This is a genomic window from Listeria grayi (assembly GCF_900638015.1).
In the GTDB taxonomy this organism is placed as follows: Bacteria; Bacillota; Bacilli; order Lactobacillales; family Listeriaceae; genus Listeria; species Listeria grayi.
Genome location: NZ_LR134483.1, coordinates 801,715 through 859,385, shown reverse-complemented (window position 1 = coordinate 859,385; position 57,671 = coordinate 801,715). Strand labels below are relative to the sequence as shown.

The following is a 57,671-nucleotide window of genomic DNA, read 5'->3' as shown; positions in this document are numbered from 1 at the left end:
TATTTTGTGACTTGAATAATGCGCATTTTCCGATTATGGTGTGTCAACCCTAGCTTTTCTCTACATAAGTCAACCAATAATCTTCGAATTTTTCTTTAAACACTTCAGTCCCAATCCGACCGCGTAAATCTAAAACATGTACGCTGTTATCTATAAATTTCACTTGATATTTATAGATAACACTTCGTTTTTTGTTATATTGGCGATAGCACCCTATATCAACAACTTCTATCCACCGCTTTTTATATTGCTTTCCTTCCTCATAATAAGTAAAACCTTGTTCCTCCATTTTGTATAAAATGCCCTCATATTTAAGCATAATATTCAGATCAACAATGGCTGTTGCTAACATCGCAAAAGAAAAGGTTCCTGCTACTGAAAATAAAAAAATCAGATACATTCCGCCTATCAATAAAACAAGTAGCAATGCGATGATATTTATGATTAGAGATTGCCTTAGTACAAACTTACATATCGCAACTACTACAGCTGTTAGTGTTAAAACAATTAGTATGCCCATCGTAAACTCTTTAAAAATATCAGCCCATGTAATTCTAATCTCAAGTTTCCCATTGATCATGATTAGCAACAACCTCTTTTTTTACTCTTTTATCAATAAGTAGTACCTTCAAATTTTTTAGCTATTTCGGCCGTGCTATTGATTCCGATATCTTCAGTATCTATTTTCCACTTACTATTTACTTTCTTTAAATGGACCGTCGAAACGGTACTTGTCTTCAAAGGCATTTTTGTAAGGATTTCCGGAAATTCTTTAATGACAATCCCTATAACAGCACTTTGTGTTTCTTTATAGCTTGCTTTATAGTTTGTTTCCTTTTGAAGTTTATTGGAAAGATCGGACATTTGTGAATTTAGAACTGTAAGGCTGATAGTGCGTACTTTAACGCCGATATAAGCATCTTCTCCGGAAAAAGATTCTAACGTGTAAGCAACATGACCTCTAGAAGCGTTTCCTTTTTTTAATTCCTTCAATAAAGCAGTAAGATCTTTATCCGCAATAGGGTTTGAAAAAGTAAAATTCCGTTGAATTTTTTCCTTTGTTTCTGTATCAAATTCCTTTTTATCTGCTGTCAGACTATTTTCCACATACTTATCCGCATATAGATCTGACTTCCCAAGGTAAACTTCATTCACATAAGCTTTCAATGCTTTTTCGGCTTCCTTGCTCTTATCCTCATAATTTCGTGTATCAATTTTAAGACTTATTGGTTTAGCCTTTTTAATATTGGGCGCATAATTTAGTGTGTATACGCCTTGCTTCTCAATTTTAAAGACAATGTTTCCTGTTAAGGACGTGTCTGCAGTTATTTTCTTAGCTGTTAGATAATCGTTGTCCATAGACATATGAGAATAACCTATATAGCTTTCTGCATTCGTTGCTTCTTTTTCTTTATTTACTAAAGAAAAATTATTTGCCAATAATCTTTCTGTATCTGTACTATTATTGGTTAGTTTTATACGTAAAGATAGGTATTTCTCGTCATTTTCAGATTTAGGAATAACATACGTTCCTGATAATACTTTTATTGCTATACTTTTTTTAGAAACTTCTACCGTTTTCGTTTCCCCTTTTTTCTTTGGTGACTCTGACCCTAGTGAACATCCCATTAATGAAATGCATACTAGTAAGGTTATACCAAGCATGCCGAATTTTTTCATAAATACCTCCTCTTTTCTATCTAATGCATTAATCCATAAGGCTGTCTTTTTTTACGTGAGAATGACGCCGCTGTTTTTTCATAATAAAGAGAGAGTCTACTAAATCGATTCTATAGTGCTGCTCTCCATAAAGCCCCTTATATATTTCGAAAGTAAGAGATTATGGATTGCTTGTATCATAATTTTTCCCTTTATTATCTTTAAATGCGTATATCTTGTTCGCTTCTATATCGTATTTTTCTCCCCTTATTCATTAGTATGCTATCACATTAATTATAGCTTAGTTTTTTCTATTAAAATGTGACAAATTTCCGAATTTTTATCTGATTTTGTATCAAAAAAGTGAACTTTTTCGATCCCAATCTCTTATGGGAGTATTAAATTTGATTTTGGTGTTTTATATCTACTTATTCTTTTTATTAAAGCTCCACTTAGTGACGTTTGATTGACTATATAGGAATATAAAGGAAAGCCAATTCCACCGACCAACTTATCTTCCCTTTACGCATGGCTTTTGCCAAATTTGAACGTGAACTAATATAGCATAAAAAAAACAGTATGGAAAGGAGAAAGTCCCACACTGTTTTCCCTATTTTTTTATTTCTGAATTTCTGTTGTCACGTTAGAAATCTCCATCTGTTGACTGGAGGTGTCTACAAAAAAAAGCCATACACCCAATAAGGCAAGGATAATCACTATTACTTGATAAACAATCGCTGTGATAGCAATAATTTTTACGCTAGTTGGATAATTTCTCCGCTTCGCAAGTAAATAGATGCTAGGAACTAATCCAATAACTGGTAGAGTGAAAGCCAAAATAGAAGCGATGATCAGCCCTAGTATATTCATTATATCCATCGGTTCTTTGTTCATTTTATTTACTCCTTTCTAATCTATGATGTATATCCAATGACTATGAGATTCACATCTTTATATGTATGTGAATCTAGTAGCATTATAGCATAACCCTACGCCTATTTCTGAATCTATAGACACCTCATGTCCAACAAAGAAAAAAATCAACTTTCGGCTTAACTTACAGCCTTCAAAAGTTGATTTTTCCGACCTGAGAGCCTTATCCAAACAAGGCTCTCCAATAAGTAACACTAATTCTATCATTTCCCATCAAACTGTCAACTGTTTTTCACGTATAACATCTCATATAGTAATCCTTCTAAGCCTTTGATCTGCAATTGTCCTAGTACGGCGCCAATTTGGAAATCATCGCCTTGTGATTGCCAGATCGTGTACAAGCGGTCTTTGAGATCATAAGCGATTTCCGCTTTATCCAGCCGCCGATATACTTCTGCGGTCACATCTTGAACCTTATTCGGCTCTAGGGAGGCGAATATGGCTGTTTCACTTTCTAAAGCAAATATTTCTTTTTCTACTCGCTTTGCACCAACTGCTTCACCAAGTGCGGCAAAACCTTTTAAATGCAGGAGATGTGTTCGCTCTTTTGGTAAAACGCCAGCTGGATCTTCGACATGGAGATGGACTTTTTTCGCTTCTATATCCAATTCGACAGTCGTTTTTGCTTCATTGTCCCCTGCTTTTTCCACCATTGTAAAACGATTGCTTGTTCCTGCAAACAGCTGCCATTCCAGTGTGAGCGGCAATGTTTCGCCTTTAGTCTCAGCCGGATATTTATCTAGTGGGATGATTGCTCCTGCTTTGGCAAAAACAGGATATTCTTCCAGACTTCTGAATACTTCAAGCTCCACATTTCCTTTATACCTTCTACCTGTGAAAAAGTCATACCAGCTACCTTCTGGGAGCCAGACTTTTGTGGAACCGTATTGCAGCTTTTTATCCATTCGTTCTGTGATCGGCGCGACGATCAATTGTTCGCCGAAATAATATTCATTCGGAACGTGGTATGCTTCTTCGCGATCTGGATTCAGGTAATAAATCGGCATGATCAGTGGGATTCCTTCGCGATGTGTTTGCACATTCAGTGTATACAGATAAGGGATAAATGCATGTCGAAGGCGTAAGAAATCTTTCATTGCTTCTGCGACGATCGGGTTGAAACGCCATGGCTCTTTCCCAGTAAATGGGCTGCAAGAGCTGTGCAGACGATTGATCGGACTGAAAACGCCGAATTGATACCAACGCAGTGCCAATTCATCTTCGCGGTAACCTTGCATATGTCCGCCAATATCATGGCTCCACCACGTATAACCAATATTCGAAGCGGTCGCCGTGAAATAGGGTTGAAACGCCAAGGATTTCCATGAGATCACGGCATCGCCGGAAAATCCGATTGGGTAGCGATGGCTGCCCGGCCCAGCGTAGCGAGATAAAATGATGCCATTGGCGTGATTGGCTTGGATATCTTGATAATGATAGTGGTTCAGTAGCCAAAGTGGATCTAAACCACGGTTGCCGGTATTTGTCCCTTGCTGCCAGTCGATCCACCAGAAATCAACTCCCTCTTTTTCAAGCGGATGATGAACATCTTCAAAATAGGTTTCCCGAAAAGCGGGATTGTCGATATCAAACTTAGCTGGCTCTTCGATGCTAGGGTCCAGTCCCAATTTTTCTGCGACGACAGGATATTGTTCTTCAAAAGCTAAAATCCCAGAAGCAGGATGCACATTGAGCGTTACTTTTAACCCTTTGTCGTGAAGCGTTTTCAAAAAACGTTTTGGATCGGGAAATAATTCGCGATTCCATGTGTAGCCTGTCCAGCCACTTCCGAAACGTTCAGGAAGATCAGTCAGATGCCAATCCATATCGATCACGCTGACAGATAGCGGTACCTTTTCGTTTTCAAAGCGATCCATTAATTCCAAATATTCCCCTTCGTCATATTTCCAATATCTGCTCCACCAATTCCCTAGCGCATAACGTGGTAAAAGCGGTGTTTTACCTGTCAGTTTGTAAAAATCTTGGATTGCTTCTAAATAACTACGGCCATAACCGAAAAAGTACAGATCTTCTTCGGGTTGTTTTCGCGGCTCTGGATTATTATTTTCATCTAAAACAAAAGAATCCGAATCATCGAGGATCGCCAAGCCGGCCTTGCTGATGATGCCCTCTCCTAGCTCCGTGCTGCCGTCGATCATATCTAGCGTTCGAGCAGTGCCTTTCAGGGTTTCCGGAGTTGTCCCATAATACCAGCGATTATTGTAGAGCGAATATTTATTTAAAACATCGATGAACAGATTATCTTTGGAAAAAGCTGCTTTATTATAATAAAGATGAAAGTGAGTAGTAATGATCTCTAGACGATTCTCTTCATCGATAAGATGATAGGCTACTTTACCAAGATCACGGTTCAAAACGGTCTGGGTCGGTGCATCTTCAAACACGCCGGTCTCGGAATACTCCAAGCGGATCAGTTTCTCCGTGATCAATGTAAATCGATAGGTCTCTCCTTGAATGATATTGTCTTCTTGCATGTAGTCCACTCCTTTGTTCAAATCTTAACATTAAGTCCGTTTCATCACGGATTCTCGTTCGATCAATTCGCCAGGCAAGATAAAATTCTTTTCCTGCTCCGTCTCTTTATTCTTGGTACGGCTCGCTAATACATCCACGGCCAATTCGCCTTTGCGTACTTGATCCAGACGAATGGTGGTAAGTGGCGGATCCATTAGTTTAGCATAGCGGATATCATCAAAGCCGATAATGGAAATGTGCTTTGGATCATAGCAATGATTTTCCTTTAGATAATGAATAAATTCTACCGCAAGAAAATCAGCAGTAACTACCAATGCAGTGATTTTATCCAGTTGTGTCACTATTTTCTCGAATTCAAAACTAGTAAAGCTCAAACGGTCATCGTATTGAAGTCCGTGCTCCGCTAAAGCTTGCTTATAGCCTTCAAAACGGCTGTGGATAACACCAGTGGCATCGATCTTAAATGGATAAGATAGGAAACCGATCTGCTCGTGACCGCAGTTTGCTAAATAATCCGTTGCCTGATAACCAACTTTTTTATCATCTGTATGGATAAAGCAGCGTTCCCACTTGCTCGTTTTCACTTCTTGCTTGGTTTCTTCTGAAAGGTGGGTATCGATAAAAATAACTGGTGCCTGAATCTTATGATCAATGGCCGCAAAAAAACTTTCCGATACCCCGACAGCGATAAAACCTTCAAATTTCCAATTCATTTGTACCGCTTCGACGTCTTCTACAGAAGTAATGTTGTGGATCAAGGTAAAATAACCATATTCTTTTGCTTTTTTCTCAATACCTTCCAAAATCTCGGTAACAAACGGATCTGCAAAGTTGATGCGTTCATTTTCCGAATAATAAAGTAGACCGATCAGTCGGGAAGAAGATTTTACGAGCGAACGAGCATTCATATTCGGTGTATAATTGTACTTTTTCATGATGGATTCGATCAGTTTGATTTTATCCGCGGAAACGCGGTGTGCCTTTTTATTGATCACATTCGACACAGTTGTCACACTTACACCAGATTCTTCTGCTATTTGTTTGATTGTAATTTTCATATTCTCACCAACTCTATTTTAATACAGTCATTATATGGTTTTTTTCGAAAAATTGATAGTTTTATTTGCCTGAGCCTTTCGCGATCCCTGCTACAAATTGCTTCTGGAAAATCAAATAAATAATGATGACCGGAATGATCGAGATGGATGTAGCGGCAAATAAACCGCCGTAATCCGTGCCATATTGACCATTGAACAAGCGTAGCCCTACAGAGATCAATTGTTTGTTTTCGTCATTGATCATGAGATAAGGCCAGAGGAAATCTTCCCAGACCCAAAGGAATTGGAAAATCGCCAAACTTGCGATCGTGTTGCGCGACATCGGTAAAATGATGCGATGGAAAATATAAAAATCCGATGCTCCGTCGATCCGAGCCGCTTCCATCATTTCATCAGAGATCTGCGAGATACTTTGCCGGAATAAAAAGATCCCGAAAGCACTTATCATGGAGGGTATGATCAACGACTTATACGAATCGAGCCAGCCGAACTGCAGCATCATCTCATATTTAGGAATGATCGTTACACACCACGGTAGCATCATTGTGGATAACACGATTCCGAAAATGACTTTTTTAAATCGGAAATGGAACTTCGCAAACACGAAGCCGATTGCTGCGCTCGTATAAATAATGATCACAGTGACGACGATCGCAATAAATAGACTGTTTGCAAACATCCGCATAAAATTGAAATTTTCCTGAACATTGATATAATTCTGCAGCGTCGACATCTTCGGAAAAAACGATCCACCGATTTTGACGATCTCGCTGTTTGGTGCAAAAGAGGACACCAGCATCCAGATAAAAGGAATGACCGTAATCAGCGCAAGCACCAATAATATCAGGTTAAAACCCCATTTAAACATTTTACTGGCAAGGGATTCTTGGATCATGGCGTCATCTTCCTTTCTCCGGTTACTTTAAACATGATCGCTGTAAGCAGCGCGATCATAACAAACAAAATGATACTCATTGCCGAAGCAGTACCGAAATTGTACTTCACAAAAGCCTCGTCATAAATCAAATAGGAGATCACATAGGTGGATGTCCCCGGACCGCCGTCCGTCATAATCAAGATTTGGATGTAGGTCTGTAAGTAAGTAATTAAAGAAGTAATGACTACGAATAATGTCGTCGGTTTCAAGAGCGGCCAGGTAATACTTCTGAACTGCTGCCATTTTGAAGCGCCGTCAATGCTTGCTGCTTCGTAAACGTCGTCTGGCAAACTCATCAATCCACCGATGAAAATAACCGTCGCATAGCCGAAATCTTTCCAGATCGTCATGATAATAATAGCTGGCAAGGCATAATGCGAATTGTTGAGCCAATTGATATCCAGCCCGAACACTTTGTTGATCAGCCCGAATTGCGGATTATACAACCACATCCACACAAAGGAAACAGCTACGAGCGGTGTGATCGTCGGCATGTAGAACATCCCTTGGAAAAAGGACTTTACCTTTGTCATTTTGGAGTAGATCATCAGCGCCAGCCCTAATCCGATCACGACACGAAAAACAATCGCGAAGAAGGAAAAAATAAAGGTATTGCTGATCGAGCTCCAAAATAATTTATCAGCAAGGACATCTTTAAAATTTTGCAGGCCGACAAAATCATATTTATCAATGAGCGGATTCCAATCATGAAAACTCCCGGCGAATGCTTTATAGATCGGGTATACTAAGAAAATCGCGAGATAGATCACTAAGAGCAACATGGTTGTATTCTTAAAATCGAAAAACCGTAGTGCCTTCCGCTTTGCTTTCACTTCCATATTTCTCATCCTTTTTTAAAGGAGTACACCAAGTTCATCCCTTGATGCACTCCCCAAAATTAATTTGCTTCGTTATAGAATTTATATTTCGATTCGCTTGCTTTAAAATCGCTCTTCGCCATTTCTTTATCGATTTTCGCTTGTCCGTCTTTCAGCGCTTGGTCGACTGATTTACCGTTATAAAGTACATCCTCCATTGTTTGTGTCGAAGTCGATTCGATTACTGCTGGGAATGCGCCCGGCCAGATCAAACGATCGATGCGGTTAGATAACGCTTTCAAAACTGGATCCGCTAAAATATCTTTGTCTTTCGCTAGGGATTTCTTCGTTGGGAAGGAAGCTAGATTCAATGCTCCTTGTTTCGAATAGTCATCATTTGCGAGCAAGTATTTCAAGAAGTCCTGCGCTACTGCTTGTTGCTCTTTCGTTTGATTTTTGTTGATACCTGGAGTACTTTCCCCGTTGTAGCGGTCATACGCGAATGGGGTATCTTTTGTCGGTGTTGGCGTTGGGAAAACCCCATAATCGATGTCCGGATATTTATTTTTCAGTTCTCCTTGATACCAACCCCATTTATAAACCATCGCACTTTGCCCATTTCCAAAGCTTTGAGAAGAATCTGTTCCGAAATCTTTGGAGCCGACTTTTTCTTTGTCATAGAGATCTTTCAGGAATTGCGTGTTTTCTTTGGTTGTTTTATTATCGAAATTCACTTTTTTGCCATCTTTATCAAAAAGCAGTGTTCCTTTTTGATAATTCAAGCCCTCGATCATCGCACTATATGTTTCACTGTTAAAGTTGAAACCAGCCTGCGTGATCTTACCACTTTTTTCTTTAGTCAATTTTTTCGCTACTGCTGTGAATTCTTCCCATGTTTTCGGAATATCGCTCTCCGTTAAACCTGCTTCTTTCCATAATTTCTTGTTATAGTAAATGTTACCAGTATTGATAGAGATATCTGTGTAATAGATTTTACCGTCTACTACATGAGAAGGTACAGAAGTAAAGTCTGCTTCTAAGTCTTTGACTGGGATTTTGTATGCTGCCATGTAAGGCATCAACAAATCATTTTGAGAGTTGTGAACATTAAAGATCGCTGGTCCATTTTTCCCTTTCAGTGCTAATGGCAGCTTCGTCCAGAAATCATCCCAAGGCTGGATAACTGTTTTGATCTTGACATTTGGATATGTTTTTTCATATTTTTTTGCTAATGCAATGGCAGGATCATTGTCGACCCATGTCCAGTACTCGATATCGATCGGTTCGCCTTTATTCACGAGATGATTAGGATCATATTTGACAGTTTGACCAATCGGATCAAGTCCTTTGTCTTTCTTCGTATCTTTCTTGCCACTCCCTGTGCTACTTCCACCTGATGAACAAGCTGCTAAGCTTACAACCATTAAAACTAAAACGACTGTAACTAATTTTTTCCACATAACAAGCCCTCCATTTTCTAAGGTTTAACGTTAAACTGAATTACAAACAAAGTTTAACGTTAAACTTAAATTTTGTCAAGCGCTTACATTTTGATTTTAATGCCGTTTATCCTCGAAAAGCTTGTCCGTTCTATGGTTTGTCTTTAGAAAAAAAATCAAAAAAAACTTAACAGTTATAAGCTGCTAAGTTCAGACGGAAGAAAAACACCATTCAATCATTTCCGGGCTATTCCCAGCTTGGCGAAAAAATGATTAGATTCTAGGCAAAGTCGAGTACCGAAGCGGAACGTACTTATGTAGGTGAGCATCGGAACGCAGACATTAACAACGAAGATAAGCGTTTTTCGCCAAGCAGTCTCAAACCCGTTGGTTGACTCGCGCTACGCTACCGCGTTCGATCAATTCGATCTCAAAATGCTGATTGCCTACTTTTTCCGTGGGTGCTTCAACTTTGCGTAGCAACAGTTCCGCCGCTGTTGCTCCGATTTGATAAACTGGCTGACGGACAGTCGTAAGCGGTGGTGTTGTAAATGCAGACATCTCGATATCATCAAATCCGATCACACTGAGGTCTTCCGGGATGCGGATTTTTTCTCCCCAGGCTGCCCGGTACGTTCCAAATGCCATTAAATCATTCGTTGCAAAAATCGCGGTAACGTCTTCTTTCAGTAATCGCTCTGCCGCTTCATATCCGCCTTGTGTCGTTTGATTTGCTCGCTCGATATACTTCTCTTGGACTGGGATCCCGGCTTCTGCTAAAGCTTCAAAATATCCTTCCAACCGACCGCTGACATTGTAAAAAGTAGTATCCGACGTAATGATTCCGATTTTACGGTGACCATTTTCGATCAAATGACGCGTGGCGATATAACCGCCTTGGACGTCGTCGATCGTGATCCGGCCTTCTTGACGGGGATTCAGTTGATGATCCAGCAAGATGTACGGGCGCTTTTTCACACGAATCGCATTAAGTGTCTTTTCATCGATCAAATGTGGTGTCGCGATAATAACACCGTCCACTGCCCGGTGCAACAACTCTTCGACATATTGAAATTCCCGCTGGCGTTCATTAGAAGAGTTGCAGAGAATGATCATGTAATCATTTTGATTTAGGAAGTCTTCTGCCCCTTTGATCATTTGTGAGAAAAACGGATCAGTCACTTCCGGAACGATCATACCAATCGTGTTGGTGCGGGTAATGACCATGTTTTTCGCGAAGAAATTCGGTTTGTAATTTTGTTCCTTCGCTGTTTTCAATACACGTTCTCGAGTTGCAAGGCTGAACCGTTCTCCTTTTCCATTTAAGATTTGTGATACGGCGGTGATCGATACCCCTGTTGCTGCCGCTATTTCACGGATTGTCACTCCCATGTATTCTCCCCCTCGGCTTAATAAAGCGCCTTCATCATTATACGAGCCTATTGTCCTTTCCTTTAGTATACAAATAAAAAAGCCGCTCGTAAACGTTATTCTTGCTTACAAGCGGCTTTTTGCGGATTTTTAATAGAATTGGTCAGGAAGTAAGGTTTCTCCGAGCTGGATATTGTCGCGATAATCGATCGGAATATCGACTACCACAGGGCCTTCTGTGCGTATAGCTTCGGAAAGAACACTTTCCAATTCATCTGGATGATTGACACGAAGTCCTTTTGCACCAAAGCTTTCTGCATATTTCACGATATCGACAGCACCGAAACGCACTGCTGCTTCTTTACCGTATTTCATTTTTTGTTGGAAAGCAACCATATCATAGCTACCATCATTCCAAACTAAATGAACAAGTGGCGCATGAAGACGAACAGCTGTTTCAAGTTCCATTGCGGAAAACAAGAAACCTCCATCTCCAGAAATCGAAACTACTTTTTCGCCTGGACGAACAAGTGTTGCAGCAATGCCCCAAGGAAGTGCTACGCCTAGCGTCTGCATACCATTAGAGAAAAGCAGACGGCGCGGTTCATAGGAGCGGAAATGACGTGCCATCCAGATATAATGAGAGCCAACATCAACGGTTACAGTCACGTTGTCATCGATCATCGAACGCAATGTTTGAATGACGTGAAGCGGATGCACGACGTTGGAATCAGGATAAACCGGGGGAACATCTCGTTCTTCTAATTTGCTGCGCAGATTATCTAAAACGGCAATTTCTTTGTCAGCCAATTCCAGACCGTCAAATTTTGCGTTGATCGAATCCACTGTCAAAGCAATGTTGCCGACTAATTCTGTCACAGGTTGATAATAATGGTCGATATCTGCCATAATGTCATCGATATGCACAATGGCATGTTCAGAACCTGCATTCCATGCTTTTGGATCGTATTCGATTGGATCGTAGCCAACTGTGATTACTAGATCTGCTTTATTCAATAAAATATCTCCTGGTTGATTGCGGAATAAGCCAACTCGTCCGAAGAAGTTAGTTTCTAGGTCGCGAGAAATGACGCCGGCTGCTTGGAAAGTTTCGACAACAGGGATACTCGTTTTTTCCAATAAGCGTCTGATCGCACCGGTCACTTCAGGACTTGATGCCCGCATTCCTAGTAATAATACTGGTAATTTTGCTTTCTTCAAACGCGCTACTAATTTCGCTACTTGTTCGGAAGAAGCTGGACCGCTTTTCGGCTTTTGAAGTGGACGAATCGCTTTCACCGGCACATTTTCTTCCCCCACGATATCTTGCGGCAAGCTGACAAAAGCAGCACCTTGATTCGGTTCAGAGGCGGCACGGAATGCATTCGTGAGTGCTTCCGGAACGTTTTCGGCATGGATGACTTCTTCGCTGTATTTGGTGATTGGGCGGAACAACGCAGCATTATCCATTGATTGATGTGTCCGTTTCAAACGATCTTGACGCGTAACATTTCCGGCGATCGCAACAACCGGATCCCCTTCTGCGGTTGCAGTGACAAGTCCAGTTGCTAAATTTGAAGCTCCTGGTCCACTGGTTACCATGACAACCCCTGGTTTCCCTGTAAGGCGCCCGATCGCAGCAGCCATAAATGCAGCATTTTGCTCATGCCGGCTGACAATCAACTCTGGTCCTCGATCTGCCATCACATCAAATACTTTATCGATCTTAGCACCTGGGATCCCGAATACATGCGTAACACCTTGATTGATCAACGTATCAACCACTAAATCGGCTCCTGATTTGGTTGCTTGTGCTTCTTTTGCTTTTTCCATTTCCATCATTCCTTGTTATAATTTATTATATTGATTTTATTAATACAGTTATATCTATAAAAACGATTATACTCTTATAATTGCATTTTACAAGGATTTTATTTTATTTTCTGTTATATAATTACTTTAAAACTGTATCAAAAGCTGTGACAATAAAAAAAACCGGCAATGCTCCTTTCCCTGAGCATTGCCGGTTTTTTCGCTTCAACGGTCAAACGATTAAAGTTTAACTACGTTTTCAGCTTGAGGGCCACGTTGACCTTCAACGATTTCGAATTCTACGCTTTGACCTTCGTCAAGTGTTTTGAATCCGTCGCCTTGGATAGCGCTGAAGTGTACGAATACGTCGTCTCCGCCTTCAACTTCGATGAAACCAAAGCCTTTTTCACTGTTGAACCATTTAACTGTACCTGTTTGCATAATTCACAAACCTCCAAAAAATTTTCTTAATATGTTCCTTTACTAACAAAAAACGACTGGAAACTGCCTTACAACAAGCTAACCTTTGTTTTTCATAAAAAAATTCACATATTATAAAGGGAATTAGACCAAAATGAAGAAGTATTAACACCCTTTATAAAATGTGAATTCTCGGTAACACTTTTGGTTCTATATTCTTATTACATTTATATAGTAACGCTTGTGCAGAAATTTTGCAAGCAAAATATAATACGGTTACAAGATTGAATATTCTTGCTTTTTTATTTTGACATGTCCTATCTTTACACGATCAAAAAAGGAAAACGAGACCACTCTGTTTGATGTGATCTCGTTTTTTAACGCCGATTAATTACCTAGATTTGTCTTATCATTCAGACGCCATTTGCGTAGCAGCTGATGCAGTGGTGCTTTTACAAGCAAGTATACTGCCACGGAGATCGTCGACGCTGCAACGCCGATCAATAATCCGCCCAGTACATCGGTTGGATAGTGGACCCCTAAGTAGATGCGCGAGTACATAATGCTGAGGATCAGTAGAAAAGCTACCACACCGATCACGATTCTTTGATAGACTTTATGAACGACGAGCATCAAGAAAAGTGCCGCTAAACTGAAAAACACTGCTGACGCTGTAGCATGTCCACTTGGGAAACTAAAACCGCTTTCCTGCACGAGCCACTGTCCTTGTGCTGGCCGAACTCGGCTCACGATATGTTTCAAAAGATAGTTCACGATGATAGCGCCCACCAATACCGTGCCTCCGAACCATAAGCCAGTGACAAATTTACGGAAAGCGAACAGGATCAAGGCAATAATAACCGTATAAACGATCACGAATTCTGCACTGCCGAGGTGTGTATAAAATTTGATGAATGCCGTTTTGCCACTTGTGAAGTCGGTATGGATATGATGGATCCAGTAAAGATCAAATTTAGCTACCCAATTGCTTTCTTTGATAATGCCGACCATGTCGATCAGAAACAGGATCAATGCCACGATCCCGACTGCTAGTAATGCTGTAATTGTTTTTTGATTCTTATTCATTTTGAGCTCCTTTTAGACATTTTCTTGTAAAAACGCGGTTGTTTCCTTTACGAGCTGCTGATAATTTTCTTCCTCACCAGTTTCTTTTGCTTGAATGACAGAAATACCTTCCGCTTCATCAAAACGGACGATTCCTGTCTTGGTGAATGTCGCGTTTCCAATCAAATGAAGTTTGTAAGTGCCGTCGTCGGCTTGTTCCGCCGTTACTTGCACCCTTCCGCCGTCATTATATACATGCGTCACTGCTTCCAGTGTATCATCATCTAGTTGCTTTTTGATGAGACTAGAGGCTGACATTGCTGTACCGCAAGCATTGGTAAAGCCTACGCCGCGTTCAAACGTACGAACATAGATCTTATCCGCTGCCAATCGTTTAACGAAGCTGACATTGACGCCGTCAGGGAAATACGGATTTTCCCCATTCAGATAACTGGCTAACGTTTCTTGTTTATCAGAATCCAACTGCTCTTGATCGACAAAACTGATCAAATGCGGATTAGGAACCGCTACAGTAGAAAAGGCAAGTTCGTTATCCAGCTCAGGAATCGGTTCGTTGAATACGGCTTTCCCATTGTAATGGAACGGCAGTGCTTCCGGTTCAAATAAAACCGGCGAGATCTCGACTTGGTAAGTTGGGATTCCAAAACCAAGAGATTCTGCCTGTGCCACTTCTAGATTTGCTTTCATCGTTTCAACGATCAGCTGCTTTTCATCTTCTTTTTCCAACAAATAACGTGCTACTGTCCGCAGTCCATTCCCGCACATAGAGGCTTCGGAGGTATCGCTGTTGAAAACGCGCATTTTATAGGCGGCACCGGCATTGATACTTGCACTGACGAATAAGACGCCATCAGCACCACCAAGTTCATGCGAACGGTCACAGATCTGTTTGGTGAAGATCCGGCGGTTCACATCGGTCCAATCCACAATGCGGTTATCGATCTCATCAATAATAAAAAAGTCATTTTGAGAACCATGTACTTTGATAAATGTCAGTTCCATTGCTTTCACACCTTTACCCGTTTTTTTCTATTGTACCATTAAAAAATGGAGTCAGCGAGAAAACTCCATTCGCTGACTCCGCTCTGATTTATATCACTTATGCTTCATAATTTTTGGTGACAATATCCGCACAGCGCGCACAAAGTGTTGGGTGATTATGATCATGACCAACATCTGTTTTCACTACACGGCAGCGTTCGCATGTTTCGCCTTGTGCTTTTTCGACCAGTACGCTCACGTCTTCAAAAACGTGTGCTTCTGCTGGTGCTTGTGTTTCAGTGTCCGCCAAGCTGAATTGCGATACAATCAGCAACTGCGCTAGATCACTGTCCAATCCGTCAATCAATTCTTTTACAGAAGCGGATGGATAAAGCGTTACTTTTGCTTCAAACGATTTACCGATCAATTTCGCATTCCGCGCTTCTTCCAATGCTTTTAAGACTTTATCGCGCAAGCTCATGAACGCATTCCATTCTGTTAACAAAGCCTCTTGATTGGCAAATGTTTCACCAGCCGGTAATTCTGCTAATTGGACATAATCCTCTTCTTCTTTGTAGAATTTCCAGATTTCTTCCGAAGTATGCGGCAAGATCGGTGTCAATAGTTTAGTAAGTGCGACAGCCGTTTGATAAAAGACGGTTTGCATGCAGCGACGGGCGTGGCTGTTCTCTGGCTCGATATATACCACATCTTTGGCAAAGTCTAGATAGAAAGCGGAAAGTTCGCTTGTACAGAAGTTGACGATCGTTTTGTAGACCGATGAGAAAGCGTACGCGTCATAACCTTTGCGGATCGAGTCGATCACTTGGTTCAATCGTACTGTCATATATTGATCTACGGAACGAAGATCTTCAAATGCAACAGTATCAGCTTTTGGATCGAAGTCAGAAACGTTCGCAAGTAAGAAACGCAATGTGTTGCGGAGCTTGCGGTATACCTCGGCTACTTGATTCAGCGTATTCATATCTACACGGACATCAGATTCATAATCGACACTTGCTACCCAAAGACGCAGGATGTCAGCACCTAATTGATTCGTTACTTTCTTCGGTTCGATCGTATTTCCAAGAGATTTACTTTGCTTGCGGCCTTGCGGATCAAGTGTAAATCCTTGCGAAAGGACGGCTTTATAAGGTGCAACGCCATTGATCGCTACGCTGGTCGTGATACTGGAGTTGAACCAGCCGCGGTATTGATCCGAGCCTTCTAAATAAAGATCGGCCGGGAAGGTAAGATTCGGACGTTGTTTCAAGACCGCTTCATGAGAAGAACCGGAGTCGAACCATACATCCATGATATCTGTTTCTTTCGTAAATTCGCCGTTCGGGCTTCCTGGATGCGTAAATCCTTTTGGAAGCAATTCTTTTGCTTCTCTTTCAAACCAAACATTCGAGCCATGTTCTGCAAAAAGTGCAGCTGCATGTTCGATCGTTTCTTTGCTTAGGATCGCTTCGCCATTTTCGGCATAGAAAATCGGCAGTGGAACACCCCAAGCACGTTGTCTGGAAATCACCCAGTCGCCGCGATCGCGGATCATATTGTAAAGACGAGTCTTGCCCCAAGGGATTACCCAATCGACTTTTTCTACTTCATCCAAAATGTTTTGACGGAAAGCATCGATCGAAGCAAACCATTGAGCGGTCGCACGGTAGATGACCGGTTTCTTTGTGCGCCAATCATGCGGATAACTATGCGTGAAGAAATCGAGTTTCAGCAATGCTCCTTTTTCTTCCAACAATTCAGTGATCATTGGATTAGCTTTATCGTAGAAGATCCCTTCAAATCCTGGTGCTTCATCAGTGTAACAACCTCTGCTGTCTACAGGAGATAGAACTTCCAAGTCATATCTTTTCCCGATGAAATAATCGTCTTCCCCATGTCCTGGAGCTGTGTGGACGAGACCAGTACCAGCATCTAATGTCACGTGGTCGCCGATCATGACAAGCGATGTCCGGTCGTAGAATGGATGCTGCGCTGTTACATATTCCAGTTCGTCGCCTTTCACTTCTTGAAGGCTCTCATAGTCTTCCCAGCCGATCTCTTTTGCTACTTGTTCTAATAGTTCTTTTGCGATCACAAATTTGCGTTCGCCGACTTTTACCACAGAATAAGTATATTCTGGATTAACAGAGATTCCAAGGTTTGCTGGCAAAGTCCATGGTGTTGTTGTCCAGATAACAAGTTCTGCATCATCAGGTAGCACATCTTTTCCGTCTACTACTTTGAAAGCTACATAGATCGAAGCGGATTTTACATCTTTATATTCGATTTCAGCTTCTGCGAGCGAAGATTCACTGGAAGGTGACCAATAGATCGGTTTCAACCCTTTATAAATATATCCTTTTTCTGCCATTTTACCGAACACGCGGATTTGAGCTGCTTCATATTCCGGTTGCAACGTGATATACGGATTTTCCCAATCCGCAGCAACGCCAAGCCGTTTGAAATCTTCGCGTTGTTTGTCCACTTGACTCAGGGCATATTCCATACAATGTTTGCGATATTCTGCCATGGTCATTTCTTTGCGCTTCACGCCTTTATTGGCAAGTACTTGTTCGATCGGTAGACCATGTGTATCCCAACCTGGGACATACGGAGAACGGAAGCCTGTCATTGATTTATAGCGTACAATGATGTCTTTACTGATTTTGTTCAGCGAGTGGCCTAAGTGGATATTTCCGTTCGCATAAGGAGGTCCATCATGCAGGATGAAAGTCGGTTTTCCTTCATTTAATTCTTGACGACGTGCATAAATATCATTTTCTTCCCATTCTTTTTGCCATTCTAGTTCACGTACAGGTAAATTTCCACGCATTGGAAATGCTGTTTTCGGGATCAATAATGTTTCTTTATATTCCATGTTCACTTCTCCTTTTTTATTTAACATAAAACAAAAAATCTCCTCCCTAAAAAAGGGACGAGATGAATCGCGGTACCACCCTTGTTGATGACGACGGATCGCCACCCACTTTGATACACCTATAACGCTGGGTTTGCGCCATTTCTTACTTACTTTCGGAAACGGGACTCCAGAGTGATTTCAAAAGCGTTAAAGTTATCAGCCTCGCACCGTTCGCTGACTCGCTCAAACTTGTCTGCTCGCTTTTTACTTGTCTCCATCTTCGTCTGTTTGTTTGACTTCTTTTAGTTGTTTCAATTCCGTCGCATCGACATCATAAGACATCAACTGCTGCCAATCGTCGCTTTTGATAAGATCCATTTGCGCTTCCACTAACATTTTCAAACGTTCGCGGAAAACTTTGGATTGGCGTTTCAAGTCTTCGATCTCGATAGCCACTTTGCGTGCTTTCGATAACGAATCCCCTAAAATACGATCGGCATTTTTTTCTGCTTCACGAACGATCAGTTTCGCTTCTTTATTAGCAGAATGTTTGACTTCTTCTGCAGCAGTCTGCGCAACGATCAGTGATTTATTAAGTGTTTCTTCAATGTTGGTGAAGTGGCCAAGGCGTTCTTCACTGTTATTCAAAGTATCTTCCAGCTTTTTCTTTTCTTTGATCAATTGTTCATAGTCTTTAATGATCTGATCCAGAAAATCGTTCACTTCATCTTCATCATAGCCTCGAAAACTTCTAGTAAATTCTTTGTTATGTATATCTAATGGCGATAACGGCATAACGAGCACCTCCGCATGATTATTTCGATTCTTCGTTCTTGTATCTAAATATAATTACATTGTCCATTTTATCATAGTTGCTAGACTTTTCCTAGTTTTTCCCGAAAATTATTCGTTTTTTCAAATCAAGAATCCTGCTTTATCGAGCGCTGCGATTCCTTTGGAAATCTGTTCTTCTGTATCTGCCTCGATCGTATGCAGATGAACGCTTCCGGTCAATTCAGCGAGGAGTGAGGCATTGGTCGTGCGCACTTTCTGAATGAATTTATCGACATCGAAACGATTTTTCACATGAAGTGCCGCCGTAATTTCGCCATAAATCGGGTGTTCTACTGTTACATCTACCACAGTTATTCCACAGTCAACTAGCAATGTGAGCTCTTGTTCGGTTTCTACTTTCGTATGGTTGACAGCGATGATTTTGCGAATGTGATTATCTGTTTCAGGACGGACATAGACATATCCTTGTGGAGTGGCAGTGATCGGCTCGTCTTTCGCTTTTAAGAGCGAGATATCTTGAACGATCACTTGGCGGCTGACATTAGCCGTTTTCGCCAGTTCACTACCTGAAACCGGCGTGTTTGCTGTTTTCAACTGTTCTAAAATATAGTGGCGGCGTTTCTCGCCGAGCAGTTTTTCCACGATGCTCCTCCTCTCTTATTGTAAATAACCGATCGTGATCTTGTCCTTATCTTTTTTCGACTTGCCGTTTGTTTCCATCAATTTGATTCGGCCGTAGCCGCGCACAGAGATAATATCCTCGGCGACGCAAAGAAAGTCAGCGTTCTCAATCGTCTTCCAGTTCACTCTTACTAGACCGCCTTGAACGAGTTGCTTGGCCTTTTGGCGTGAGATATTATGGCTGGCAGCGATCAAAACATCTAAGCGCAGACTTGAAACGGTGATCGCTTTTTCGATCCAATCTACATGTGTCAGGATCGCATCTGTTAACGGTACCTCTTCTAACATGACGTTCACCTTGCCGATCTTCTCGATTTGCGTCGATAAATAATCTTTCATACTTGCTTCTACGAAAAACTGCCAAATATCTTCTTTTTCCAAAATGTCGCCGAAGATATCACGTTTCATTCCAAGCGACATCAGTGTCCCCAATATTTTTTGGTGCGTGAGTGTTGTGAATTTGACTGGATAGCGGATTTGGAAAAGGGCAATCTCAAAATCAGTTTCTGCCGGTTCGTAATAATCTGGATAGATCAATGCGCGGACGCGTTCCGTATGCGCACGACCACCATTAAAAGCAACTTTGATATTTTCATAACTACCAATGACCGTTTGGACGATGAACTCCTGCCTCGGATCAAGAAAATGTGTGAGCCGTGGTGTGTATTCATCCTCTACTTGCGCCACTAGAGCTGTCATTTTATCAATAAAATCATATTCTTCTGGTCTAAAATGCTGGTAAATGCCTTCCATCGTAAATTCCCTCTTTCATCCCTTTTATTATACCATCTCTCTAAAAAAAAGACTCGCTTCTGACAGCAAGTCTTCCTGTTATCCACCTTTTAAAATAACAGAGGAACGATATAATTGTAAATCAATGTCGTCAATACGCGCATTGCATATTGGAAAACGATATATGCAATCAATGACGAAATATCAAACATGCCAATCGGCGGAATAATTTTTCTGAATGGTTCTAAAATCGGTTCGAAAATACGTCCTAATATTCGTCCAATTTTAGATTGGCGTGCTCCTGGGAACCAACTCATCAAAAAGTAAACAAACATTAAAGTCGGTAACCATCGGATGATAAATAACACAATATTAACTACCTGTAATAAAATCTCTTGCACCCTGCGTTACACCTCTCTATTTCTACATGAAGTTTTGTTCATCTAACATTTCAGAAATAGCGCCATCCACTTCCACGTTTTCAGGCGTGCAAAGGAAAATATTATTTCCGATTCTTTGAATGTCTCCACCAAGTGCATAAACTGTTCCACTTAAAAAGTCGACGATTCGAATTGCTTGATCACGATTGATGCGCTGCAGATTGACAACAACAGAACGATAGTCTTTCAAATAATCGGCAAGTTCTTGCGCTTCCGCATAAACACGCGGTTCAACTAAAACCATTCGGCTGGAATATTGTGCTCCTTGCATGCTGACCACCTTCGACTCTTTTTCTACTGCTTGGAATCTATTTTTCTCTTTTTTAGGTCTTGTTTCGACCGGCTGTTTTTCTACTGTCTGCTCTTCTTCATATTGTGCCTCTTCTTCATCTAAGAAGAAAAAAGTCTTGAATTTATTTGCAATTCCCATATGAGTCACACCTCCAAAAATTAAATTATTCCACTAATGCTCTGCCGATTCGTATATGCGTCGCACCTTCTTCGATCGCGATCTCAAAATCATTGGTCATTCCCATGGATAGTTTTAAACATGGCGCTTGTCGCACAGCTAGTTTTTGAATTGCTTGGCCAAGCGCAGCTAAGTCAGTAAATGCTTGGCGGATGATAGCGGCGTCCTCAGTAAGTGGCGCCATTGTCATTAGACCGATCACTTTGATTTTTTGAAAATCAAAGCGATTTACAAAAGCAAGTGCTTCTTCCGGCGAAAAACCGTGTTTCGATGCTTCTCCGGTAATATTCACTTGCAGAAAACAAGGGATCTCTGTTTCTGCCCGCTTTTCGATCTCTACAGCCAGCGATTCGCGATCCAAGGAATGCAGACAGCTGATCAGAGGCAAGACTTGACGAACTTTTCTTGTCTGCAAGGAACCGATATAATGCCAGTCGATCGAATGGTCTTTTAGCTCGGCCGCTTTCTTGACAAGCACGTCAGCTCGATTTTCCCCAAATTGGCTTAATCCCAGCTGATGCAGATCAAGGATCTTCGCTGCATCTACATGCTTGGTAACGGCGATCAATTCCACAGAATCTGCGGAACGATCAGCTCGCTTGCATGCTGCTTCGATACGCTGTTTTACTTCTGTCAGTTTCGTTTGCTCATTCATGACTTCCCACCTATTATCTTTCACATTTTCCCATAATCCAGTATGCTGAAACCTAACTGTTTATTTACGGCGGTTACGATTGCGGATAAATGCTGGTACGTCAACATCATTTGCAGGGTCTACTTGTTCTTCGTGTCGTTTCGGTTGTTCGCCTTTTGGTTCTTGGTTGTCTTGTGTAGCATAATTCGGACGGTTTACTTGGATCGGCTGTGCATTATTGTTCGAGCGCGTTGCTTGGTTGCTACGTTGTGCCGCTTGTTTGCTTTCATCAAAGCCTGTAGCAATAACCGTAACGATCAATTCATCCTTTAACTCGTCGTTGATAACGGAACCGAAGATCATATTCACATCTTCATCTGAGGCATTGGAAACGATCTCAGCAGCTTCTTGTACTTCATACAAGCTAAGGTTCGATCCACCGGTAATATTCATCAGTACACCTTTTGCACCATCGATCGATGTTTCAAGAAGTGGAGACGAAATTGCTTTTTTGGCAGCATCGGCTGCACGGTTTTCGCCAGTAGCGATACCGATACCCATTAAAGCAGAACCACGGTTTGTCATAATCGTTTTCACATCGGCAAAGTCAAGGTTGATAAGTCCCGGTACAGCGATCAAATCAGAGATTCCTTGAACACCTTGGCGAAGCACGTTATCCGCTTCACGGAAAGCTTCTAGCATCGGTGTGTTTTTGTCGACGATTTGCAGTAAACGGTCATTTGGGATAATGATAAGTGTATCAACCGCTTCTTTCATTGCTTCTGCACCATTTGATGCTTGTTTCGTACGTTTTGGACCTTCAAATCCGAATGGACGTGTCACAACACCAACAGTCAATGCTCCCATTTCTTTTGCGATCTGTGCGATGACCGGTGCAGCTCCTGTTCCAGTTCCGCCACCCATTCCGGCAGTTACAAAAACCATATCGGAACCTTTTAACGCTTCTTCGATTTGTTCGCGGCTTTCTTCTGCGGCTTTTTTACCGATTTCCGGTACAGCGCCAGCTCCAAGACCACGAGTCAATTTTGTTCCGATTTGTAATTTTGTTTCAGATTTTGCAAGTTTCAATGCTTGCGCGTCTGTATTAACAGAAATAAACTCAACGCCTTGCACGCCATGATCGATCATACGATTGACAGCGTTATTCCCGCCACCGCCAACACCGATCACTTTGATTGTTGCCAAGCTTTCTGAAGTCGTATCAAACTCTAACATACTTTTGCCTCCTAGTTAACTGTTTTATTTCTTTTATCTTCCACTTTATTTATTCAAAAAATGCACCAAAAAAGTTTTTGACTTTCGTCGATACTTTTTCGTTATCCGACTTCTTAGGCTTCGGTTTAGGTGCTGATGTATTTGCTTGTTCCGTTTCGGTTAATTCTTGCGGCTTACTACTTACATCGCGTCCTTCTACAAGCGCTTGCTCATAAGCGGATTGGATCAATCCGACTGCTGTCGTGAAACGTGGTTCACGAACACCGATGTAATCCGGGCTTGCGAGTCTGACATGAGAAGCAAATACTTTCCCTGCTAGATCAATAGAACCAGGGACAGCAACGCCGCCTCCGGTGATCACATAACCACCCGGCAAGTTAGATTTACCGACGCTTGCCAGATCATTGATCACAAGCTGGAAGATCTCTTCCATTCTTGCTTCAATGATATCTGCTACTTCCAACTGTGTAAAATGTTGCTTTTGGTTGCTGCCGATCACATCCACGCCGACAACTTCATCTGCGGATGCGTCATCATAAAAAGCATAGCCATGTTCGACTTTTACTTGCTCTGCATTTGCTGTAGAAGTATTCAGCCCAAGTGACAAGTCTTTGGAAATATTTTCGCCGCCGACAGAAAGGACATTTGTATATGTCAATTTCCCTTGTTCAAAAACGCTGATCGTCGTCGTTCCAGCTCCAACGTTGATCAGAGCCGTTCCAAATTCTTTGTCATCTTCTGAAAGCGAGATCGATGCCTCCGCAAGCGGCTGCAAGACGATATCAGTTACTTCGAGACCAGCGCGTTCTACGCAGCGAAGTGTGTTATGTAAAATAGTTTTTGAGCCCGTAACCAATGTCCCTTCCATTTCCAAGCGGACACCGATCATTCTCCTTGGGTCTGTGATGCCAGAAAAACCATCTACAATAAACTGATCCGGAATCGTACTGATGATCTCACGGTCGGGAGCTAATGAAACGACTTGTGCCGCATCCATTACATTCCAAACATCGTCATCTGTGATCTCGTTGTTTTCGCTGCTTATTGCCACGATTCCGTGACACGGTTCCAAGTGGACTTGATTCGAAACGATACCAACGATCACTTGAGAAATCTCAACGCCGACCATTCTTTCTGCTTGTGAGATTGCTTTTTTAATGGAATCTACCGTCTTATCAATGTCGATAATAATTCCTTTTTTGATTCCTTGCGATGGGGATTCCCCCACACCGATTATATTGAGACGCTCATTTGCCATTTCGGCAATAATGACTTTAACGGAAGACGTCCCAATGTCTAAACTTACATAAATTTCATTATCATCCACGATCGGCACCTCCTCTAGTTACTGAAAAATTTATTTTGTCAATGTTTTATTTTTTTGAGTGCAGTTTCTATTTCTTTTTTGGCGTTGTTTATTCCTCTTAAAGGTTGAAATAACTTATTTCTAGTCTACACTAACTAGAAGCGTAATTAAAGCAGAAACTCGCAATTTTAATGGTTTTTTAAAGAAATTGTGAATTTTTCGGTTTTTTCAGAACATGCGTTTCTATTTTTTCTTTTTTTGTTTATTTTGCTGATAATAACTTTCAAAAATCGTTCCAACTTCTAAATCGATCGTTCCTTTTTGCCCTTCTTGCAATTGGGAGACGATTTGCGGATAGTGTTTCATTTTATCTGCAAAGGAGTAGATCGTCGCCTGCACTTGATTTCCATCGTTCATGAAAAGATGGATATGCTTTTTGTCAGTCTTAGTCGGTTCATAAATGATTTCTGAGATCGATTCGCGCACATCATCTGGCAGTTGTCCGACTTCCTTGATGAGCGATTTCAGCAGCGGACCGTTTTGGAAGTTTTTGAATAATAGACTGTTGCCGATCGGGAATTTTCGAGATTGATTTTTCAGCAAGATACCATTTTCCAAAATATCATAGTAGCTGCCGTCTTTCTGTTCGTAGCCGATCGTTTGGTATTCTTCGATATGTAATTGAATACGATTCAAGCCTTGCTGGGTCACAGTGGCTTTTTTGACCAATTTGTTTTTCTTCAGGTGCGCTGCAACCTGCTTCTTGTTGATCGCAAAAATGTATTCACCTATTTCCAAGTCGCTTTGGTCTTTCACGTCTTGCTCTGTCAACTGCTTATTGCCCTCCACGTAAATAACAGAAAGTTTACTGAGCGGGGATAGGAAATAAACAGTAATAAGAATAAGTAATGCAAAAAAGCTTACTAAGATGGTAAGATGGCGAAGCAACTTTTTGCGGCGATATTTTTTTAATTCCGGAACTCGACTTTCCATCGAAATGACTCGTCTGTTTTCTACCATCTTTCCAGCCTCCTTCACGTATTACTTCCGGATTTCCATCACCAATCTTGCTAATCGATCTGCGGCATCCGGCGTACCCATTTGTTTCGCTTCAAATCGCATTGCTTTTAATTTTTCAGCATCTAATATGATACTGTCGATTACTTGCATCATATCCGTATTTTTCAGTTCTGCTTCTGTAATAACGACTGCTGCACCGTTTTTCTCCAGCGCACGGGCATTTTTCTCTTGATGATTAGCTGTTACATATGGACTTGGGATCAAGATACTCGGCAGTCCCAAGGCAGTCAATTCCGCAAGTGTCGTTGCCCCGGCTCTTGAAACAACCAAATCAACTGCATTTAAAATACTTGGCATATCATAAATAAACGGTACCACGCTGATATGGGTCCCTAAATTTGGCAGTGTATCTTTGATTTTTTCATAATGTACATCGCCGGTAACATACAGTAGCTGGTATGCACGTTGATCCCATTTGGGCAGGATCGTTTCGATTGCTTCGTTGATGCCTCTTGCGCCACGGCTTCCGCCAAAAACAAGCACTGTCTGTTTTTCCGGATCCAAACCATATTTTTGCAGAACGTCTGGTGCATCGATGCCCACTACTTCTTGAGCACGCGGATTACCGGTAAAGACGATTTTTTCAGAAGGAAAAGCATCACTGGCTTCTTCAAAGCAGATCGCTACTTTCGTCACGAAACGGCTCAAGAATTTATTCGTCAGTCCAGCCACACTGTTTTGTTCATGGATGATACTTGGAATATTTAGTCTGCTCGCCGCATAAACAACAGGACCGCAAACATAACCGCCTGTGCCGATCACGACATCGGGGCGGAATTCTTTCAACAATCGTTTGCTTTTTTTGACTCCTTTGAAAAAACGCATGACCGTTTTGAAATTCTCCATTGATAAAGAACGTTTGAATCCGGTGATGTCAATTGTTTCAAATGGGATCCCTTCGCGCGGGACGATTTTATTTTCCAGTCCCTTTTCTGTGCCGATATATAAAAATTCGGCGTCGGGATGGTTTTTTTTCAATTCTCGAACAAGGGCTAGAGCAGGATAGATATGACCGCCCGTTCCTCCTCCGCTAATTGCTATCTTCATTTTTCCACCTCATTTTGTAATGCTTCGATTGCTTCCATGTATTTATTCCCACGGACTTCAAATGTCCGATATTGATCCCAGCTGGCACATGCAGGTGAAAGCAGGATCACATCGCCGGGGCTGGAAGCTTCAAACGCCACCGGTACAGCTGCTTCGACATTTTCTACGTAGAAGACCTCTGTCCCCGATTGTTTGCCGATACGCCCGATTTTTTCCGCTGTTTCGCCAAAGCAGACTAAGGCTTTGACATGTTGGAAAAACGGCAGCAGTTCGTCAAACTCATTGCCGCGGTCGAGTCCACCTGCAAGTAAAACTACAGGTTCCTTAAAGCCCTTTAATGCACTCTGAGTCGCTAAAATATTAGTTGCCTTGGAATCGTTATAAAACTTTCTGCCGTGCCATTCGGTGACAAATTGAGTCCGATGTGGAACACCTTTGAACGTTTTTAAGACTTGCATGATCTGCTCATTGCTGACACCGATCGTTTTTGCGACTGCGATCGAAGCAAGGATATTTTCTAAGTTATGATCACCGGGCAGCAGAATATCGGCGCGTTCACCAACGACTTCATCATTGAACATCAATTTACCGTTTTGCACATAGCTTCCAAGTCCCAGCTTCTGCGTAGTGGAAAAGGGAACGATCTGTGCTTTCGTTTTTTTCGTCAATGTTTTTAATTCTTCTTGATCCCAGTTGATAACAAGAATATCATCGGCAGTTTGGTTTTTTTGGATTTTCCATTTTGCTTGGACGTATTCATCACGATCCGCATGATAATCCAAATGTGCTTCATAAATATTGGTGATCACCGAAATATGCGGGTGGAAAGTATCGATCCCCATCAATTGGAAGGAAGAGAGCTCCATCGTGATATATTGTTCAGGAAGCGCTTTGCTTGCAACCATAGACGCTGGAAAGCCAATATTCCCGGCCAATAGGGAATTATCCGCCTGACGCTCATTGAGCATATGATGGATGATGGTTGTTGTCGTTGTTTTTCCGTTTGTACCTGTGATACCGATGATCGGCGCATCTGAGATCTGATAAGCCAATTCGACTTCGGTAATTACCGGGATCTTCAGCTGCAGCGCTTTTTGGATCATTGGATTGTTGTACGGGATACCCGGATTTTTGATAACTAATTCAAACCCTTCATCCAATAATTCAATCGGATGCGAGCCACAGATCACTTTTATCCCTTGTTCTAAAAGTCCCTGTGCTTCCGGGTTTTCGCTAAATGGCTTTTGATCATTAACAGTAACGAATGCGCCAAGTTTGTGCATGATCGAAGCAGCGCTGACGCCACTTCTTGCGAGGCCTAAAACAAGCACTTTTTTATATTGATAGTCTTCTACTTTTTTCATTACTTCCCCCACCCTTTCTCTTTTCCAGAGAAGAATTATATTAAATATGACAGAAAAGCGTCACTTTTTCAGCATTTTCTTGTTCAGAAACGGCTAAGAAGAGACGCTTTATTGATTAAAACATTATCCATACCAAACCATGCATAGTGCTATAACCGCAGAAGCAAGTCCTACCACCCAAAAAGTAAGAACGACGCGCCACTCTTTCCAGCCACCAAGTTCGAAATGGTGATGGATCGGGGTCATGCGGAATATTCGTTTGCCTCCAGTGAGTTTAAAGTAAGCTACTTGTAAAATAACGGAAGCAGTTTCAATAACAAAGACGATACCGATCAAGAGCAATAGCCACTCTTGTTTTAAAAGGATCGAAACAGCAGCGATCGCGCCACCGAGTGCAAGCGAACCAGTATCTCCCATAAAGATTTTTGCCGGATTTTTGTTGAAAATCAAGAAGCCGATCATTCCCCCGACAATCGCGAAACAAAACAGCGCGACATCATTTTGCTGCTGATGGACTGCAATGATACCAAAAGCAAGAAAAGCGATACTGCTAAGTCCTGATACTAAACCGTCTAGTCCGTCTGTCAAATTCACAGCGTTGGAAAAACCAACTAGCCAGAATAAAATGAAAATCACAAAGAACCAAGAAAGTGATACTTCGATGTTAGTAAACGGAACGCGCAATGTTTCCGCAAAATGATTAACGTGATAGATCACGAAAAAGAGAAGTGAAATAACAACTTGTCCAATAAATTTTTGCTTGGATGTAAGTCCAAGATTTCTTTTCTGTACCACTTTGATATAGTCATCCATAAATCCTAAGATCCCGAACAATACCAGCGTGATCAAAAGAAGCCAGCTTCCTGCCGTCATCTCTTTGTTTACGATTGCCATAAATAAGAAGCTGACGCAGATCGCGATCAAATAAATGACTGCTCCCATCGTTGGCGTTCCGGATTTCTTTTCATGTAGTTTTGGGCCTTCATCCCGAATGCTTTGACCAAATTTCAAGCGTACTAAATAAGGTATGAAAAGTGGTACTCCGATAACGGTAATAATAAAGGCGATAACAAGTGCTGACAATAACATATAAATGGACAATCTTTTTCTCCCCAATCTTTTTTTAAAGCTTAAATGGATTCATTACGTATATTTTATGCGAGTCTTTCCTTTTTTTCAATAGCTTCCCGTGCAACGGCGCGGTCATCAAAATCCAAGACTTGATCGCCGATGATTTGATAGGTTTCATGGCCTTTTCCAGCAATCAAGATAACATCGCCTGCCTGTGCTTCATTTACGGCATAGGTAATTGCTTCTTTGCGGTCCGTTCGTACCTGATAAACTGCATTTGCGGGAAGTCCTGCAAGCATATCTTGGATGATCGCCTCAGGGTCTTCGCTGCGCGGATTATCAGATGTAAAGACAGGATCGGTCGCATAATCGATCGCGATTTTTGCCATTTGCGGTCGTTTTCCTTTGTCACGGTCACCGCCACATCCGACAATTGCGAATACACGACTTCGTTTGAATTCTTCAATCGTTTCTAATACATTTAATAGTCCGTCTGGTGTATGGGCGTAATCAACGATGACAGTAAAATCTTGACCAGCATCGACGATTTCAAAACGGCCGGCGACACCTTGGGCCTTTTCCAAAGAAGTGATTGCCTGATGTATCGGGATCTCAAGAGCATAACTGGTGGCAAGTGCAGCCAAACAATTATAGATACTAAATTTGCCGATCATTTTGATCCGGACGTCAAAATCGCCATCCGGGGTATGCAGCTTGAAGGTCGTACCGCTGCTTGTTACCATGACATCAGTCGCGCCAAAATCGGCAGCTTTATCTATACCATATGTAATCACCGGAGCAGCTGTAGCTGTTTTCATCCGCTGACTTACTGGATCGTCTTGATTAATAATAGCATACTTCGGTTTTTCACTATCGTAGCTATTGCCAAGTTGGGCAAACAGCAAGCTTTTTGCGTAGGCATATTCTTCCATTGTCTTGTGATAGTCTAAGTGATCTTGTGATAAGTTCGTAAAGACCGCGATATCGAAATCCGTTCCGTAAGTCCGTCCTTGCACGAGTGCGTGAGAAGAAACTTCCATCGCAACTGTTTGCACATCCGCTGCCAGCATTTCATGATATGTCCGCTGCAGTGTCAGGCTATCTGGTGTGGTATTTTTCGTTTCTAAGATCTCACGGCCGATTTTGCGATACATGGTTCCGATCAGCCCAGTTTCCGAGCCCGCATCGCGAACGATTTGTTCAACCAAATGCGTTACTGTCGTTTTACCATTTGTACCGGTCACACCGATCATTTTCATTTTTTGCGATGGTGATCCATAAAAGCGGTCCGCCAAAATCGCCATTGCCCGTTTGCTGTCTTTCACATAAACGACCGGGATCGAAACGTCGATTTCTTTTTCAGCTAAAATCGCTGCTGCACCATTCGCTTCAGCTTGTTTAGCAAATTGGTGCCCATCTACGATCTCGCCGTCGATACATATAAAAAGTGTTCCTGAAACTACTTTTCTGCTATCTTGTTCGATATTTGTGATCTCACCGGATAGATCTTGACTTGTTCGGTAGGCAGGAATGCTTGTTAAAAGCGTCTGTAATTTCAAAACTTCCATCTCCTTTATATACTTTCCAAGGAATAATCCTTATCTATCTTAGCAAAAACGACGCGCTAATGCTAGTCACCAATAGTCCTAAACAAGAAAAAGCAAAATGTGTCTATTATTGCCTGTTTTCAGGATAGACAAACATTTTGCTTTTATCTTCTACTCTTTCATTCCCGAAAATTATCCATTTAAAAGACTGCCAATGCCTTCGTTTTCTTGGACATCCGTTTCTTTTTTTGTTTCCGATTGACTTTTATGGTCATTATTCTTGTTAAAGGCATCCAACTTATCTGGTGAGACCATCTTCAGACGAATTTTCGACTTGCTGTTGATAGTCGTTCCTTTCGTCACGTTTTGGCTTTTCACATAGCCGTCGCCTTGGAATTCAAATGGGATACCTGTGATTTCGGATACTTTGAGTGCATCGTCTTTCGACCAGTTCCGCATGTCAGGCATCGTCATTGCGCCTTCTGTCAGCATGACGACCCGTTGGCCTTTCAATAGAGTGGTTCCTGGTTTTGGTAGTTGTTGGACGATTTTTTTGCCGCTGCCGATAATGACAGGTGCAAGATCCTTTTTCTCCAACAGCTCTTTTGCTTCGGTCACTGATTTATCGGTAACCACTGGCGCTTTGATCACTTCTGACTTTTTGACCGTCGAAGGTTTGATATTCATATATTGCAGGCTGGTTTTCATGACTGGATTGAAAATATCGGCAACTGCTTGACCACCTGTTGATCCGGCAGGACCGTTTTCAAGTTGTGGTTGCTGCATTGTCACATACATGATCAGTTTAGGATCATCTGCAGGTGCCATTCCCATAAAGGAAAAGAGGTAGTTATCCATGCCGTACATATATTTACCAGTTTTCGGATCAGCGATTTGCGCCGTCCCTGTTTTCCCTGCCACATCGTAACCGGGGATAGCGTATAATTTCCCAGTCCCGTTTTCGCCATCAATAACATAACGCAGTTCTTCGCGTGTCCGTTTTGCTGTTGCGGCACTGATCGGCTGCCCAGTGATCTTGACTTTGGTTTTTTTCGTTTTTCCTGTATTCGGATCGGTGATTTTAGCAATCACATGTGGCTGTTTCATTTTGCCATCGCTCGCTACTGCTGTTGCAGCTTGGAGCATTTGCATCATCGAATAACTTGAACCTTGTCCGAAAACATTAGTTACTTTTTCAACAGGATAATTATAGACGATCTTCCCACTGCTTTCGTTTGGAAGATCAACGCCCGTTTTTTCACCAAATTTGAATTTCTTCAAATAAGATAAAAAGCGGTCGGTGCCTAATTTATCTAATAATCTTGCGAAAGCAACGTTACTCGAACGTTCGAGGCCTTCCCGAAACGGGATCGAGCCCCAACCGACGCGATTATGATCGTGAATTTGAATATCGCCGACTTTATAGATACCGGATTTATAATACTCGTTAGGATTGTAAACTCCGGCATCGATTGCTGACGCTAACGAAAAGACTTTCATAACCGAACCTGGTTCATACGCATATTCGACAGGAAGGTCTTGCCATACACCACTGTTTTTCGATTCTAATCCAGCTTTTGTGCTTGGATTGAATGTCGGACGCTGGCTCATCGCTAGGATCTCTCCTGTTTTCGGATTGGCGACCACTGCCATCATGTTTTTGGGATGATATTTTTCATTGACCGAATTCATCGTGTCTTCGAGGAAAGTCTGGATTTTTTTATCAGTTGTCAACGTAATATTTTTCCCATCTACAGCAGGTTTCACATTCGTCTTGGAATTTGGCAGGATATAGCCCATGCGGTCAGTGCTGTAATTCAATTTGCCGTCCTTGCCTTCTAATTCATCATTCAATTGTTTTTCCAGTCCCATTTTCCCAACTAGCTGGTTCGTTTTTTCATCTCGTTGGGCAAAGCCGATCACTTCAGCTGCTAAGACGCCATTTGGATAAAAACGTTCCGCTTGTCTAGTAAAAATAAGGCCTGGCAATTTCGCTTTTTCAATTTTTTCTTTTGTCGCAACCGAGATGTTTTTCCCAGCTGCCCCAAATTCAACTTGGTATTTGTCTTTTTTCTGCAACTCTTTTAAAACAGCGTCTTCTTTGATTGGCAGATATTTCGCCAATACTTCGGCTGTTTTTTCTTTATCTACGACATGGAGCGGTGTTTTTTGGTCCTTGGAAGCGTCTTTGCTGAGAACTGCTGCTAGTGTAAAGGTTGACGTATCTTCGGCAAGCACTTCGCCTTTGGAGTCCAAGATCGAACCTCGCTTCGCATCGATCGTTGTTGATTTCAAATGCTGTTTCGCTGCTTTTGCGGCTAACGGTACACCGTTGGAATAACCGCTGATTTGCAAGTATAGGAATTTGGCTGCTAACGCTAGGAATAGAACGGTAAATAAGGCAACAAGCAATAACGCCCCTCTTCTTCGATTCCCTATTCGCCGTTTCACTGGCCGCCAACTACTTTCACGTTTTCACCATTTAGTTTTAGTCCCTTTTTCTTCGCTAATTTATACACACGTTCATAACGGCTAAGTGATTTTACTTCCGTAGAAAGGTCACCTGTCTGTTTTTCTTTCGCACTTACTTTTGTTTCTTGGTTTTGCGTCTTTTCATTAATGGAATAGATCTGTGCTTGCACACTGATAATGCGGAAGGCCATGATGAGTACAATGGCTACAGCGATCGAGATCAGTAATTTTTCTCCGAGGGTTACTTTTCCGCGTCTTAATGGTTGTTTGGACGGTTCTGGTACCGGAGCTTGCTTTCTATGTATATTAGGTGCTGCATCGGTTTTATAGGCCACATTGCTCATTAATTTCAACTCCTACATTGGTTTATTTCTTAGCGATCACTCGTAGTTTCGCCGATCGGGCACGATTATTCGTTGCCATTTCTGCTTCACTCGGCAAAATCGGTTTTCTGGTTACTAGTTCAAAATCCGGTTGATATTCATCAGGGATAACTGGCAAGCCTCGTGGTGTTTCTTGGGCCGTGGTTTTTTGTTTGAATAGTTGTTTGGTGATCCGGTCTTCCAAGGAATGGAAAGTGATCACGCTGATCCTACCGTTTGTTTTTAGTAGTAGCAATGCCTTTTCCAGTGACTCGCTTACGGCGTCAAGCTCATCGTTGACTGCGATGCGAATTGCTTGGAAAACGCGTTTTCCGGGATGTCCGCCCTTTCGTCTTGCCGGGGCTGGAATCGCGGTTTTAATGATGTCGACTAGCTCTCCAGTTGTTTCGATCGTTTTTTCGCTGCGACGACGTTCGATTTCTCTGGCGATCTGTTTGGAAAATTTTTCTTCTCCATATTGGAAAAAGATACGAACAAGATCTTCATAACGCCATTCGTTCACCACTTCTTTGGCTGTGAGTGATTGCTCCTGATCCATTCGCATGTCCAGTTCTGCGTCTTGATGATAGCTGAAACCTCTCTCACGGACATCGAGTTGCGGTGAAGAAACGCCAAGATCATATAAGATCCCGTCCACTTCCGTCACACCATGTTCTGCTAACGCTTCTTTCATAAATCGGAAATTGCTTTTTACGAAAGTAACACTCCCTGTATAAGGCGCAAGCCGCTCTTTTGCATGATCAATAGCGGTTTGGTCTTGGTCAAAAGCATATAAATGCCCTTTTTTATTTAATTTACTTAGTAGGTATTCCGAATGTCCTGCCCCGCCAAGTGTTGCATCTACATAAATGCCGTCGGGTTTGATATCCAGCATGTCTACTGTTTCATGTAGCAAAACGGTATCGTGTTTAAACAATTTGCTCACTCTCCTTAGATATCGAAGCCAATCATATTCTCAGCGATATCGGCAAAGGATTCCTCTGCTTCGCTGAAAGTAGTTTCCCACTCTGGTTTGCTCCATATTTCAATACGATTAGAAACTCCAATGATCACTGTTTCCTTTTCCAAGTCCGCGTATTGAAGCAAGTTAGAAGGAATATTGATCCGTCCTTGTTTATCCAATTCGCATTCTGATGCACCTGAAAAGAAGAAACGTGTAAAAGAACGAGCGTCCTTTTTAGTAAGTGGTAGATTTTGTAATTTATTTTCTAATTTGTCCCATTCTGCTTGTGGATAGGCGAATAAACACTTATCCAGTCCGCGGGTAATCACAAAGCTCTCGCCTAATGACTCACGAAATTTAGCCGGCACGATCAGCCGTCCCTTTATATCAATGTTGTGTTGATATTCTCCCATGAACATTAGACTTCACCCACTTTCTTATGTACCACTTTACCACATCTCCCCACTTCGCACCACATTTTTTCTAAATTTTTTCGATATTTTTGCCTAATCTTTTCCCGCTACATCTATAAACCTTTATTTAAAGCCATTCTTCAATTAGATGGATTGTGAAAAATTTGTGGGGAGCGGTGGGGGGGATCTCCCACTTCTCCCCCACTTTTTATAAAGACATAACAAAAAGCCAACTTTTCTGAAGAAAAGTTGGCTTCCTAATGTGTTATTTTTTGAATGGTATTATGCTTTCCATTGTAATACTTTGCTGAAACTTGATGTTGCTAATAAGTACAATAAATTGACGATGTAAACAAATTCCAATTCCATACTCGCTAGCCCAGACTGCCTTTTCACAGTGAAAATGGCACCGGCTAAGACGATAATAAGTAAAATGCTCACGTATGGAACCAACAGACCTAAGGCAAGGGCCAATCCGCCAATGATCTCGATCGCCACCACTAAGACGAGAATTGCTTGATTTAGTCCTAATTGATTAAAAAATGCGCCTGTCTGATCAAAATCGATAAGTTTGGTGACTCCGTGGTAAACAAATAATAGTCCGATAATCGCACGTAAGATAATCTTCATAACATCCTCCTTTCTCAATATACGCCATATTGTATAACAGCTGCATATAAGGAACAAGCTACTTTTCCTAACAATATCGTTAAGTTATGTATCAGTTCTGCGACAGTTATGTTAAATCCGACAATTTCAGTAAGGTTTAATGCAAAAAAAGACAGTTCCCTCATGATCTGTCTTTTTTTATACCATATATAAATAAATGCTCCAGCCGATTCCAAACAAGCACAAAAGCAGATAAAGGATCGTCAGCACTAAAAACAGCACGCGCCAATATAGCCGGAAAAGCTTTCCGTAATGGATCTCGCCTTCTTTTTTCGCATAAAAGAAAGTGAGGAGTACTCCCAGCAAAAGCAGTAGCAATAGAAAATACAGTCCATATGTACGGTGGAAAAGCTGCCCGCTGAATGCCGGGATCGCCGCCAGTAAAAATAATGTAGCAGCGTCACAGGCATATTTGACCGCCCGTTGACCTCTCCGATAGCGGAATCTTAAAATAAAAACCGTTAGAAAGAAAACAAGTAGTGGGGAAACAACAAGCCAATATGAGATCGATTTAAGCCATTCCAATTTAAGACTTCCTTTCCAAGTGGATTATTTTTTCATAGATCAATTCAAGTAGCGGTGTACCAATTCCTTTTTCAGTCGCCATTTCTAAAATCGGTTTAAGAATGCTGTCTGCTTCCGTCGGCCGCTGGTTGGCAATATCCGTCGCCATGGATGAAAAATTCTCTGCTGTCCCCCGGCAGATCGCCACCACTTGTTCCCACTGATCGGTAAGTCCAAGCACGCCTTCTACTTCCGTCACAAGCACTTTTAAGATCCGCCGGTAGCCTTCTACTTCGATCAATTGGCCATTATTTACTTGCCAGATCGCTGTGAGTGGATTGATGCAACTGTTTGCGATCAATTTTCGGAATAGCATGGGTAGATAATCGGCATGCTTCTGAAAGATAAACTCTGTCTGCGCCTCAAAAAAAGCATCCAACATCACCGTATCTTCTCTTATTTGGCGATAATAGCTGTAATTCGTTTTACCCATTCCACGCCAATCTAGCTGATTAAGGTGCTCGCGTACAGCACCATGTTCGCTTGTCGCTACGATCACAGTCCGGGCGGGCAAATCATTTAAGTAAGCCAAATGTCCAATACCATTGGAAAGAAAACAAAGGACAATATGTGCTGGCAATTGTCTAAGTAGCGGCATAACAGCTGGGAGTTGATAGGATTTAAGCGCTACAAAAAGAATATCGATCGACTGGGAGCTAGCGAGCTTTCCGCTGACCAAAGCTGCAGGAAACAGCTTTTTCCTCTTCGTTCCGATTGACAGCAACAGGCCATTTTGCGTAATTTTGCGCGCTTGTTCCTCTGTTCTCGTGTAGATCGTGGTCGGATAAGTTTCGCTGAAAGCTCCGCCATACAGCATCCCTAAGGCTCCACCACCTAACACACCGATTTTCATTTTCTGCTCCATCGCACTCTTCCTTTACGTGATTTCCTTTTATTTTACCAAACTCCTAGCGGCTTTGTACATAAATAAAAAACCACAAAAGACCCATGGCGTCTTTTGTGGTTTACAGATCAACAAGTAAGCGTTACTTGTTTTTACGCAATTTAGTTGTTTACTACATCTTTACCATCATAATGTCCACATTCAGGACAAACACGGTGAGAAAGTTTGTATTCTCCACAGTTCGGGCATTCAGTCATGCCTGGAACTTCTAATTTATAATGCGTACGACGTTTGCGTTTTTTTGCTTTAGATGTTCTTCTAAAAGGTACTGCCATTTCTATACACCTCCTTGATAAAATGAAGCGGTTAGTGCCACTTCTAAATGAAGCAATTTGTAAATATATTCCAGCTTTGCTCAGGCTTGTGGCTACTCTTTTTCTTCATCGAAAAATTGCGCCAGCCCAGCAAGACGAGGATCCACTTTTGGTGCTGCCTGTTCTTTTGCAGCGAGGTTTTGTTCTTCTGTTTGCAGTTCCCATTCTTTTCCTTTTGGCAATGTTTCGGAATCTGCATCGCTACTAAAGACTTGCATTGGGATTTCTACTAATAAAAGTTCCTCTACTACAGGTGTAAGTTCCACAATATCTTGCTCCATCAAATGCCAAGACTCATCTAAGAGTTGTGCCGTACTTTTCGTAAACGATTCGATGCTGTGGATATCATAAGGTACTTGTACGTCTACTAATGTGCGTGCACAAGGTAACGTCCATTCGCCTTGCAGACGAAGCGTTGCCGTTACACTATCTTGACTGACTTGCAGGTTTCCCGTCACGTGGACAGGTGTTGCTTTTCTTACGTCTGGGTTGTTTGCTTTTAGAAATTCTTCTAAATCAACCTTTTCGTCTATTTCTAGTAAGTTTTCTGGTTGTTTTCGCAATTGAATCATAGACCATTTCATCATTTATCACTCCAAGCGCAACAAAAGATATTATAGCTTTTTCAGGCTCTTTTGTCAATATTTTTTCTTGACATTCCCTTTGTTCCTTCTTTCTACTTTTATGATAAACTAGAAATAAAACTTTTGCGAATAAAAAAGCGGAGGAATCAAAATGAATGTCACTGGTATCATTGTGGAATATAATCCTTTTCATAACGGACACGCCCTGCACTTAAAGGCGGCGCGGGAAACAACCGATGCAGATGTCGTGATCGCTGTAATGAGTGGCTCGTTTGTGCAACGCGGCGAACCGGCGATCGTTCCAAAATGGGAACGCGCCCAAATGGCGATCGATGCGGGTGTGGATATCGTGATCGAACTGCCGGTCTTGGCAGCTACGCAGCAAGCCGCGGTTTTTGCGGAAAAGGCCGTTGAGCTACTTGCAGCAATGCGAGTCAACCACCTTTTCTTCGGAAGCGAACATGGCGACAGCGAAGCATTTGTTCAATTATCCGAACAGATGCTCAAGCAACATGACGAATTTGCACATACATTGCAACATTTGCTGCAGCGAAAGGAAACATCTTATCCAGTTGCTTTTGCAACGGCTCTCCGATCTGTTTTTTCAAACACGAGCATTGATGTCACTAAGCCGAATAATATCCTTGGCTTTCATTATGCGCTAGCGATCGCTAAGAATCAGTTTGCTATCCAGTTGCATACGATGCCACGCGCACATGCCGGTTTTCATGATCAAGCAATTACTCACCCCAGTATCGCTAGCGCTACGGCTATTCGTAGACTTTTGCTTGAACAAGGTTTAGAAGCAGCAAGCCATTATCTTCCCGCTACTACCAAAGCAATTTTAGCAGCCTATCACGGTCCTTTTATTTCGTGGGCGGATTATTACCCTTTCTTGCAATATCGCTTACTAACGGCAGAACCCGCAGAATTAGCCGCAAACAGACTTGTAAGTGAAGGCATTGAAAACCGATTCCAAGCAGCGGCTCAAAAAAGTTCGGATTTCGCTGCTTTCCTAAAATCCGTTCAGACGAAACGCTACAGCAATGCCAGAATCCAGCGGACTGCGCTGCATATCTTGCTTCATCACTTAAAAAGCGAGCACTATCAGCCTTATCTACGGATTCTCGGCATGTCTGCGGCTGGACGTAAATATATGACGACATGGAAAAAAGAAATTCCGCTGCCGATTGTTTCTACAGTTTCCAAGGCACCAGCCGAACTGCTGGAACTTGATTTACGGGCCACAGCTGTTTATACGCTACCAGTTGCTCTACAAGACTACCGGCAGGCAGATTTCACGCGGCCGCCTTATCTTACTTAACATTGTGTTTTAAATAGTTGAGCGCATCTTGAAAAGTTTTGACAGGGACGATCTTCATTTTAGAATGGATCGCCTTGGCTGTTTTTTTAGCTTCTGCATAGTTGCTGATCGCTCCCGGCTCTACTGCCAAAACAGCTTTTGTGATTTTATCATCTGGAGCAAAGAAAATACTTGCTCCGCTTTTATCGGCTGCGACGATCTTTTGATCAATGCCGCCGATCCTGCCGACATTTCCAGCCGGGTCGATCGTTCCTGTCCCGGCTATTTGTTTGCCCTTAGACAAGTCATTTGGTGAAAAACGGCTGTAAAGTTCTAACGTGAACATCAAGCCAGCGGAAGGTCCGCCGATTTTTTCTGAATCAATGTCAGCTTTTGGCGAGGCTTTCACTGTTTTATCGTCGACTAGCGTGATCCCGATTCCTGGAGTTCCTTTTTTGTCCAATGCTATCAGTTTGATGCGAACCGTTTTTGCTGCTTTTTTATCTCGTTTGTAAGTAAGCGAGACGGTAGCGCCGGTTTTCTTTGCTTTGACATATTTAATAAATGCCTCACTCGATTTGAATGCCTTCCCGTCGATCGCAGTAATTAGATCACCGGCCTTGATTTTTTTAGCAGCCGGTGTGTTGGTGCGGACACTGAGAACATAGATGCCTTGATAGTTGACTTGAAGCGGTCTTTTTGCCGCATGATAAGCCGCTTGGATCGCATTGTTTTTGGATTCGTTCATCATATACAGCTGTCTGACATTATACTCTGCATCGGTTTCGTTTTTATAACGAACATCGTCTACTTTTTCCAATTCATAATAGGGCATCATTTTAGCAAGCAGATACGTATAGGGATTCGCTTTCGCCATTGCCACTGTTACCAAGCTGAAAGACCCTTTCTTATGATCTGCTTTTCCAGAAACGGTAACAAGATCATTCAGCTTTTCGGTGCCGCCCGGTTTAGAAATATAATAGGGAACGGGGATAAAAAAGCCGATAATCAAGATAACTAAAATAATAATGACCGCTATTTTTGTTTTTTGTTTGCGCATACGCTTAGTCCTCTCTTGCTTTATCTAAATTTCGCCTGAATGGCTTCTTCTACTGCTTTCGGAACGAGTCCGCTGATATCGCCTTGGTACTTCGCAACTTCTTTGACGATACTGGAACTGAGGAAAGAATACTTGCTGTTTGTCATGACGAAGAAAGTTTCTACGTCTTCTTCCAATGTCCGGTTCATCGAAGCGATCTGCATTTCGTATTCAAAGTCGCTGACGGCACGAAGTCCGCGTACGATGGCCACTGCTCCCTTAGAGGCAGCATATTGGACAGTGAGGCCTTGCGCGCTCTCTACACGAACCTGCGGGATATGTGCCGTTACTTCCTTAATCAGTGCTAAACGTGTATCTAGATCAAAAAGCGGTTGTTTGGATGAATTAGCGAGCACCGAAACATATAGCACATCAAATACTTTGGCAGCTCGTTCAATAATATCCAAATGTCCATTAGTGATCGGGTCAAAACTCCCCGGAATGATCGCGATTTTTTCAGTCATTAGCGGTTTCCTCCTTATAGGAATAAATAGATAAGATCGTGATTCCGTAAGCTACCTCGCGAATCAAGCCACAGCTGGCAATCTGATCCGGCAGCATTTCTGCTTTTTCATGTTCTGCAACGATGACAGCCCCATCAGCTAGCAGTGCTTGTTCTTCTAACGTCCGGATGATCTTTTCCAAAGCATGCAGTTTATAAGGCGGATCGAGGAAAACTAGATCAAACTGCTTTTCCGACTGATGCAGAAGTCTGAGTGCCCGCTGCCAGTCATTGCGGTAAACGGATGCTTGTTTATCCAGACGGACGCTTTTTAAATTCGTTTGGATCGTTTTCACTGCACCGATCGCCTGATCGATAAAGACAGCTTCCCCTGCGCCGCGACTCAATGCTTCGATTCCTAATCCTCCGCTTCCGGCAAATAGATCTAATACTTTCTCTCCGTCGAAATAAGGACCGATAATGGAGAATAATGATTCTTTGATTTTATCGGTGGTCGGTCTGGTATCGTTGCCGGGAACGGCTTTCAACGCATGACCCTTTCTGTCGCCAGCGATAACTCTCATGTTTATCTACACCTTTCTATGGTTCATAAAAAGGAACTTAGGAAAAAACCTAAGCTCCCCTTTTTTATATACTGATCTGTACATCTTCCTGCCGTTTTTCTAAACCACTTTCTTTTTTGGATTCGTATTCGGTCTTTAAGAATGGCCGGTACGATTCTTCAATACGCTTCACATAGTGAAATCGTGAAAGTTTCTCCGTGATCTCAGGAATTCTGTCCATATCACAGTAAAGTACGGCATATTTCAGTTTACGTGATACATAATGTACATTCCCAAAGCGTTTCAATGACCGCACTTGCTTCAAGTGGCTCATCCAAATTACGATCGCTTGACGATCATTTTCCATTTCCTTCATCCCCTTTACCTCTCAGGATGATTATGCAGAGCAACCGCAACCGCCGCCTGAACCACAACCGCCCGTACTGCAAGCCGATTTTTGTTCAAAAAACGGATTGCCGGTAGGTACTTTGATGTTGTCAGAAACAGCACTTGCAAGAAGGATGCTGATCTCATCGAGCAAAGATTGAAGATCCATTTCTGCCCGGCGGAAAACAGCTACATTTTCATCCATATCTACTTCGCGCTTGAAGGCACGTGCTTTTCGCGTTACTTCTTTATGATCAGGATGATAGCGTCCGAAACGACTAACTTCCTCATATTGTTCTTTTATTTTGGTGAACTGTTTGATTCTTGCTTGTGTTTCTGGATTAGTCTGCAGCGCTTCTTTTGCTGCTTGATAGGCTTCCATTTCTTCAGAGCCGATTATCATCTGCGAAAGTTCATCTGCCGCATCTAATAATGCCAAGTTTTCCATTGTTGCAAGCAAAATTGCCACCTCCATCAGTTAAATTAAAAAGATATCCCCTATTATACCACGCTAGGCTGCTGATTGTCTTGCGTTTTATTTGGTCAGGAAATTCTGCGTATAGTACTTTTGAAAGGTGCCATTTCCTACTTCTTTGAAGGATTTATTGAGCAGATTTGCCCGGTGTCCTTCCGAGTTGAGCCAGCCTTCGACGACAGCACCGGCATCGATATAATTGAATGCGAGATTCTCACCGGCTTCTTTATACGGAATATTGGCCCGGGAGAAACGATCGGCAAGACTTCCATATTTAGGTGATTCATGATCAAAGTAATCATTGACTTTCATATCAACGCTGTGATTATAAGCAACGGTTGCCACTCGATCATTATAGAGAAGTGTCCCTACTCCATAACGGTCGCGAATAATGTTTGTGATTTCAAAAATCTGCTGATCTTCGGCAGCATCGATCTTCTTCCGTTTTTCTGGAGAAACGGTTTCAGTAAAGACATCGCCCTGATATGTCATTTCGTAGGGATGTAGTTTGATCAGCGCTAATTTATTTACATATCTAATGCTTACCAATTTAGATGTCATTCTATCAAAATTAAGTTGTGCGTATACCCCGCTGCCTAAGTTTACCAATGGATGGATATTCAAGTCTTCCTCGGAAAGCTCGAAGCGGTAATAATTATCTTGGTAATAGAAAGCCAGATCTGATTGCAGATTCGCATCGGTAAAGATTTTTTCAGCCGACATTCCGATTTTATAAGGTTCCAAATTCAAGTCGTTGCCAAGCGCATAGATGGTCTGTACTTTCTGATCTCGCACGCCTACCTGCATATAACCAGCATTTTTCGGATTGAAAATATAACTTTGATAGCCATATTCAGAAGGATCGATCCGTACCGGTTTGCCAAATTCTTTTTCTAGGCTGCTAACGTTTTTGTTAATGTATTTTGCTAAACTGGATTTCGAGACTAATTCTTTCTTCTCGTCTTTTGTTAGCTTTTTGTCTTTGAGGTGTTCATCTAACTTGACAGCTTTATCAGAAGGATTTTCATTGTTTACAGGCTTGCTAAAAAACAAATTCGTATTATAACCGATGAATAAGCAAATGGCTAATAATAGAATAACTTTAAGAATAAATTTCACTTTGACCCTCCCAGCTTGTATTTCTGCTATTCTTGGTTAGATACTATTATTGTAACGCAAATAAGCAGAGATTGGAATTGCGATATCTCCATTTTCCAATCAAAAAAGCATACCAGAAAGATCCGGCATGCTTTTTTTAGCTTTCTTATAAGAAAATCGCGATAACGACCATTGCAACGAACAAGATCGTCATGTAATTCAGTGAGTAGATAAACATCCATGTCGCCCATTTAGTGATGTCTTTCATTTTAAAACCATATAAGCCTAATGCGAGCCAACCTAGGTTCAAGACGGTTGCTAATACAACGTAAACAGGTCCTAACGCTGTCATAAAGAATGGCAATATAGTTAAAAATACTACCCAGATCAACATGCTGATCCGTGTGCGTTCAAAGCCTTTTACAACAGGAAGCATGGGGATGCCTGCTGCACGGTATTCTTCCACCCGGCGGATCGCAATTGCATAGAAATGCGGCGGCTGCCAGCAGAACATAACTAGAAACAGCATGATCGGTACCCAACTAAAATGTGGCGTCACGGCGTACCAGCCGATCAGTGGTGGTACTGCACCGGAAAAACTGCCGATAATCGTGTTGCTGACTAGGTGACGCTTTGCCCACATCGTATAAACAACAGCATACAAAAAGACTCCAGCAATTCCGATTACACCAGCTTGCCAAGTCGTCATAAACAGCAAGATCGTTCCGACGATCCCTAAAACGCTGGCAATGATCATGGCACGGCTGCCGCTGATTTTACCAGTCATTGTCGGCCGGTCTTTTGTACGCTCCATCGCGCCATCGATATCCCGATCATAGACATTGTTAAATGCGCCAGAAGCAGCGACGATAAGTGCTGATCCAATAATAGTAAAGATGACAATGTTCATATTTTGCATAAAAGAAATACCATTCAATTGAAAAGCTAACCACATTCCTGTGAAAGCTGTAATGGTATTCGAGTTGACGATTCCTATTTTCACTAATTCTGTAAAGTCGCGTACCGTGAAACGGCTGTTTACGGCCGTGCTATACGCTCTTTCTTTTTGACTCACAAGTCTTCCCCCTCAAAAAATGCAGATAGATATTCAGTGATTGCGAACTGATTGCATATCAACTACTATTATGTGAAATCATTCGCTCATTGTCAATCAATTGGCTTGTTTTTTTCCATTTTGTTCTCCTTTACTTCTATTTTAAAACAAGCTACAATTAAAATAATGTGTTTGTTACATTATTCATTTGTTCAGCAAGCATCCATCTTTAAAGGAGAGATAACTAACTGATGAGAAAATTCCTAAAGGTATGGTCGGTACTGACGATTTTATGTATGACATTCGTTGTGTTTGGCGGAGCGCTCGTAACAAAAACCGGTTCGGCTGATGGCTGCGGAAATACTTGGCCACTGTGTAATGGTCAATTTGTCCGCTTGACAGACGTCACCCCGCAAAAGATCATTGAGGTCATGCACCGAATGACGACAGGAGTCAGCACTATTTTTGTACTCGTTCTAGCAATCTGTTCTTGGATCTATATCAAAGACCGCCGCGAAGCAAAACCATTTGCTATCGTTGCAGTTCTTTTCTTGATTTTGCAGGCTTTCATGGGAGCTGCAGCCGTGATCTGGGGACAAAATCCTTATATTATGGCGCTCCACTTCGGTATCTCTGTGATCTGTTATGCCGCGATCGTGCTCTTGTGTCTGATGATCTTTGAAGTCGACCGCAAATTTGATGCCCGCAATCTCGTAATGGATACGAAATTACGAATCCATTTTTATTTAGTGACACTGTATACGTATATCACCATTTATACAGGTGCTTTGGTCCGTCATGAAAAAGCCAGTCTTGCCTTGCCAGTTTGGCCTTTCAAAAACGGCGGGATCGTATTTCCTTCTTCCGTACAGGATTACGTTCAATACCTACATCGCTTTGCCGCACTACTATTGATTATTTGGGTCTTCTATATTGCCTGGATCGTTTTCAGACATTATTCACATTATCGCGTGCTTACATTCAGCATGGGACTTGCAATCACTTTCGTAGTGCTTCAGGCAGCAACTGGTATATTAACCGTTTATACAGGTGTCAATCTTTATATTTCCTTATGCCACAGCTTGATCATTACATTGCTGTTCGCCTTATTTATTTACTTATGCATGCTTGCAACGCGAAGCAAACGCAATCGTTTGCGGATCCGCTGAACGTAAAAAAGCCCACTCCATCTCAGGAGTGGGCTTTTTGTTATTCCAAAACAAATTGATTATGATAAAGTTCTGCATAAAATCCTTTTTGCTTAAGTAGGCTTTCATGCGTTCCCTCTTCAATAATCTCGCCTTGATGTAAGACGGCGATATAATCTGCATCTAAAATCGTTTTCAACCGATGGGCGATCACAAAACTGGTCCGTCCAGAAATAACAGCATCCATGGCTTTTTGGATCTTACTTTCTGTTACTGTGTCCACATTACTTGTCGCTTCATCAAGGATCAGCAGACTTGGATTGGTCAAGATCGTGCGGGCAATGCTGATAAGCTGTTTCTGACCGACACTGAAAATACTATTTTCATCGCTGATTTGTGTGTCATATCCTTTTTCTTGCTGAATGATGAAGTCATGGATATTCGCTTGTTTGGCTGCAGAAATGACTTCTTCTTCCGTTGCTTCAGGTTTTCCGAAAGCGATGTTTTCCCGAATCGTACCTGAGAAAAGAACGGAGTCTTGAAGCACGATCCCTACCTGTTTGCGCAGCGCATGCAGTTCGATATCACGAATATCTTTTCCATCAAATAGAATCGCTCCGCCGTCAACGTTGTAAAAGCGATTGAGCAAATTCATGATCGTTGTTTTTCCGGAACCAGTCGGCCCGACGATCGCAACCATTTTCCCTTTATCAAGGGTCAAGTCGATGCCTTTCAATACGGGCGTTTCTTTATCATAACCGAAAGAGACGTTTTTCAATTCGACGCGTTCTTTAATTTCACCGATCGTGCCGACATTTTCCCGCTCTACTTCGTTTTGTTCTGCAAAAACTTCACTGACACGTCTTGCGCCTGTAATAGCGAGCTGCAGCATGTTGTATTGAGAAGAGATCTGGGTCAGTGGCATGTAGAACTGCTGCGAGTATTGTACGAACATTACTACTAAGCCAAGTGCGACTCCTCGTTCCAAACTGCCATTCAGCGCTAGGTAGCCACCGAAGAAAATGACGATCGCCGTATTCAAGAGAGAGATCCCCTGCATAACTGGGAATAACATCCCGGAATAAACTTGACCTTTATAAGTAGCATTTTTCACTTTTTCGTTGTGTTTCGTAAAGCCTGCAATCGTCTCTTCTTCCAGCCCGTTCGTAATCACGACTTTCTGCCCGGAGATCTTCTCATCGATATAGGCATTCAATTCGCCTAAACTGTCCTGTTGCAGATCCACATAGCGGCGTGCTTTGCGGATGATGAGTGCTGCGATCACAATCGCGAATGGCGCAGCGATAAGAGTGATCAGCGCCAACTTCACATTTTGATTGAACATCATGATGATGACTCCGATCATTAATGCAAAGTTAGAAAGCACTTGGACGATAGCTTGGTTTAATGTATTGGAAATATTATCCATATCACTTGTAAACCGGCTCAGCATTTCGCCATCACTATGCTTATCGAAGAAGCGGATCGACAGTTTCTCCATTTTGCGGAATAAACCGATCCGCATCCGGTTGGTCGATTTCCCTGCAACCCCAGTCATAACGATCGATTGGATAAATGTCGCCACGGAAGTAAGAACATAGAAAAGCAGTAGCATCCATAAGATATGATGGAACTCGCTTTTATCATCCACACCGGTTTGGAAAAGCTTCACGGCATAATTAGCCAGCTCTTGGATCGCTTTCCCAATATACTGCGGTGCTTTGACCTGCAGATAAGTGGCGCCGACTACGGCTATCAAAATGATAAACAGTTGTAGTTTATAAGCCCGAAGATAATACCAGAAAAAACGGCTGATCTGTTTAAATTCTTTCATTATTCTACCGCATCCTTTCCTTTTTGTGTGTCATAGATTTCTTGATAAACCGAGCTGGTTTCAAGCAATTCTTTATGACTGCCGACGCCGACAAGTTTTCCAGCATCAAGGACAAGGATTTTATCTGCATTGATAACGGAGGAGATTTTCTGTGCGATCACAAAAGTGGTTGTATCTTTCAATTCTCGGTTCAATGCCTCTTTTACTAGTTTTTCGGAGCGAGCATCCAAAGCACTGGTGCTGTCATCCAAGATCAAGATTTTCGGATTCCCGATCACACCACGTGAAATCGAAAGTCGCTGTTTTTGACCACCGGAGAAATTGGCGCCGCGCTCTTCGACAATGCCTTCATAGCGCTTATCTTGTCTTTCAATAAATTCTTTCGCCTGGGCGATTGTTGTCGCTTGTTCCATATCGCTGATGGAAGCATCTTTTTTACCATGGCGCAGATTATCGGAAATCGACCCGGAAAACAGGATCGCTCGTTGCAGGACGATCGATACCGTTTGACGTAATGTCTTTTTGCTGACCGTTTTTAAGTCTTTGCTGCCGATAAGCACTTCGCCTTCTGTCGGATCATAAAGACGCGGAATCATTTGAGCGAGTGTTGATTTCCCAGCGCCTGTCGCACCAACGATCCCGATCATCTCACCGCTTTCTGCTTTAAAGGAAATGTGTGAAAGTGCATCTTGATCGTCATTCTCATAACGGAAGCTGACATCACGGAATTCCACACTTCCCGGTAGTACTTCATCCTTGGCATTTTCGTCGTATTTGATATCTGCTTCTGTGTTCAGGATCTCATTGATACGTCCTAATGAAATAAAGGCACGTGAAGCAAACATTGTCATCATACCACCGATAATGATCGCCATCATGATTTGCATCAGATAATTCATAAAAGAGGCGATCGCACCGATTACTTCCGGATCACTTTTTACCATGTCCCCAACAAAATAGATCGAAACGACGATCGCTAAATTGGAAACGAGCATAAATGCCGGAATCATGACCGAGAACAATGTTCCGACAATGATCGTATGCCGGGTCAATTTGTCACTGGTATTCGTGAATTGCTTGATTTGATTATCTTCTTGGACAAAGGATTTGACGACCCGCATTCCCGCTAGATTTTCTTTCGCGATCGCATTGACACGATCAAGAAAATGCTGGATCTTGGCGAAGTGTTTCCCCATTGCCCCGAATGTTCCCATAACAATAAGAACCACAAGCACTACTAATAAAATAATGACCCACCAGAGGGCAGGTAATGTTATGAGCGCCAAAACAAAACTCCCGATAAACATGACCGGGATCCTAGTCAGTGTTTGCAGACTCATCATCACGAGATTTTGGATCTGCGTAATATCATTGGTTTGCCGTACGACCAGATTTCCTGTTGAAAAGCGCTCGATGTTGCTGAACGAAAATGTCTGGATTCTGCGGAAACTGCTCTCACGAAGGTCCGCACCGACCCCTTGTGCTACTTTAGCAGAAATAATTGTGTTTAAAATACCTGCGATCAGACCGACAACTGCTACGATGATAAGCACGATCCCTATCGACGTAATACGGTCCATCTTATCTTTCATGATCGCATCAAGAACTTGCTGCAACAATTTTGGCTGCCACAATTGCGAGATGACCATGATAGTTACAAATAAGATGGATAAAATGGTCTGCAATCGGTATTTTTTCAAGTGCTGAAATAAAATCTGCATGTATGTATTCCTCCTCACATAAAGTCAAACGAACACTTATACTACTTTATCCAATTAAATAAGTCAAGCAGATACAGACTAAATCAGTCTTGCGCCGTATCAGGAGTTGTTATTTTTCTTTTATACCCGTTTTTACAAATAAAAACTTCTTTCAGGTAAACAAAGCATGTCGCTTTGTCATCTAAAAGAAGTCTCACTTAAAAAATTATTTTCTTTTGCTCACAATCGCGATGATACTGATGACGATCGCGATCACGCTTGCTGCCAATGTGATCCATATAAGCCATGAATTGTTATCAGCTGGCGCAGCCGTTTCTGTAGCCTTTTTCTGTGTCAATGTTTTCCCGTGACTGTCGGCCGCCGTGCCGTTATCTACATCTTTTACGATCTTCGTGATAGCATGCGGAGTATCTGCATCTGCTCCGCCAGTCCATTCCACGATCGAACCATCTTGATAATATTGATAGGCGTTCCATGGAATCGATGTTTCTTTATCCGGGTTCTTAGCACTGAATGTGAAGCGCATAAATTGTCCCGCCTTGATTCCGCCGTTTTGGGCCTGCCATGTGATTGTCTTTGCTTGTTTGGAAAATGTCGTTTTCCAGCCTGCCACCGGTTCATACGAACTGAATGACACTCCCGCCGGAAGCTTGACCACTACTTTCGTTGTATTGCTGTCCTTTTCAACTGGAACTTTGACTGTGTAAGTTTCATAAGCGCCTGTCGCACTTGTAGCCGGCAGGACTGTTACGTGCGCACTAGCAACTATTGGCAAACCGATGATCAATCCTACCATCAAGATAAAACCTAATACGTGTTTTTTCATTTATTATTTCTCCTTTTATTGAGTGATCGAAAAAGTAAATGTCTGATCGACATTTTGAAAATCTTTCGTCAGTGCGTGAACTTTTATTTCCCAATTTCCTGTTTGGTTTAAGTAAAGACCGCTAGCTGTGTAAAACGACTTTTCCCTTTTAGCTTGAAAAGTAACTTGCTGTTTCGTCTTTTTATTCACAGCAGTCAGTGAAACTTGCTGGAAGTCTGTGCGCGTAGAACCATCATTTTTTAAAAAGCTGACCACAAATTGATTTTCGCCTACTACTTTTGGCAATACTTGCAAATTGATTTTCGTCGTTGATGCTTTCGCCACGATTGTTTGATTGAATGCTTCCGGCGCGGCAGGCGGCGGTGTTTGCGTGTTAGTCAAAAACCCAGCGACGATCAATACCGCGATGCCGATCCCATACTCGACTATGATCGTTTTAAGCGGAAGCTGTTTGTTCGCCATATGGATAAGTAGATAATGTGCTAAACCGATTCCTCCCATTAATAGGAACAGACCGATCTTTATCACGATCAGCAGCCCATAAGTGGTGTGAAATAAATTGCCGATGCCGCCAAGATCCATGACCGCTAGCAATAAGCCGCTCATCAATATTCCGGCAACGCCAATAACGCCAATTGGAGAAAAACGCTCCCACTTCTCTTTTTTAGCAGGGTATTTCCATAAGGCGATCAGCATAACGAGCATCAATCCCACCCAACTGCTTGCTGCTGCAAGATGCAAGAAATTTGCTGCGATCGCGACGACTTTGTCAGAAGCAGCCGCCGAATGCCCCATCATTGCTTTTATTATTAGCAGTCCAGTTAGTAAAATCGCTTCTAGAATCATAACTAGATAGCGTTTCCGCATTTTTTGCACATATACTGCTCCCCCGAGGAGCACCCACAAGACCAACTGGATCAACAAAAGATGACCAGTCGCGTTATTCCAAAAAATTTCTTGTGCAGAGCGCCAATCAAGCTGCCCGGCAATGATCAGAAGTTGGATCGGGATATTCAAAAGAAGTGCTACACCCGTAAACAGCCAAGCGCCTATATGCAGTCGATGCCATGCACGGCGTACCTCGTCCGGCATTTCCTCTTCCTTCCGAAAAATCCAGAAAGCAAAAAGGAGTGTGCCCGCAAACAAAGAAAACCCTATGTACAAAATAATTTTCTGCAAGGAGCTTACGACCGTCTGACTAGTATTACTTCCCGTGTCTGCTTGCTGAAATGCTTGATCTGTTTTCCCGAGTTTAAAAGCGATCTGTCCTTGTACAGGATGCCCATCTGCTGAAACAACGCGCCAACTCGCTGTGTATACGTCCGGCTTTAGATTTGACTTTAAACCAACTTCCACCACATGATCGTTTTCTTTGCTGACACGCGTTTTCCCAACAGAAACTTTTTTCCCGTCTGAACCCGTCACTTGAATACTAGGAAAATCTGCTTGGATCATTTCATCAAAAACAAGCCGTACTTGCTTTGGTGCCTTTTGAATATGGGATTGGTCTTTTGGATTAGAATTCTGCAAATAGGCATGCGCAGAAGCATTTATGGGGATGATCATCCCTAAACTGATAATTGCCAGTATGCAAATAAAGAAGGCTTTCCTTAATTTCATGATACGCTCTTTCCTACTTTCCTTTTTTCTTCTTCCTTAAAAATAGCATGACTTCTCATAGATGAAAAGAATTTGCTTCTTTTTTCATGATTTATTTCTTTCCTAACTTTGTAAATTCCTTTATACTTATAAGCATTAGGGGGTGAGATAATGAAAAACTTTATCGCAGAGTTTAAAACTTTTGCACTTCGGGGAAACGTCCTTGACTTAGCCGTTGGGGTCGTTATTGGAGCAGCTTTTGGTAAAATCGTCAGTTCATTAGTAGATAACATTATTATGCCGTTAGTGGGATTGATCTTAGGTGGTCTTGACTTCTCTAAGCTATCTTTCACAGTGGGTGATGCTGTTATAAAATATGGTGCCTTTATTCAGTCCATCGTGGATTTTGTCATCATTGCTTTTGCAATCTTCCTCTTTATCAAATTGATCAATACGCTCTCTCGCAAAAAAACGGAGGAGCCAGAACCGGAACCAACCGTTTCCGAGCAATACTTAGAAGAGATCCGCAATTTACTTAGAAATCAAAATCAGCAATAACATGGTTGTAGAAGCCTCTGGACAGACATCGTTCAGAGGTTTTCATTATTTAAATAAGGAGGAAAAAAATGATCCAGCTCAAAACAGAACGCTGCTTGATCCGCCCTTTTCAGCAAAGTGACATGGCGCGTTTTATCAGTTATCGAAATAACGACGTATGGATGCAGCATCAAGGATTCAAAGGGTTGACCCAATCCGAATATGAGCAAGCGCTTTTAAAGCCTGCTGATTTAAAAACCGGAGTGCAGTTGGCTATTATTTCCCAAAAAGCGGATAGATTGATTGGCGACCTGTACTTGCAGACGGAAGGAAAATCGGTTTGGCTGGGTTATACGATCCATCCCGATCATGCGAGACAAGGCTATGCATCAGAAGCCGTGCTAGGGGCAATGGATTATTTAGCTACCCAAGGTTTCGAGACGATCAAAGCCAGGATCGCCGAAGACAATACAGCTTCTATTGAATTGATCAAGAAGCTAGGGTACCGTTTTTTAGAAATAGAAGATGGCGAAGCGATTTACCTATATGCGCTTCGCCAAGTGGGACAATAAAATCTCCACCGTATTAAAATGACTATTGATGATCCAGGTGTAGCGCCTTTTTGTATCCTTTCTCAAGATATAACATTCTATGATACGTGTACAAATACAAAATATTCTGATAAAATACAAAAAAAAGAGGTGAGCAAATTGAAAAACGCATTATTAAGGAAAAAAAGTATTGTAGATATGCAGAACAATCATCAAAGTTCGTTAAGAAAAGAATTAAAAACATTTGATTTAACGATGTTGGGAATTGGAGCGATCATCGGAACGGGGATCTTTGTTTTGACAGGGACTGGCGCACTAACAGCTGGGCCGGGACTTATTATTTCTTTTATTATTGCAGCATTGGCTTGTGGATTTGCTGCCCTATGCTATGCCGAATTTGCCTCCATGGTCCCTGCATCCGGCTCTGCTTATACGTATTCTTACGCTACTCTCGGAGAATTGGTAGCCTTCATTATCGGCTGGGATCTGCTACTCGAATATTTACTGGCAGTTAGTACCGTTTCCGTCGGCTGGTCTGGTTATTTCCAATCTTTACTAGCGGGCTTTGGTATCCATTTGCCGCATGCTTTGACAGCCGCACCTGGAGCAACGCCTGAAGGGGGCACTTATTTTAACCTCCCTGCTTTTATCATTGTTATTTTAGTTACCACATTGATCTCAATTGGTGTTCGGGAAACGAAACGCGTGAATAATATTATGGTAGTAGTCAAAGTAGCCGTCGTCCTATTATTTATCGTTGTTGCGATCTTCTATGTAAAACCTTCTAATTGGACACCGTTCTTGCCATTTGGTTTTAGCGGCGTCTTTACCGCAGCAGCGACAGTTTTCTTTGCCTTTATCGGTTTTGATGCCATTGCTTCCAGTGCAGAAGAAACGGTCAACCCGTCAAAAACACTTCCGAAAGGGATCTTGATATCACTAGGAATATGTACGGTTTTATACGTGGTGGTCACTGGTATCATGACAGGAGTCGTTCCATACAAAAACTTCGCTCCCTACATTGATCACCCCGTGTCCGCTGTCTTAAAAATTGCCGGTCAAAATTGGATTTCTGGGATCATCGATGTTGGTGCGATTCTCGGAATGACAACAGTTATGATCGTCATGCTTTATGGCCAAACAAGAATCACTTTTGCAATGTCGCGAGATGGCTTAGTCCCACCGATTTTTTCAAAAGTAAGCAAAAAATACAATACACCATTCATCGCCACTTGGGTATTCGGCCTCATCGCCGCGATTTTAGGTTCGCTTATTCCATTAGATGAGTTGGCAGAACTCGTTAATATCGGAACACTAAGCGCATTCGTACTTGTCTCTTTCTCCATCTTGGTACTTCGCAAGACACAGCCGGATCTTCCGCGAGCATTCCGCACACCGCTCGTTCCACTCGTGCCTATTTTGGCAATTGGTTTCTGTCTGTTCTTGATCATTAATCTAAACCCGCTGACATGGGAACGTTTTGCGATTTGGCTAGTTGTTGGATTGGCACTTTATTTCCTTTACTCTAGGAAACATTCGAAATTGAATGAGAAATGATAAATAAAAAAGCGGTCGTTGTGGCCGCTTTTTTTTGGTGTTAGGTTATTTGTAAGTTTTTCTTAGATCATGCCGCTCGTTTATTATGCTATTTATGGGCTTTTACATATTTTCGTTTCCCTTTTAAACCAACTTATCTAGCTGTTGAAAGCAAAACAATGTTCCGTTACATTTCATAGAATTCTTTTAGATTAGTGGGCAAAATTGAAAACTATTATAATATAAGGAACTGAAATAATCCTAACTATTCCAGCGAGGTTCGTTTACCAATATAGCTCTTCTCTTCTATCAGTAATAGTTTTACCTTCAATTTCCCCACGTGTAAATAGTTCCTCCGCTGTTTCAAACCGTTGCGTATAAGAATCCTTTGACCTGGTAAGCAAAAAACTTCTAGGCTCTCCGTATAAGCGACTTATCCACCATTCATTATCATGAAAATAAAAAGAAATCTCTTCTTCATTCTCTTCGATACCTTTTTTAAATTCTACCCAATTTATTTTTTCCATCTTTATCACTCTCCTAGCACCCTTTTCCAGGTTTTAATTTACCAGTTTCCTTATCTTTATGCCAATTAAAAAGCACTGACTACGGAAACAAAAAAAGCGGTCATAAAGACCGCTTTAAACATTGGTATTAAGCTATTCGCAAGGTTTCCCTTACATCATTCCGCCCATGCCGCCCATGCCCATATCAGGTGCTGCAGCTGGTGCGTTTTCTTCTGGTTGGTCGGCAACTACGGCTTCTGTTGTAAGCAGTAGTGCTGCTACGGAAGAAGCGTTTTGTAAAGCAGAACGAGTAACTTTAGTAGGATCCACGATACCAGCGTCAATCATGTTTACCCATTCGCCGTTTGCAGCGTTGAAGCCAACGCCAACTTTTTCATTTTTCAAACGTTCTACAATAACAGAGCCTTCTAGACCAGCATTGTGTGCGATTTGACGAACTGGTTCTTCTAAAGAACGAAGAACGATCTTGATACCAGTCGCTTCGTCGCCTGTTGCTTCTAGTTCTGCTACTTTATTGTACACATTGACAAGGGCTGTACCACCACCGGATACAATACCTTCTTCAACGGCAGCACGAGTAGAGTTTAACGCATCTTCAATACGAAGTTTACGTTCTTTCAATTCTGTTTCAGTTGCTGCTCCGACTTTAACTACTGCAACTCCGCCAGCAAGTTTTGCTAAACGTTCTTGTAGTTTTTCTTTGTCGAATTCAGAAGTTGTTTCTTCCATTTGCGCACGGATTTGGTTAACACGTGCTTCGATTTGAGCAGATTCGCCAGCGCCTTCGACAACGGTTGTGTCGTCTTTCGTTACGACTACTTTGCTAGCTGTTCCCAATTGGTCGATAGTTGCTGTTTTAAGATCTAATCCTAGGTCTTCGGTGATTACTTGACCGCCTGTAAGGATCGCCAAGTCTTCCAGCATTGCTTTACGACGATCGCCGAATCCTGGTGCTTTCACTGCTACGACGTTGAATGTACCGCGAAGTTTGTTTAACACAAGTGTTGCTTGTGCTTCGCCTTCCACGTCTTCCGCAACGATCAATAACGGACGGTTTTGTTGTACCACTTGTTCTAGTAATGGTAGGATCTCTTGGATGTTGTTTACCTTTTTATCAGTGATCAAGATATATGGTTTTTCTAGTTCTGCGATCATTTTGTCAGAATCTGTTACCATGTAAGGGCTTGTGTAGCCGCGGTCGAATTGCATTCCTTCAACTACATCTAATTCTGTCGCAAAGCCTTTGGATTCCTCGATCGTGATGACGCCGTCGTTACCAACGCGTTCCATCGCTTCTGCAATCAATTTACCTACTTCTTCATCTCCAGAAGAAATCGCAGCGACTTGAGCGATCGATTCTTTCCCTTCGATCGGTTTAGAGATTGTTTTTAGTTCTTCGATTGCTGCTGCAACTGCTCGTTCAATCCCGCGGCGGATACCGACAGGGTTAGCACCAGCTGTTACATTTTTCAATCCTTCTTGGATCATTGCTTGAGCAAGAACTGTTGCTGTTGTCGTACCGTCTCCGGCTACGTCATTCGTTTTGGAAGCAACTTCAGAAACTAATTTTGCTCCCATATTTTCAAATTCATCTTCTAATTCGATTTCTTTTGCGATCGTCACACCATCATTTGTGATAAGTGGAGAACCGAATTTTTTGCCTAAAACAACGTTACGACCTTTTGGTCCAAGTGTTACTTTTACTGCGTTCGCTAATTGATCCACACCGCGTAGCATGGAACGACGAGCGTCTTCGCTGAATTTAATATCTTTTGCCATTTTATTATTCCCTCCATTTTATCTTAGATTAAACAATTGCTAAAATATCGTCCTCGCGGATAATCAAATAATCTTTGCCGTCATACGTTACTTCTGTACCAGAATACTTAGAGAAGATAATGCGATCATTTACTGCTACCTCTAGTTCTTGTTTAGTTCCGTTTTCTAGTACTTTGCCATTTCCTACTGCGATTACTTTGCCCTCTTGTGGCTTTTCCTTTGCTGAATCCGGCAACACGATACCGCTTGCAGTTTTTTCTTCTGCTTCAAGTACTTCAATAACGACACGATCTCCTAATGGTCTTAACAATGTAAATAACCTCCTCATAGTGATAGTTTCTATTTTTAGCACTCTAACGTTTTGAGTGCTAACACAATATTATAATAGTCAAAAATGGTAAGGAATGCAAGCAAAAACTACTAAAAAAATTTTTGGCGTTTTTTTATAATTGCTTGTTGTACCAATAATTAGTACAATAAAACGTAATAGTTCTTGAATATTTAAGTTTAGCTAGAAGGAAGCGATTTTTTGTCTAAAAGATATTTTTGGGTTTTAGTGGTTTATGTAATTAATTTTTTATCCGGCATTGTCGGTATCCCGATCGTACACGGGCTGGTTCTTCATTTCACCACGTTAGCGGGTAAGCAAGCTTTCAACCAAAGTGTTGTCATCTGGAATATTGTGGCGAATCTGATCACATTATTTGTCATCTGGCTGCTACTTCGCAAACAACCGGCAACTGATAAAGTACTTCGAGGAACCAAGGCAAGCGTTGGTATGAGCGTAGTTTGGGCTGTATCAGGCGTTCTGATGCTCTTTGCCGGACAAGTAGTTGCCGGTTTGATCACGCAGTTGTTTATGGATACCCCTGCTGGCTCGGCAAATACGGAAATGCTGACATCTTTGACGAAACAGGCACCAGTCTTATTTGTGTTTATCACACTTATTGCGCCGGTCATTGAAGAAATCGTTTTTCGGAAAGTATTATTCGGTGGTCTCACCAATTGGATGAATATCCATGTGGCAGCGGTAATCAGCTCTTTGTTTTTCGCCCTTGGGCATGGTGACCTTCCATTTCTGCTGGTTTACTTTTCCATCGGTTTGATTCTTTGTTTCCTATATACGAAAACAAAGCGGATCACTGTCACCATTTTTGCGCATATGATCATGAATGCGATCGTTCTACTATTTTCTTTAGGTGGTGTTTCCTAAGTTATGAATGCAAATAAATCGATTTTCCAGGGATTGCTTTATATCGTTCTCGGCATTGTATTTGTGGTCTTTGCTGTGGAACAGGTAAATGATAGCGGCTGGACGATTCTCGCTTATGTCATCATGGCGATGGCAGCCATTGATTTTGTCACTGGTGCACGGTTTATCTTCATCGCCTTATTCAATCGTAAAAAATAAAAAAACTGCCGGAAAAGTATTTTGCTTTCCGGCAGTTTTTATTTACTTATTTATTTTGCGGATAATTTTCCAAGAAGTAAATAAGTGTTTGTAATTCTGTCGTTAGATCAATGTGATGGACACGAACGTGTTTTGGTACACTGATACGAGCTGGTGTAAAGTTCAAGATCCCCTTTACATCTGCTTCTAACAATTTATCCACTGTGGCTTGCGCTTCGCTTGACGGTACTGTCAAAATCACGACCTCCACATTGTTTTCG

58 protein-coding genes and 1 other annotated feature (1 of these 59 running past the window's edge) are annotated in these 57,671 nt (G+C 42.0%); of the genes, 7 read left to right on the top strand and 51 right to left on the bottom strand.

The genetic code is table 11. From position 1 onward, the window contains the following. Window positions 1–49: 49 nt before the first annotated feature. From EL241_RS04080 to EL241_RS03905, 36 genes are all read right to left on the bottom strand, one after another. Window positions 50–580, bottom strand: coding sequence for a hypothetical protein (locus tag EL241_RS04080; RefSeq protein WP_036104563.1), 531 nt, complete (start codon window positions 578–580; stop codon window positions 50–52). A 32-nt stretch (window positions 581–612) separates the two neighbouring features. Beyond that, entirely contained in the window at window positions 613–1,680 is a 1,068-nt protein-coding gene (locus tag EL241_RS04075; RefSeq protein WP_126320373.1) for a DUF5105 domain-containing protein, read from the bottom strand. A 597-nt stretch (window positions 1,681–2,277) separates the two neighbouring features. Next, window positions 2,278–2,553 carry a hypothetical protein gene (locus EL241_RS04070; protein ID WP_003758280.1) on the bottom strand — a complete coding sequence of 92 codons (276 nt, stop codon included), beginning with the start codon at window positions 2,551–2,553 and terminating at the stop codon, window positions 2,278–2,280. Between the two features lie 260 nt (window positions 2,554–2,813). Then, window positions 2,814–5,087: a glycoside hydrolase family 31 protein gene (locus EL241_RS04065; protein WP_036104569.1), complete on the bottom strand. Its 2,274-nt coding sequence runs from the start codon at window positions 5,085–5,087 to the stop codon at window positions 2,814–2,816. Window positions 5,088–5,117: 30 nt separating this feature from the next. Beyond that, complete coding sequence (locus EL241_RS04060) at window positions 5,118–6,146, bottom strand: LacI family DNA-binding transcriptional regulator (RefSeq protein ID WP_036104572.1); 1,029 nt, start codon at window positions 6,144–6,146, stop codon at window positions 5,118–5,120. A gap of 61 nt (window positions 6,147–6,207) precedes the next feature. Then, window positions 6,208–7,041 (bottom strand): carbohydrate ABC transporter permease, encoded by an 834-nt coding sequence (locus EL241_RS04055; RefSeq protein ID WP_036104574.1) that lies wholly within the window; start codon window positions 7,039–7,041, stop codon window positions 6,208–6,210. Continuing rightward, window positions 7,038–7,922, bottom strand: a complete 885-nt coding sequence (locus EL241_RS04050; RefSeq protein ID WP_036104577.1) for a carbohydrate ABC transporter permease — start codon at window positions 7,920–7,922, stop codon at window positions 7,038–7,040. Before EL241_RS04050 ends, EL241_RS04055 begins: the two co-directional genes overlap by 4 nt. 59 nt (window positions 7,923–7,981) lie before the next feature. Further along, complete coding sequence (locus EL241_RS04045) at window positions 7,982–9,361, bottom strand: extracellular solute-binding protein (protein WP_036104580.1); 1,380 nt, start codon at window positions 9,359–9,361, stop codon at window positions 7,982–7,984. Window positions 9,362–9,718: 357 nt separating this feature from the next. Continuing rightward, window positions 9,719–10,732, bottom strand: coding sequence for a LacI family DNA-binding transcriptional regulator (locus tag EL241_RS04040; RefSeq protein ID WP_036104583.1), 1,014 nt, complete (start codon window positions 10,730–10,732; stop codon window positions 9,719–9,721). A 129-nt stretch (window positions 10,733–10,861) separates the two neighbouring features. Beyond that, window positions 10,862–12,553 (bottom strand): acetolactate synthase AlsS, encoded by a 1,692-nt coding sequence (gene alsS, locus EL241_RS04035; RefSeq protein WP_126320371.1) that lies wholly within the window; start codon window positions 12,551–12,553, stop codon window positions 10,862–10,864. Window positions 12,554–12,763: 210 nt separating this feature from the next. Then, window positions 12,764–12,964 carry a cold-shock protein CspD gene (cspD, locus tag EL241_RS04030; RefSeq protein ID WP_003758264.1) on the bottom strand — a complete coding sequence of 67 codons (201 nt, stop codon included), beginning with the start codon at window positions 12,962–12,964 and terminating at the stop codon, window positions 12,764–12,766. Window positions 12,965–13,330: 366 nt separating this feature from the next. After that, a complete protein-coding gene (locus EL241_RS04025; protein ID WP_003758261.1) occupies window positions 13,331–14,029 on the bottom strand; it encodes a phosphatase PAP2 family protein in 699 nt (232 codons plus the stop codon). 12 nt (window positions 14,030–14,041) lie between these two features. After that, window positions 14,042–15,031: a diaminopimelate epimerase gene (dapF, locus tag EL241_RS04020; protein ID WP_003758259.1), complete on the bottom strand. Its 990-nt coding sequence runs from the start codon at window positions 15,029–15,031 to the stop codon at window positions 14,042–14,044. A 97-nt stretch (window positions 15,032–15,128) separates the two neighbouring features. Continuing rightward, window positions 15,129–17,891, bottom strand: a complete 2,763-nt coding sequence (gene ileS / locus EL241_RS04015) for an isoleucine--tRNA ligase (protein ID WP_036104733.1) — start codon at window positions 17,889–17,891, stop codon at window positions 15,129–15,131. Between the two features lie 50 nt (window positions 17,892–17,941). Then, window positions 17,942–18,163, bottom strand: a binding site (T-box leader). Then, window positions 18,138–18,668 (bottom strand): DivIVA domain-containing protein, encoded by a 531-nt coding sequence (locus EL241_RS04010; protein WP_003758256.1) that lies wholly within the window; start codon window positions 18,666–18,668, stop codon window positions 18,138–18,140. (Overlaps the previous feature by 26 nt.) Window positions 18,669–18,788: 120 nt before the next feature. Next, window positions 18,789–19,310 carry a transcription repressor NadR gene (locus tag EL241_RS04005; protein ID WP_036104587.1) on the bottom strand — a complete coding sequence of 174 codons (522 nt, stop codon included), beginning with the start codon at window positions 19,308–19,310 and terminating at the stop codon, window positions 18,789–18,791. A gap of 15 nt (window positions 19,311–19,325) precedes the next feature. Next, complete coding sequence (locus EL241_RS04000; RefSeq protein WP_003758252.1) at window positions 19,326–20,102, bottom strand: YlmH family RNA-binding protein; 777 nt, start codon at window positions 20,100–20,102, stop codon at window positions 19,326–19,328. 89 nt (window positions 20,103–20,191) lie between these two features. Then, complete coding sequence (locus EL241_RS03995; RefSeq protein WP_036104590.1) at window positions 20,192–20,482, bottom strand: YggT family protein; 291 nt, start codon at window positions 20,480–20,482, stop codon at window positions 20,192–20,194. A 22-nt stretch (window positions 20,483–20,504) separates the two neighbouring features. Continuing rightward, window positions 20,505–20,951, bottom strand: coding sequence for a cell division protein SepF (locus tag EL241_RS03990; protein WP_003758249.1), 447 nt, complete (start codon window positions 20,949–20,951; stop codon window positions 20,505–20,507). A 25-nt stretch (window positions 20,952–20,976) separates the two neighbouring features. Then, window positions 20,977–21,645, bottom strand: coding sequence for a YggS family pyridoxal phosphate-dependent enzyme (locus tag EL241_RS03985; RefSeq protein ID WP_036104593.1), 669 nt, complete (start codon window positions 21,643–21,645; stop codon window positions 20,977–20,979). A gap of 60 nt (window positions 21,646–21,705) precedes the next feature. Then, entirely contained in the window at window positions 21,706–22,860 is a 1,155-nt protein-coding gene (gene ftsZ, locus EL241_RS03980) for a cell division protein FtsZ (RefSeq protein ID WP_003758246.1), read from the bottom strand. 49 nt (window positions 22,861–22,909) lie between these two features. After that, window positions 22,910–24,187, bottom strand: coding sequence for a cell division protein FtsA (ftsA, locus tag EL241_RS03975; RefSeq protein ID WP_003758244.1), 1,278 nt, complete (start codon window positions 24,185–24,187; stop codon window positions 22,910–22,912). A gap of 222 nt (window positions 24,188–24,409) precedes the next feature. Next, window positions 24,410–25,186: a cell division protein FtsQ/DivIB gene (locus EL241_RS03970; protein WP_170166141.1), complete on the bottom strand. Its 777-nt coding sequence runs from the start codon at window positions 25,184–25,186 to the stop codon at window positions 24,410–24,412. Between the two features lie 21 nt (window positions 25,187–25,207). Then, window positions 25,208–26,293, bottom strand: coding sequence for an undecaprenyldiphospho-muramoylpentapeptide beta-N-acetylglucosaminyltransferase (murG, locus tag EL241_RS03965; protein ID WP_126320368.1), 1,086 nt, complete (start codon window positions 26,291–26,293; stop codon window positions 25,208–25,210). Next, complete coding sequence (murD, locus tag EL241_RS03960) at window positions 26,290–27,657, bottom strand: UDP-N-acetylmuramoyl-L-alanine--D-glutamate ligase (protein WP_126320367.1); 1,368 nt, start codon at window positions 27,655–27,657, stop codon at window positions 26,290–26,292. Before murD ends, murG begins: the two co-directional genes overlap by 4 nt. A 123-nt stretch (window positions 27,658–27,780) precedes the next feature. After that, on the bottom strand, window positions 27,781–28,758 hold the full coding sequence (mraY, locus tag EL241_RS03955) for a phospho-N-acetylmuramoyl-pentapeptide-transferase (RefSeq protein ID WP_036104599.1): 978 nt from the start codon (window positions 28,756–28,758) through the stop codon (window positions 27,781–27,783). 53 nt (window positions 28,759–28,811) lie between these two features. Beyond that, window positions 28,812–30,287 (bottom strand): UDP-N-acetylmuramoyl-L-alanyl-D-glutamate--2,6-diaminopimelate ligase, encoded by a 1,476-nt coding sequence (locus tag EL241_RS03950; RefSeq protein ID WP_036104604.1) that lies wholly within the window; start codon window positions 30,285–30,287, stop codon window positions 28,812–28,814. Window positions 30,288–30,467: 180 nt separating this feature from the next. Continuing rightward, window positions 30,468–32,726: a penicillin-binding protein gene (locus EL241_RS03945; protein ID WP_003758233.1), complete on the bottom strand. Its 2,259-nt coding sequence runs from the start codon at window positions 32,724–32,726 to the stop codon at window positions 30,468–30,470. Then, complete coding sequence (gene ftsL / locus EL241_RS03940; RefSeq protein ID WP_003758231.1) at window positions 32,723–33,091, bottom strand: cell division protein FtsL; 369 nt, start codon at window positions 33,089–33,091, stop codon at window positions 32,723–32,725. Before ftsL ends, EL241_RS03945 begins: the two co-directional genes overlap by 4 nt. 22 nt (window positions 33,092–33,113) lie before the next feature. After that, window positions 33,114–34,046, bottom strand: coding sequence for a 16S rRNA (cytosine(1402)-N(4))-methyltransferase RsmH (rsmH, locus tag EL241_RS03935; RefSeq protein ID WP_036104611.1), 933 nt, complete (start codon window positions 34,044–34,046; stop codon window positions 33,114–33,116). Between the two features lie 14 nt (window positions 34,047–34,060). Then, entirely contained in the window at window positions 34,061–34,492 is a 432-nt protein-coding gene (gene mraZ, locus EL241_RS03930; RefSeq protein WP_003758227.1) for a division/cell wall cluster transcriptional repressor MraZ, read from the bottom strand. Between the two features lie 276 nt (window positions 34,493–34,768). After that, window positions 34,769–35,116: a DoxX family protein gene (locus EL241_RS03925; protein ID WP_036104614.1), complete on the bottom strand. Its 348-nt coding sequence runs from the start codon at window positions 35,114–35,116 to the stop codon at window positions 34,769–34,771. Window positions 35,117–35,293: 177 nt separating this feature from the next. Continuing rightward, complete coding sequence (locus tag EL241_RS03920; RefSeq protein WP_036104616.1) at window positions 35,294–35,680, bottom strand: DUF3397 family protein; 387 nt, start codon at window positions 35,678–35,680, stop codon at window positions 35,294–35,296. A gap of 1 nt (window position 35,681) precedes the next feature. Continuing rightward, window positions 35,682–36,584 (bottom strand): 2-dehydropantoate 2-reductase, encoded by a 903-nt coding sequence (locus EL241_RS03915; protein ID WP_052009102.1) that lies wholly within the window; start codon window positions 36,582–36,584, stop codon window positions 35,682–35,684. 140 nt (window positions 36,585–36,724) lie between these two features. Next, window positions 36,725–36,898 carry a 50S ribosomal protein L32 gene (gene rpmF, locus EL241_RS03910; RefSeq protein ID WP_003758220.1) on the bottom strand — a complete coding sequence of 58 codons (174 nt, stop codon included), beginning with the start codon at window positions 36,896–36,898 and terminating at the stop codon, window positions 36,725–36,727. Window positions 36,899–36,990: 92 nt separating this feature from the next. Beyond that, entirely contained in the window at window positions 36,991–37,521 is a 531-nt protein-coding gene (locus EL241_RS03905; protein ID WP_036104618.1) for a YceD family protein, read from the bottom strand. A gap of 151 nt (window positions 37,522–37,672) precedes the next feature. Here EL241_RS03905 and EL241_RS03900 point away from each other — a divergent pair, with 151 nt between their 5' ends. Next, complete coding sequence (locus EL241_RS03900) at window positions 37,673–38,845, top strand: nucleotidyltransferase (protein ID WP_036104621.1); 1,173 nt, start codon at window positions 37,673–37,675, stop codon at window positions 38,843–38,845. Here EL241_RS03900 and EL241_RS03895 read toward each other — a convergent pair. The 7 genes from EL241_RS03895 to cyoE form a co-directional block, all read right to left on the bottom strand. Further along, window positions 38,838–39,884, bottom strand: coding sequence for a SepM family pheromone-processing serine protease (locus EL241_RS03895; protein ID WP_126320365.1), 1,047 nt, complete (start codon window positions 39,882–39,884; stop codon window positions 38,838–38,840). The two genes, EL241_RS03900 and EL241_RS03895, sit on opposite strands and share 8 nt — an antisense overlap. 20 nt (window positions 39,885–39,904) lie before the next feature. Further along, entirely contained in the window at window positions 39,905–40,387 is a 483-nt protein-coding gene (coaD, locus tag EL241_RS03890) for a pantetheine-phosphate adenylyltransferase (RefSeq protein WP_003758213.1), read from the bottom strand. Continuing rightward, a complete protein-coding gene (gene rsmD / locus EL241_RS03885) occupies window positions 40,380–40,949 on the bottom strand; it encodes a 16S rRNA (guanine(966)-N(2))-methyltransferase RsmD (protein ID WP_036104625.1) in 570 nt (189 codons plus the stop codon). The genes coaD and rsmD overlap by 8 nt, the downstream gene beginning before the upstream one ends. 64 nt (window positions 40,950–41,013) lie before the next feature. After that, the gene (locus EL241_RS03880; RefSeq protein ID WP_036104632.1) at window positions 41,014–41,295 is read right to left on the bottom strand and encodes a DUF2129 domain-containing protein; all 282 of its coding nucleotides are present in this window, start codon (window positions 41,293–41,295) and stop codon (window positions 41,014–41,016) included. 30 nt (window positions 41,296–41,325) lie between these two features. Continuing rightward, window positions 41,326–41,775 (bottom strand): YlbF/YmcA family competence regulator, encoded by a 450-nt coding sequence (locus EL241_RS03875; protein ID WP_036104633.1) that lies wholly within the window; start codon window positions 41,773–41,775, stop codon window positions 41,326–41,328. A 75-nt stretch (window positions 41,776–41,850) separates the two neighbouring features. Then, a complete protein-coding gene (locus tag EL241_RS03870; RefSeq protein WP_036104634.1) occupies window positions 41,851–42,909 on the bottom strand; it encodes a CAP domain-containing protein in 1,059 nt (352 codons plus the stop codon). Between the two features lie 145 nt (window positions 42,910–43,054). Next, window positions 43,055–43,963, bottom strand: a complete 909-nt coding sequence (gene cyoE, locus EL241_RS03865; protein WP_036104635.1) for a heme o synthase — start codon at window positions 43,961–43,963, stop codon at window positions 43,055–43,057. 230 nt (window positions 43,964–44,193) lie between these two features. Here cyoE and EL241_RS03860 point away from each other — a divergent pair, with 230 nt between their 5' ends. Then, on the top strand, window positions 44,194–45,111 hold the full coding sequence (locus tag EL241_RS03860) for a COX15/CtaA family protein (protein WP_036104638.1): 918 nt from the start codon (window positions 44,194–44,196) through the stop codon (window positions 45,109–45,111). A 40-nt stretch (window positions 45,112–45,151) separates the two neighbouring features. Here the strand turns inward: EL241_RS03860 and EL241_RS03855 are convergent, their stop codons facing one another. The 4 genes from EL241_RS03855 to EL241_RS03840 form a co-directional block, all read right to left on the bottom strand. Then, window positions 45,152–46,924, bottom strand: a complete 1,773-nt coding sequence (locus EL241_RS03855; protein WP_003758202.1) for an ABC transporter ATP-binding protein — start codon at window positions 46,922–46,924, stop codon at window positions 45,152–45,154. Beyond that, complete coding sequence (locus tag EL241_RS03850) at window positions 46,924–48,645, bottom strand: ABC transporter ATP-binding protein (protein ID WP_036104639.1); 1,722 nt, start codon at window positions 48,643–48,645, stop codon at window positions 46,924–46,926. The genes EL241_RS03855 and EL241_RS03850 overlap by 1 nt, the downstream gene beginning before the upstream one ends. Before the next feature lie 205 nt (window positions 48,646–48,850). After that, entirely contained in the window at window positions 48,851–49,471 is a 621-nt protein-coding gene (locus EL241_RS03845) for a YcnI family copper-binding membrane protein (RefSeq protein ID WP_003758198.1), read from the bottom strand. A gap of 15 nt (window positions 49,472–49,486) precedes the next feature. Continuing rightward, entirely contained in the window at window positions 49,487–51,091 is a 1,605-nt protein-coding gene (locus tag EL241_RS03840) for a copper resistance CopC/CopD family protein (protein WP_036104640.1), read from the bottom strand. A gap of 150 nt (window positions 51,092–51,241) precedes the next feature. Here EL241_RS03840 and mscL point away from each other — a divergent pair, with 150 nt between their 5' ends. The 3 genes from mscL to EL241_RS03825 all read left to right on the top strand — a co-directional run bounded on the left by mscL (window position 51,242) and on the right by EL241_RS03825 (window position 53,715). Then, a complete protein-coding gene (gene mscL / locus EL241_RS03835) occupies window positions 51,242–51,628 on the top strand; it encodes a large conductance mechanosensitive channel protein MscL (protein ID WP_036104643.1) in 387 nt (128 codons plus the stop codon). Window positions 51,629–51,696: 68 nt separating this feature from the next. Further along, window positions 51,697–52,179 carry a GNAT family N-acetyltransferase gene (locus tag EL241_RS03830; RefSeq protein ID WP_052009103.1) on the top strand — a complete coding sequence of 161 codons (483 nt, stop codon included), beginning with the start codon at window positions 51,697–51,699 and terminating at the stop codon, window positions 52,177–52,179. A gap of 177 nt (window positions 52,180–52,356) precedes the next feature. Beyond that, the gene (locus EL241_RS03825; RefSeq protein WP_036104743.1) at window positions 52,357–53,715 is read left to right on the top strand and encodes a branched-chain amino acid transporter BcaP; all 1,359 of its coding nucleotides are present in this window, start codon (window positions 52,357–52,359) and stop codon (window positions 53,713–53,715) included. A 263-nt stretch (window positions 53,716–53,978) separates the two neighbouring features. Here EL241_RS03825 and EL241_RS03820 read toward each other — a convergent pair whose 3' ends face one another. The 3 genes from EL241_RS03820 to groES all read right to left on the bottom strand — a co-directional run bounded on the left by EL241_RS03820 (window position 53,979) and on the right by groES (window position 56,310). Continuing rightward, window positions 53,979–54,221, bottom strand: coding sequence for a hypothetical protein (locus EL241_RS03820; RefSeq protein ID WP_003758188.1), 243 nt, complete (start codon window positions 54,219–54,221; stop codon window positions 53,979–53,981). 150 nt (window positions 54,222–54,371) lie between these two features. Then, the gene (groL, locus tag EL241_RS03815) at window positions 54,372–56,000 is read right to left on the bottom strand and encodes a chaperonin GroEL (protein ID WP_003758171.1); all 1,629 of its coding nucleotides are present in this window, start codon (window positions 55,998–56,000) and stop codon (window positions 54,372–54,374) included. Between the two features lie 28 nt (window positions 56,001–56,028). Beyond that, the gene (groES, locus tag EL241_RS03810) at window positions 56,029–56,310 is read right to left on the bottom strand and encodes a co-chaperone GroES (RefSeq protein WP_036104647.1); all 282 of its coding nucleotides are present in this window, start codon (window positions 56,308–56,310) and stop codon (window positions 56,029–56,031) included. A 219-nt stretch (window positions 56,311–56,529) separates the two neighbouring features. On the opposite strand from groES, the gene EL241_RS03805 reads away from it, so the two are divergent. Both EL241_RS03805 and EL241_RS03800 read left to right on the top strand, forming a co-directional pair. Further along, complete coding sequence (locus tag EL241_RS03805; RefSeq protein ID WP_036104649.1) at window positions 56,530–57,213, top strand: CPBP family intramembrane glutamic endopeptidase; 684 nt, start codon at window positions 56,530–56,532, stop codon at window positions 57,211–57,213. A gap of 3 nt (window positions 57,214–57,216) precedes the next feature. Continuing rightward, a complete protein-coding gene (locus EL241_RS03800; RefSeq protein ID WP_003758166.1) occupies window positions 57,217–57,411 on the top strand; it encodes a YdiK family protein in 195 nt (64 codons plus the stop codon). 46 nt (window positions 57,412–57,457) lie between these two features. Here the strand turns inward: EL241_RS03800 and EL241_RS03795 are convergent, their stop codons facing one another. Beyond that, on the bottom strand, window positions 57,458–57,671 hold the end of the coding sequence (locus EL241_RS03795; protein WP_036104659.1) for a redox-sensing transcriptional repressor Rex. The gene runs 428 nt beyond the window's last position; the window shows 214 of its 642 coding nt (coding positions 429–642); the start codon falls outside the window, past its right edge; it ends in the stop codon at window positions 57,458–57,460.

Coding starts and splice junctions, on each gene's coding strand:
- ftsZ (WP_003758246.1), bottom strand. CDS start 22,860: ATGTTAGAGTTTGATACGACTTCAGAAAGCTTGGCAACAATCAAAGTG.
- rpmF (WP_003758220.1), bottom strand. CDS start 36,898: ATGGCAGTACCTTTTAGAAGAACATCTAAAGCAAAAAAACGCAAACGT.
- ftsL (WP_003758231.1), bottom strand. CDS start 33,091: ATGAGCAATGTGGCCTATAAAACCGATGCAGCACCTAATATACATAGA.
- EL241_RS03915 (WP_052009102.1), bottom strand. CDS start 36,584: ATGGAGCAGAAAATGAAAATCGGTGTGTTAGGTGGTGGAGCCTTAGGG.
- dapF (WP_003758259.1), bottom strand. CDS start 15,031: ATGGAACTGACATTTATCAAAGTACATGGTTCTCAAAATGACTTTTTT.
- EL241_RS03825 (WP_036104743.1), top strand. CDS start 52,357: ATGCAGAACAATCATCAAAGTTCGTTAAGAAAAGAATTAAAAACATTT.
- EL241_RS03970 (WP_170166141.1), bottom strand. CDS start 25,186: ATGGTAGAAAACAGACGAGTCATTTCGATGGAAAGTCGAGTTCCGGAA.
- EL241_RS03820 (WP_003758188.1), bottom strand. CDS start 54,221: ATGGAAAAAATAAATTGGGTAGAATTTAAAAAAGGTATCGAAGAGAAT.
- EL241_RS03800 (WP_003758166.1), top strand. CDS start 57,217: ATGAATGCAAATAAATCGATTTTCCAGGGATTGCTTTATATCGTTCTC.
- coaD (WP_003758213.1), bottom strand. CDS start 40,387: ATGACTGAAAAAATCGCGATCATTCCGGGGAGTTTTGACCCGATCACT.
- EL241_RS03880 (WP_036104632.1), bottom strand. CDS start 41,295: ATGGAAAATGATCGTCAAGCGATCGTAATTTGGATGAGCCACTTGAAG.
- EL241_RS03860 (WP_036104638.1), top strand. CDS start 44,194: ATGAGAAAATTCCTAAAGGTATGGTCGGTACTGACGATTTTATGTATG.
- ileS (WP_036104733.1), bottom strand. CDS start 17,891: ATGGAATATAAAGAAACATTATTGATCCCGAAAACAGCATTTCCAATG.
- EL241_RS03895 (WP_126320365.1), bottom strand. CDS start 39,884: ATGCGCAAACAAAAAACAAAAATAGCGGTCATTATTATTTTAGTTATC.
- alsS (WP_126320371.1), bottom strand. CDS start 12,553: ATGATGGAAATGGAAAAAGCAAAAGAAGCACAAGCAACCAAATCAGGA.
- EL241_RS03905 (WP_036104618.1), bottom strand. CDS start 37,521: ATGAAATGGTCTATGATTCAATTGCGAAAACAACCAGAAAACTTACTA.
- EL241_RS04050 (WP_036104577.1), bottom strand. CDS start 7,922: ATGGAAGTGAAAGCAAAGCGGAAGGCACTACGGTTTTTCGATTTTAAG.
- rsmD (WP_036104625.1), bottom strand. CDS start 40,949: ATGAGAGTTATCGCTGGCGACAGAAAGGGTCATGCGTTGAAAGCCGTT.
- EL241_RS04010 (WP_003758256.1), bottom strand. CDS start 18,668: ATGCCGTTATCGCCATTAGATATACATAACAAAGAATTTACTAGAAGT.
- EL241_RS04040 (WP_036104583.1), bottom strand. CDS start 10,732: ATGGGAGTGACAATCCGTGAAATAGCGGCAGCAACAGGGGTATCGATC.
- EL241_RS03845 (WP_003758198.1), bottom strand. CDS start 49,471: ATGAAAAAACACGTATTAGGTTTTATCTTGATGGTAGGATTGATCATC.
- EL241_RS03855 (WP_003758202.1), bottom strand. CDS start 46,924: ATGAAAGAATTTAAACAGATCAGCCGTTTTTTCTGGTATTATCTTCGG.
- cspD (WP_003758264.1), bottom strand. CDS start 12,964: ATGCAAACAGGTACAGTTAAATGGTTCAACAGTGAAAAAGGCTTTGGT.
- EL241_RS04065 (WP_036104569.1), bottom strand. CDS start 5,087: ATGCAAGAAGACAATATCATTCAAGGAGAGACCTATCGATTTACATTG.
- EL241_RS04070 (WP_003758280.1), bottom strand. CDS start 2,553: ATGAACAAAGAACCGATGGATATAATGAATATACTAGGGCTGATCATC.
- EL241_RS03830 (WP_052009103.1), top strand. CDS start 51,697: ATGATCCAGCTCAAAACAGAACGCTGCTTGATCCGCCCTTTTCAGCAA.
- EL241_RS04060 (WP_036104572.1), bottom strand. CDS start 6,146: ATGAAAATTACAATCAAACAAATAGCAGAAGAATCTGGTGTAAGTGTG.
- murG (WP_126320368.1), bottom strand. CDS start 26,293: ATGAAGATAGCAATTAGCGGAGGAGGAACGGGCGGTCATATCTATCCT.
- EL241_RS04055 (WP_036104574.1), bottom strand. CDS start 7,041: ATGATCCAAGAATCCCTTGCCAGTAAAATGTTTAAATGGGGTTTTAAC.
- murD (WP_126320367.1), bottom strand. CDS start 27,657: ATGAAAAAAGTAGAAGACTATCAATATAAAAAAGTGCTTGTTTTAGGC.
- EL241_RS03850 (WP_036104639.1), bottom strand. CDS start 48,645: ATGCAGATTTTATTTCAGCACTTGAAAAAATACCGATTGCAGACCATT.
- EL241_RS03985 (WP_036104593.1), bottom strand. CDS start 21,645: ATGAATGAGCAAACGAAACTGACAGAAGTAAAACAGCGTATCGAAGCA.
- EL241_RS04080 (WP_036104563.1), bottom strand. CDS start 580: ATGATCAATGGGAAACTTGAGATTAGAATTACATGGGCTGATATTTTT.
- EL241_RS04075 (WP_126320373.1), bottom strand. CDS start 1,680: ATGAAAAAATTCGGCATGCTTGGTATAACCTTACTAGTATGCATTTCA.
- EL241_RS04000 (WP_003758252.1), bottom strand. CDS start 20,102: ATGGAAGGCATTTACCAGCATTTTAGACCAGAAGAATATGATTTTATT.
- EL241_RS03840 (WP_036104640.1), bottom strand. CDS start 51,091: ATGAAATTAAGGAAAGCCTTCTTTATTTGCATACTGGCAATTATCAGT.
- groL (WP_003758171.1), bottom strand. CDS start 56,000: ATGGCAAAAGATATTAAATTCAGCGAAGACGCTCGTCGTTCCATGCTA.
- EL241_RS03900 (WP_036104621.1), top strand. CDS start 37,673: ATGAATGTCACTGGTATCATTGTGGAATATAATCCTTTTCATAACGGA.
- EL241_RS03925 (WP_036104614.1), bottom strand. CDS start 35,116: ATGAAGATTATCTTACGTGCGATTATCGGACTATTATTTGTTTACCAC.
- EL241_RS04045 (WP_036104580.1), bottom strand. CDS start 9,361: ATGTGGAAAAAATTAGTTACAGTCGTTTTAGTTTTAATGGTTGTAAGC.
- EL241_RS03990 (WP_003758249.1), bottom strand. CDS start 20,951: ATGGGAATTGCAAATAAATTCAAGACTTTTTTCTTCTTAGATGAAGAA.
- mscL (WP_036104643.1), top strand. CDS start 51,242: ATGAAAAACTTTATCGCAGAGTTTAAAACTTTTGCACTTCGGGGAAAC.
- EL241_RS04025 (WP_003758261.1), bottom strand. CDS start 14,029: ATGAATAAGAATCAAAAAACAATTACAGCATTACTAGCAGTCGGGATC.
- mraZ (WP_003758227.1), bottom strand. CDS start 34,492: ATGTTCATGGGAGAATATCAACACAACATTGATATAAAGGGACGGCTG.